Origin of the sequence: Mesoflavibacter sp. SCSIO 43206, assembly GCF_019904215.1 — a bacterium.
In the GTDB taxonomy this organism is placed as follows: Bacteria; Bacteroidota; Bacteroidia; order Flavobacteriales; family Flavobacteriaceae; genus Mesoflavibacter; species Mesoflavibacter zeaxanthinifaciens.
The window spans coordinates 288,358-344,318 of record NZ_CP063201.1 but is presented as its reverse complement, the minus strand read 5'-3'; the positions used below and the strand labels follow the sequence as shown (position 1 = coordinate 344,318).

The window sequence follows — 55,961 nt, the reverse complement described above, 5'->3', positions numbered from 1 at the left end:
ACGTTCTTTAAAAATAGGAACAAAAGATTTTAAAAATGCTTTACGTTTTTCAAAAATTTCTGTTCCATAAGTGTTTAACTGTTCGTTATACACATCAATAGTGTCTTGGTTGTACGTATGGTTAGCAGCAAAATATTTTAATAACGAATTACGTTGCGCCAATACTTTATTGTAGTTTATTAAATGACTTAAGTAGTTTTTATCGTTTTGACTAATTACACTGTCAATAAATTTTCTTCTGGTATCGCTGCCCTCAATTATTAAATCTCTATCTGCTGGCGAAATAATTACAAGAGGCAAAAAGCCAATATGATCACTAAATTTATCATAAGCTTTTGTGTTACGCTTTATAACTTTTTTTTGTCCTTTTTTTAAGCTAACAACAATGTTTTCGGTTTTATTATCTTTATCATATTCGCCATTAATAACAAAAAAATCTTCATCATGTCTAATATTTTGAGAAGACACAGGATTAAAATAACTTTTACCAAAAGAAAGATGGTAGATAGCATCTAAAACATTAGTTTTTCCTACACCATTATTACCGACAAGACAATTAATAGTAGCATCAAACTCAAAAGTTTTGGTGTCAAAATTCTTATAATTTAAAAGCGAAAGTGATTTTAAAATCATGGATATAATATAAAAAAAGTGTGCTAAATAGTGTTACCACAATAAGAAGTGCAAATTATTGAAAAATATCAAATAAATAGGCTTTTATTTATGAAGAAAAATTATATTTTTGTGCGCATTAATAAAACGAAGTATGGCAACGTATAAGAAAAGAGGATACAAACCTAAGACGAAAGTTGAAAAAGAAATAGAAGTAGAAGAAGAATCTACAACAGCAGAAGTTTTTAATACTTTAGACGAGTCTGCTAACAAAGCAGAAGAGTTTGTAGAAAAAAATCAAAAAAACATCTTTATAGTAATTGGTGTTATAGCTGCTTTAGTTTTAGGGTACTTAGGTTACCAACAATTTGTAGCAAAACCAAAACAAGCAACTGCTATGAATGAGATGTACCAAGCAAAAAAGTATTTTAATGATGCTGTAACAGCTACAGCAAATAAAGACTCTTTATACAATTTAGCTTTAAGTGGAGGAGAAGGTAAGTTAGGATTAACAGATATCGTAGATCAATACAGTGGTACAGATGCTGGTAACTTAGCAAACTACTATGCAGGTATGGCATACTTAAATCTAAAAGACTACGAAAAAGCAATTGCTTACTTAGACGATTTTAAAAGTGAAGACGAAGCTTTAGCGCCAATGGCTAAAGGAGCAATAGGTGATGCGTTTATGCAATTAAACCAAGAAGAGCAGGCTTTAGACTATTATTTAAAAGCAGCTAACTTACGTCAAAACGAATTTACAACACCAACGTTTTTATATAAAGCAGGTGTAACAGCTTTAAATATGGGTAATACTTCTAAAGCATTAGACTTATTTAACAAAATTAAAGATAACTATCCAGATGCTCCTGAAGCAAAAAACTCAGAAGTATTTATAGGAAAAGCACAAGCGATGTCAAAATAAAAAATTATGGCAACAACAGATTTATCAGCTTACGATAAAGCATCAATCCCAAACGGAAAGCAATTTCGGTTTGGGATTGTTGTTTCAGAATGGAACGATAATATAACCGAAGGTCTTTTAAAAGGAGCAAAAGACACACTTTTAGAACATGGTGTTATACCAGAAAACATTGTAGTTTGGCATGTGCCAGGTAGTTATGAGCTAATTTACGGAAGTAAAAAAATGCAAGAACAACTGGTAGATGTTGTAATAGCAATTGGTAGCGTAATACAAGGCGAGACAAAACATTTTGATTTTGTATGTGATGCTGTATCACAAGGAATTAAAGATCTAAATGTACAGCACGAAACACCTGTAATTTTCTGTGTACTTACAGATAATAATATGCAACAAGCAATTGACCGTTCTGGCGGTAAACATGGTAATAAAGGTGTAGAAGCTGCTGTAGCTGCCTTAAAAATGGCACAATTAAGGGAGAACGCTTAGGTTTTAGTATTGAGTATTGAGTATTGAGTACTCAGTGTGTAGTCAATGATAGTTTGTATAATTTTGCTAGCAGCTAACAATTCCTTTTTGTTAACAATTTTTAGCATTCTCTAACCAGCAATCTCTAGTATTTTCAGTAAATTTGATTTTACTAGTAATACCATTTAGCATTGTTTGGTCAAAGAAAAAATAAAAAATTTACTTACAAATCTCGTTTTAATAAAGACAACGATTCTGCTTCGCAATTAAAAGAAAGTATGAAATCTAGTTGGAGCGAGGCAAGACCTTCTGTTTCTGGAAGAAAAAAGAGCAATACCTTATTCCTTTTAATAGGACTTTTAGTATTTATTGCTATCTTAATGTATTACTTAGATTTAAAAATTAAATAAAGTGAAAGGGAATTTTTTAAAAATAAAGCCTAATAAACGTTTTAATTACACGCCTCGATATTTTAAAGGCAAAGATGAAGGGAATGTGTATGAAATAGGTTCTAAAATTGAAAAATCAAGGAATACAACTAATTTTAATGATTATGGTTCGCATTGGAAAGATGCAAGAAAGAAAAGTAGAAACAGGGGAAATAGAGAAATTTCTTATAGATTGATTCTAATTATCTTGATCCTAGTTTTAATTTTTCTTTACATCATTGATTTTGATTTGTCAATATTTAGAAAAAAATAATGCATGGCAGATATAATTCAATTATTACCAGATCATGTTGCTAATCAAATTGCTGCAGGAGAAGTAGTACAACGTCCTGCATCTGTCGTAAAAGAGCTTTTAGAAAACGCAATTGATGCTGGAGCAACAACAATAAAATTAATCGTAAAAGATGCTGGTAAAACATTAATACAAGTTATCGATAACGGTAAAGGCATGAGTGCAACCGACGCTAGATTAAGTTTTGAGCGTCATGCTACATCAAAAATCCGAAATGCAGAAGACTTATTTCAATTAAATACTAAAGGATTTCGTGGTGAAGCTTTAGCAAGTATCGCTGCAATTGCACATGTTGAGCTAAAAACAAAACAAGAGGATGACGAGCTTGGGACTTGTATAGAAATTGAAGGCAGCGAAGTTAAAAGTCAAGATGTAGTCGTTACTCCAAAAGGTACATCGTTAGCTGTAAAAAACTTGTTTTTTAATATTCCTGCACGACGGAATTTTTTAAAGTCTAATGCTGTCGAATTACGTCATGTTATAGACGAGTTTCATCGTGTGGCATTAGCGCATCCAAGCATAACATTTTCCATGTTTCATAACGGAAGCGAAACATTTAATCTTCCAGAAAGCAATTATAGGCAGCGTATAGTTAATATTTTTGGGACTAAAACCAACGAAAAATTAGTGCCTGTAGAAGAAGCTACAGAGGTACTAACCATTTCTGGATTTGTTGCTAAACCAGAATTTGCCAAGAAAAGTCGTAACGAGCAGTTTTTCTTTGTAAATAACCGTTTTATTAAAAGCGCTTATTTAAATCATGCTATAAATTCAGCGTTTGAAGGTTTACTTAAAGATGGTGCACAACCAAGTTATTTTTTAAACTTAACGGTAAATCCGCAAACCATAGATATTAATATTCATCCAACAAAAACTGAGATTAAATTTGACGATGAGCATACATTGTACGCCATCTTAAGATCTGCAGTAAAGCATAGTTTGGGACAGTTTAATATTGCACCAGTTTTAGATTTTGAACGCGATGCCAATTTAGATACGCCTTATAATTATCAACAAAAATCTGCACCTTCGGTTGAGGTCGATAGTAGTTTTAATCCGTTTAAAGATGAAGTTGTTACTAGCAAGTCGTCTTCATCTTCATCTTCATCTTCATTTTCAACTTCGCCTTCATTTAAAAAAGATAGAGGAACAAGTTGGGAAAGTTTATATGTTGGATTAGAATCTAAAGGCAATCAATCGGCTTCAAATTTTAGCGAAGTAACTTTTGAAAGCGAACCAGAAACCGCTTCAATTTTTGAAAACGAAAATGAAGTAGAGCAGAAGCAAACTACCTATCAGCTTAATAATAAGTTTATAATAAGTACCATAAAATCAGGTATGTTGGTTATAGACCAGCATAAGGCTCATCAACGTGTATTGTATGAAGAATATCTTCAAAATATAACTGTAAAAGAAGGTGTAAGTCAGCAGTTATTATTTCCGTTAGAATTACATTTTTCTAAGCAAGAAATTCAATTAATTCAACAACTACAAGAAGATTTAGAAGCTACAGGATTTGTGTTTACACATGTTAAAGATGAAATTGTAGTGATAACAGGCGTACCTGTTAATGTTCCAGAAAGCGAAGTGTCTATAATTTTAGAGCAGCTAATAAGTGATGTAGAAAACGAAGTGCCAGACAGTCATTTTTCTGCAGCAGATTTACTGGCAAAATCTATGGCTAAAAGTTTAGCAATAAAAACAGGACAAACCTTAACAAATACAGAGCAAGAACACTTAGTAAACAGGCTGTTTGCTTGTAAAGAACCAAGTGTGTCACCGACCAATAAAACAACGTTTATTACGATGACTGTTGATGAACTTGAAAAGAAATTTATGTAAGTTATGATGAGAATTTCAGATACCGTAAAACACCTTATAATTATCAATGTAATTTTTTTCATTGGAACGGTTACTGTTGGTGGCGGCGAAGCTTTTTATGAATGGTTTGCGCTTCATTTTCCTGCAAGTGATAGTTTTAAACCTTGGCAAATAGTAACGCATATGTTCATGCACGGTAGTATTGGACATCTCTTTTTTAATATGTTTGCATTGTGGATGTTTGGTTCTCCCGTAGAATATCGCTTAGGAAGAAATAAATTTTTGTTTATCTATTTCTCTGCAGGTTTAGGAGCTGCATTGTTTCAGTTAGGTGGTGCATATTTTAATTATTTACCTGCTTACGAGCAGTTGATGGCTTCTGGAGTGACATCAGATCAGTTTTTTGAAATGATGAACACAGGAAGAGTTTACAACAATGTACCTCAAGGGATGATTACAGAATTACAATCTGCGTATAACTCATACAACAGTACAATGGTTGGCGCATCAGGTTGTATAATGGGTATTTTAGCAGCATTTGGTATGATGAATCCAAACGCAGAACTAATGATGATTTTCTTACCAATACCTATAAAAGCTAAATATTTTATTCCCGGGATAATTATCTTAGATGTAATATCTGCCGTTACAGGACAATCATTTTTTAGTCCAAGTAATACCGCATATTTAGCTCATGTTGGTGGTGCTTTAGTCGGATTTTTTATTATGTGGTATTGGAAGAAAAATCAATTCAATCAAAATCGTTGGGATAGATAAATGAGTCAAATAGATCAATTAAAATATAAATACGCTAGGCTTAATGTGCTAGAAAAAGTTATAGTCATTAATGTGATTGTCTTTTTGTTAGCGTTAATATTAAATCCTATTGTTCCTAGTGTTTTTAAATGGTTAAGACTACAAAGCGACTTTTATGATGTGTTATATAAACCGTGGACAATCTTTACTTATGGATTTGTACATTTTGGTTTATTTCATATGATTTTTAATATGCTTTGGTTATACCTTTTAGGAAGAATATTTATGAACTTATTCAATCCTAAAATGGCGCTTAATATTTATTTTTTAGGAATAATTGTAGGTGGTTTAGCCTTTTTATTTGGTTATAATGTTTTTTCCAGTTTCTTTTCAGCAAATGCTTATCTAATTGGTGCTTCTGGTGGCGTTAGTGCATTATTAATTTTTATAAGCGCTTATTTACCCGATAAAAATATAAGATTTTTTACTTACAATTTAAAATTATGGTGGATAGCTGTAGCATTTGTAGCTTTTGATATTATAGGTTTGTTTGGTAGTAACGCAGGTGGAAGTTTAGCACATTTAGGAGGAGCTTTACTAGGTTTTGTTTATGCAAAACAACTAGAAAAAGGCAATGATATAGGTGCAGGTTTTGGTCGTTTTATGGATAATATAGCTAGTTGGTTTAAGCCAAATAATAAATCAAACTTAAAAACCGTTCATAAAAGAAAAAGTAAAGTAGCTGGTTATGATAAAAAGGAATTTAACGAGCTAAACACACAAAAAAAAATAGATACTATTCTAGATAAAATAAGTAAAAGTGGTTACGATAGTCTGACTAAAGAAGAGAAAGATTTTCTTTTTAGAGCAGGAAAATAACAACTAAAGTAACTGAGGAAAAGTATGAAAAAGTTGAAATTTTTTGAAAAAATCGTTTTTTTCCTCAATTCTATTGTGGCTTTTCTACTATTGTTATCTTATATTTTACCTCATGTACCTCCAAAAACTTTTGCTACACTTTCTGTGTTAAGTTTAGGTGTTCCTTTTTTAATTTTGTTAAACGTATTATTTTTTGTGTATTGGTTGTTTAAAGTCAAAAAGCAACTCGTACTTTCTTTACTTGTTATAGCTATTGGTTATCTATTGTTTGGTTCCTTTTATAAGTTTTCAAACTCCGAAAAAAATATAGAAAGTAGTCTATCTGTGATGAATTATAATGTACGCCTATTTAATCTTTACGATTGGATAGCAGAAAAAGACATCCAAACTAAGCTGACTAATTTTGTAAAAAAAGAGCAACCAGATGTATTGTGTATACAAGAGTTTCATCCACATCAATCTGTAGATTTATCTTTTTTTAAATATAAATTTGAAAAATTAGAGGGTAAAAAAACAAAATATGGTCAAGCTATTTTTTCTCAATATCCAATAATTAATTCTGGATCAATTAATTTTCCTAATACTGCTAATAATGCCATTTTTGCAGACATTGTAAAAGATAAAGATACGGTTAGAGTTTATAATGTACATTTTCAATCATTACGACTTAATACTAAAGCAGAAAATTTAACTCAAGAAGAGGGAGAAAAAATATTTAACGGTATAGGTGAAACTTTTAAAAAGCAACAAACTCAAGCCGAATTATTTTTAAAACATAAATCCAATTCTCCTTACAAAATGATTATTTCTGGAGATTTTAATAACTCTGCTTTTTCTTATATATACAATCAAGTAAAAGGCGATTTAAAAGATACTTTTAAAGAGCAAGGTAATGGTTTTGGGCGCACTTACGATTTTAAGTTTTTCCCATTAAGAATAGATTTTATTCTAGCAGACCAAAGTTTTGAAGTAGATAGTTTTAAGACTTTTGATGTAGAGTATTCTGATCATTATCCTATAATGACAAGATTAAGCTTAAAAGATAACTAAAGTAAACAGTCTACACTATCTGCCAAGATATGTATAACTAAGCCTAATCCAATTAAGCGTGTTTTTTTGGGGATTAGAAGTAGTATGTAAATAGCAATAGCATAATAGGAGTGAAGTGGATGAAAGTTAATGCTACATCTGTTAGGTGCAAAAATAGGCGTTGCTAATAAATGGTCTAAATCGATTAGCATACCTAAAATCATAATAACATAGGCTTTTTTCCATTGGTTTTTAAAAAGAAAAAGTGCAATGATTAATGGTAATAAAAAATGAATTCCGTAATGTATAATTGGTTTATACATGCGTTGGTAATTCTTGATTTTCTAAATAAGTTAAAGCGTTTGTTCCTTCATTAAACAGTAAGTCTATAATACTTAAATTATCTATATATCCACATTTGTCAAAAAAGACTTGTCTGTAGTTTTCAAAGTTGAAATTAGGCTCTTTTCTGGCGTTAACAAGCGATCTAAAATCTGTTAAATCGTCATGTTTTGTTTGATAACTTTCAGTATAAGTAATATCCATATCTAACTGAAGACAATCACATACAACTTCAAAACATTTTAAATTAAAATCATAAATAAACTCATGTCTTTTTTCGAAAAGCGGAATAAATTCATCTTCATAATATTCAAAAAAAGGCGACGTACGGTAAGCAGCTTCAAGACTTTTCCAATGTATTTGTTGCCATTTTTCGGAATTACTAATTTTCACATCTTTGTATAATTGTCTGTTTTTATGACTATGAATTATAGGAATGCTTAACTGTAATTTGCCATTTGCACCATAAATGTAAGTACGATTACGGTACGTTTGTTTTTGAAAATTATCATGTTTTTCAAACACTAAATCTTCAGCTTTAGCAATAGCTACACATTGTGCAATGCTAGGGAAATATGTAGGGTGAAGAAGTAATTTCATTTGTTAATGCGTTTATTTGTTGATTAGATGGTTGCGTAACGCATTTAATTTATTGGTGATACTTTCAATATTTTTTCTTAGTTTCAAATAGGTGTCTTTAGTGATAAAATTTAATTCGTAAATTAATATTAACTGATTTAAAACTTCTACAGCAGAACTGAAAGCTATTGTTGTAAAATGAGCTTTGTCTTTATTAGTTTTTCTTGCAGAACCTTCGGCTATATTTGAACAAATAGATACTGAAGCTCTGCGTAATTGAGATGTTAATCCAAATTTTTCCTCTTTAGGAAAGTTGTTAGTTAATTTATAAATTTCTTTCGCTAGAGATTTAGCTTCAATCCATACTTCCAACTTTTCAAAACTATAAGTGTACATGAAGAAATTTCAAATTAACGATTAGACAAATAAACAGATAAACAAAAAATCAAGCTGCTTTCTTCTTACGTTTTCTAAATTTATTAAAAGCAAAAATACCTGCTAGTACCACTAAAAATGGAATAAAATACGATGTTGGTTTACCTTCGCCACCAACGGTAGTAAATAATCTATTCCAACGTATTTTGTCTAATCCTTTACCGTTACTATCCCAACTCATCCAAACAAAGACAGGTTTTCCAACCACGTGGTCAAATGGTACATATCCCCACATTCTTGCATCCTGACTATTGTGTCTGTTATCACCCATCATCCAATAGTAATCTTGCTTAAAAGTATAGGTGTTTGCAACTTCACCATTAATTAAAATTTGATTGCCTTTTACATCTACAGTATTACCTTCATAAGCAGTAATTATGCGTTTGTAAAGCGGTAAAACCTCTAAATTTAAGTCGACTGTCTTTCCTGCTTCTGGAATGTAAATTGGGCCAAATTCATCTTTATTCCAACTATATTCTGGCGTACGAGGGAAAATATCATTTTCCGGTTGTGTTGATAAATCTTTTTTAAGCGAAACTACATTAGGATTACTCTTAATTTTTGTAGCTAATTCTTCTGTAAGATTAATGTTTAATGCTTTATCAGAAAAATTAATTTTTAATTTATCATACATGTCTTGAGACACATTGCCTTTAAAAGCAACCATATCGCCATCGTCTGAAACAACGGTTAAGTTAATCCCATTTGCTTTGATGTATTGTTGAACTTTTTCATTCTCAAAAATTGATTTTTTAAGTTGAAATACTCTTGTATATTCTGTAATTCCGTACTGGTCTAAAAATTCTTGAGAGACGTTATTCTTTAATATTACTGTATAGAAAAACTGAAGTTTAGCTCTGTCAGGTAATTCGTTTTTCTTTCCGTTAATGTAAACGTAACCTTCTTTGATAGATAAAGAGTCACCAGGTAATCCCACACAACGTTTTACATAATTGGTCTTTTTGTCTACAGGTTTGTATCTCACTTCTCCGTAAGGATTATTAATATCTACCAACGTATCTACAGGCCAATTAAAAACAACAATATCGTTACGTTCTATCTCTTCTAAAGCTGGTAACCTAAAATATGGTAATTGTGGTTTTTTGATGTATGAAGGAACTGTGGTTCCTGGAACAGCATCATGTATCATTGGTACAGCAACTGTAGTTTGTGGTGTACGCGCACCATAATTTACTTTACTAACAAATAAGAAATCACCAACCAATAAAGTTTTTTCTAAAGAAGAAGTTGGAATTACAAAAGGTTGAATAAAATAAGTGTGAACAATTGTAGCAGCAACAACTGCAAATAAAATAGAACTTACCCAATCACCAAGCTCGGTTAAAGGATGTAAGCTTCTATTTTCTCTGTATTTTAAATCTTTTGCCCCATAACTTAAATAGAAGTTATAAAATCCTAATAAAACAATAGCTAAAAAAGTATCTTGAGTGCTGTTTTTGTTAAAACTTCTTGCTGTTTCTACCCAAACTACCGGAAACAGGATAAGATTTACTATTGGTAAAAATAAAAGGATTGTCCACCACCAAGGTCTGTTTATAATCTTCATTAAGATAACAGCATTGTAAACAGGTACAAATGCTTCCCATGCTTTTCTTCCTGCTTTTATATATAACTTCCAAGTAGCTAAACCGTGTAAAAGTTGAATGATAAAGAAAAATATAATCCACTGAGTTCCACTCATAATAAAATATCTGATTTGTTAGTTTATCTTGTTTTACAAATGTTGTTAAATATATTAAAGTTACCCAATATTTAACACATCTTTCATAGTAAAAACACCTGTTTTGCCAATAATCCATTCAGCAGCGATAACAGCACCTAAAGCAAAACCTTGTCTGCTGTGTGCTTCATGTTCAATTTTTATGGTGTCAATATCACTTTTATAAGTAATAATGTGTGTGCCAGGAACATCAGGAATACGTTTTGCAGTTATTGGAAGTGTGTTTTCTGTACTTTCGTCTAATTTCCAATTAGAATATTGACTGTGATTTTTTATTACGCCTTCTGCTAAAGTTATAGCAGTACCACTTGGTGCGTCTAATTTTTTTGTATGATGAATTTCTTCGATATCTACCTTATAGTCATCTAGTTTAGTCATCATTTTTGCTAAAATTTCATTTAGTTCAAAAAAAATGTTTACACCTAAGCTAAAGTTTGAAGCATATATAAATGCACCTTTATTTTTTTTGCAAAGCGAAACAGCGTCATTATATTTATCTAACCAACCTGTTGTACCTGAGATTACAGGCACATCATTATTTAGACAGTTTGAAATATTATTAAATGCAGCATTAGGAATACTAAAATCTATAGCAACATCTGCTTCTTTAATATTGTAACCTGTATTACTACTTGTTTTTATTACAATATCATGTCCTCGGCTTATGGCAATTTGCTCAATAGCTTGACCCATTCTACCATAGCCTAATAATGCGATTTTCATTTTTTATGTATTTAAATGAAACTAAAATTAGCTTCAATTTATAAGAAGTTAAAATTTAAAGTTTAGTGTTAAGCCTAAATCTCCTTGATTATCAATATCATTTAGTTTGTAATGAGGCTTTAAACTTAATTTTTCGTCTATGTTGTATTGTAATAAATGAGCGTCTATATTTGCGTCTACAATATTTAGAGCATAAAGACCAAATGTAATTAATAAAGAGAGTTCTTTATTACGTCTAAATGTTTGTTGTGCATCTCTTAGTGCATCGTCAGTTAGTCTACCATAAAACTCGTCATCTGTAAAACCAGCAAGTCTTCTCTTGTAAGCATCTCTAACACGATTATATTGTTTGTTATTATGATCGTAAAATAAAATACCCGTAGTTATTGCCCCTACAACAATAGGTACTTTCCAATATTTACCATTATAAGCCTGACCTAAACCAGGTAAAATTGCAGAATAAAATGCAGCACGAGAAGGTGCTAAAGGATCATATTCTCTTGGAAGCTTAACTTTTTTTACTTTACTAGAGTCTGCTAAAGCTATATCGTCCTTTTCCTTTAATCCTTTAGGTAATTTGTTGGTTTTTGTTGTGTCTGCTTTTTTATTGCTGTTATCTTCTTGTGCTTGAAGAAAACAGCAAAAAATAACACAAAGAAGTGTAATAATATATTGCTTATTTATCACCTTGGACTAGCTTTTTTATACGGTTAAAATCTTCTTCAGAATGAAAAGGAATTGTAATTTTTCCTTTACCATTGCTAGAGACTTTAACGTCAATTTTATGTCCAAAGTATTCTGAAAAAGCAGTGATGCCTTTTTTAACATATTTTGGTAATTCTTCTTTTGTAGGTTTTGCAGGAACTTTTACTTCGCTAGTTTGATTATAATTACGAACTAAATTTTCAGTTTGTCTTACAGAAAGTTTGTCACTTAAAATCTTTTCGTAGATTTCAAGTTGGATATTTTGATCTTCAATATTTATAATAGCACGCCCATGTCCCATAGATAGGAATCCATCGCGCATACCTGTTTGGATAATAGGGTCTAATTTTAAAAGGCGTAAGTAATTAGCAATGGTACTACGTTTTTTTCCTACACGTTCACTCATTTGCTCTTGTGTAAGATTGATTTCGTCAATTAAACGTTGATAGGATAAAGCAATTTCTATTGGGTCTAAGTCCTGACGTTGGATGTTTTCTACCAATGCCATTTCTAGACTTTCTTGATCGTTAGCTATTCTTATGTAAGCAGGTACAGTTTCTAAACCAACTAATTTTGATGCTCTAAAACGTCTTTCACCAGAAACTAACTGATATTTTTCAAAGCCTAATTTTCTTACCGTGATTGGCTGTATTACACCTAATTCTCTAATAGACGAGGCTAATTCACGCAGCGATTCTTCATTAAAATTAGTTCGTGGTTGAAATGGATTCATTTCAATTTGGTCTAATTCTAACTCTACAATATTACCTATAACTTTGTCTGCGTTTTTGTCTTTTGCAGATTGAATATCGTTTTCTGGATCTTTCAGTAATGCTGAAAGTCCGCGTCCTAAAGCCTGTTTCTTAGTTGCTTTCGCCATAAATTAGGAGTTTTTTGTAATAATTTCTTTAGCTAAACTTAGGTAATTACTAGCACCTTTACTTGATGCGTCGTAATTAATAATGTTTTCACCATAACTTGGTGCTTCACTAAGTTTAACATTTCGCTGAATAATGGTACTAAATACCATGTCGTTAAAGTGTTTTTGGACTTCGTCTACTACTTGATTAGACAGTCTTAAACGCGAATCGTACATGGTTAACAATAACCCTTCTATATCTAGATTTTTGTTATGTATTTTCTGTACACTTTTAATAGTGTTTAATAATTTTCCTAAACCTTCTAATGCAAAATATTCGCACTGAATTGGAATAATTACTGCATCTGCAGCAGTTAGCGCATTAAGGGTTAATAGTCCTAAAGAAGGAGCGCAATCTATTAGTATATAATCATATTGGTTCTTTATCTCTTCAAGAGCTTTCTTAAGCATATATTCACGTTGATCTTTATCTACTAATTCAATTTCGATAGCAACAAGGTCAATATGAGCTGGTATTATATCTAGGTTTGGAGTTTCTGTAGGTATTGCAGCTTCTTTTGCTGTGTTAGTATGTTCTAAAATTTGATATGTACCAATTTCTACAGACTCTACATCTATTCCTAATCCAGATGTGGCATTAGCTTGTGGATCTGCATCTATAAGTAAAACTTTTTTTTCTAAAACACCTAAAGAGGCGGCTAAGTTTACAGAGGTAGTTGTCTTACCAACACCACCTTTTTGATTGGCAATTGCTATAATTTTACCCATTAATCAATTTGGTTTTTGTAACGGTAAAAATACAATTATTTATGAGGAATAAAAACCTTTGTTAATAACATAAATAAAAAAATGAGGTTGTAAATTTAACATTGCAACCTCATTTTTATTAATGTTTGACTGGATTATTTTTCTGGATTGTGGATACCTAAAATATAACCTTTTGTTAGATATTTTTTAGCAACATTTTGTATGTCAGATTTACTAAGATTACTTACAGTTTTTTCATACTCTAAGATTTTATTAGCATCTTTATCTTCATAATCTGCATTTTTTAGAAGTCTTAACCAGAATCTGTTTTCTTTTAGATCTTCTTTTCTTTCTAATAGCTGCGCTTCTTTTACTTTGGCTAAGTCTTCTTCTGTAGGTCCGTTAGCTACAATTTTTTCAACTTCGGCAATAGCTGCATTTTTAAGCTTTTCTACATTTTCTGGTCCACAAGGAAAACTAATACTAAAGCTATACCAGCCGTAAGGAATTTTGTTAATATTTCCTCTAGCTCCAACACCATAAACACCGCCTTCTTCTTCACGTAGTTTTTCGATTAGTTTTATGGTTAAAATTTCACCTAAACTACTTAATGCATAGTCTTCTTTTTCGTCATAAGTTGTTTCACCTTGATACACAATTCTAACAGAACTTTTTGGGTCTGTACCTTTTTCTACAATTTTTGTATGTGATCCTGATAAAGGTCTAAAATCTGTTTTTTTGTAAGTTTCTTGTTTACCTGTTGATGGTAAGTTAGCTAAATATTTTTCTGAATATTCCTTTATTTTGTTTTCATCAATGTTCCCTACAAAGTAAAAATTGAAATCTCCTGCGTTTGCAAAGCGTTCTTTATATTTTTGGTAAGCTAAATCATAATTAGCTTGATCTAATTTTTCTGGTGTTGGAAAACCGGAATATCTTGGGTTTGCACCGTATACAAATTTAGAATATTGATCTTGAAAATAGAATTGCGGACTAGATAACATATTGCCAATAAAGGCTTTTTGTTTATTTATATACGAAGCAAAAGCTTTTTCGTCTTTATTTAATGCTGTAAAATATAAATGTGTTAGCTGAAACAATTCTTCAAAATCTTTTGGTGTTGAAGATCCTGAAATTTCTTCCGTAATACCGCCAACTCTTGGTCTTACACTAACAATTTTTCCTGACATCATTTTTCCTAGATCTACTTTGCTAAATCCATTAACGCCAGCATCTGTTAATCCATTGTTAGCAAATACTGTTTCTAAGTAATCTTCATCAGAATATAATGAGCTACCACCAAAACTGAAGGCATCAAATAAAATTTCGTCGTTTTTAAAGTCTGTTTTTTTGTAAGTAACCGTTGCGCCGTTACTTAAGGTTAGGGTAGTGGTGCCTAATTTGTTATTTTGTGTTTCTTTTACAATAGAACCTTTTGGAGGTAAATTTGTAATTAAAGAAGAAGCTACTTCTTTGTCTTCGTAAGGTTTTATGTCTTCGTTTTTAACGGTTTCTAATAAATCTCTTACTTCTTTTTCTGTTACTTTTTTAATATCTTCTTTATCAGGACCTGTTAAAACTACAACTCTGTTTGTGTCTTTTATATAGTCTGAAATTAATTGATTTACTTCATTTAGTTTTATTGTAGGTAGTTGTTCTTTATGAAAGTTGTATTCCCATTCTATACCTGGCATTGGCTCGTTAACCAAAAAGTTTCTTATGTATTCTCCTAAAACTCTGTTAGACTCAGTTTTATCTTTGTCTTTAAAAGATTTTTCTAATCTAGCGATTAAATCTTTTTTAGCTCTTTCAAATTCACCTTGGCCAAACCCGTATTTTTTTACTCTTTCGTTTTCTTCAAGTAATACTTTTAATGCTTTTAATTGTCCATCTGGACTTGTCATAGCAAAAGATTGATAAGCGTCTTTAGTGTCTGCCCATGTACCTCCATGAAAAGAATACCCGTAAACAAATGGTGGATTTTCACTATTTCTAAGTTCGTCTAAACGATTATTTATCATTTGGGAAAAAAGTGATTCTACAATAGAGTGTCTAAACTCTTCTAATGTTTCGTCTTCTTTACTGTTGCTTTCATCTTTAAAAAGCACTCTGACCTGAGAAAATGAAGCTTCTTTATCGGTCTCTATCGCTATAAAAGTTTCGTTATGATTTGGAACGTAAAAAATTTCTCTAGGCTTAGGTGATTTTGGATTTTCTATACCTCCAAAGTGTGATTTAATTTTCTTTTCTAAAGTTTCTACATCAATATCTCCTACAGCTATAACCGCCATTAAATCTGGTCTGTACCAATCTTTATAGTAGCTTCTTAAGCTTTCGTAGTCAAAATTTTCAAGATTTTCTTTAGTTCCGATAGGTAACCTTTCTGCGTATTTAGAACCATACATTAATTTTGGTAGGTAGTTTTGCATCATTCTTTCATCTGCACCTTGACCTAATCTAAATTCTTCTAAAACAACACCTCTTTCTTCATCAATATCTTTTTCTGTTAATAGCGCGTTATGTGCCCAATCTTCTAATATTTGAAATCCTTTTTCTAATTTTTCAGGATCATCACTTGGTATTGGAAGCATGTAAACGGTTTCGTCAAAACTAGTATATGCGTTTAAGTGAGCACCAAATTTTACTCCTATACTTTGAAGATAGTCTACCAATTCATTTTTCTTGAAATTTTTTGTTCCGTTAAAGTTCATGTGCTCCATAAAATGAGCTAAACCTTTTTGGTCTTCATCTTCAAGAATAGAACCAGCTTTAACTACAAGTCTAAGTTCTACTTTGTTTTCTGGTTTACCATTGTTTTTAATATAATAAGTTAACCCATTACTTAAAACTCCTTTTTTTACTTCTGGATTGAAAGGGATTTTTTCTGTGGAATTAAATGTTGAAGTTTGATTTGTTTTAGGTGATGTTTTAGTAACAGTTTGCCCATTTAATTTAATAGTACCTGTTAATACAAACAACACCATTGTGAAAATTGATATTGATTTTTTCATTTTTGGTTGTTTTAATTAATAACTTGTAAGGAATGGTTTATAAAAATAAAATTTATGTTTAACTAAATGTTGAAATTTATGTTAAAATTGAAAATTTATTCAATAAGCTAACGGAAAGAATTTCAATTTATTATAAAAAAAAAGCCACTTTTTTAGTGGCTCTTTTTATAATTAATCTATCAAGATTTCTAAAATCTTAATAGCTGCGTCGCTAATTTTTGTTCCTGGTCCAAAAACGGCTACAGCACCAGCATCAAATAGATATTGATAATCTTGTTTAGGGATAACGCCTCCAACAATTACCATAATATCTTCTCGACCATATTTTTTAAGTTCTTCAATAACCTGCGGAACCAAGGTTTTATGTCCTGCTGCCAAGCTAGATACTCCTAAAATATGCACATCGTTTTCTACAGCTTGTTTTGCTGCTTCTTTAGGTGTTTGAAATAGAGGTCCAATATCTACGTCAAAACCTACATCTGCATAACCTGTGGCAACTACTTTAGCACCACGATCATGACCATCTTGTCCCATTTTAGCAATCATAATACGAGGTCTTCTGCCTTCTTGCTCAGCAAATGTATCTGCTAGTTCTCTTGCTTTTTTAAAGCTACTATCGTCTTTTATCTCTTTGCTATACACACCTGAAAATGATTTTATATTTGCTTTATAACGTCCGAATACAGTTTCTAAAGCATCACTAATTTCTCCTAAAGTAGCACGTTGTTTTGCTGCTATTACTGCTAAAGCTAATAAGTTTTCTTGACCTGTTTTAGCTGCATTTGTTAAATTATTTAAAGCTTCTTTTACGTTTTCGGTATTACGAGTTGCTTTAATTTTATTAATACTTTCTATTTGTTGTAGTCTTACCGTTTGGTTATCTACTTCTAATATATGTAAAGGATCTTCATGATCTAGTTGGTATTTGTTTACTCCAACTATTATGTCTTGACCAGAGTCTATTCTTGCTTGTTTACGTGCAGCAGCTTCTTCAATACGTAGTTTTGGTATACCAGCTTCTATAGCTTTTGTCATACCGCCAAGATCTTCTACTTCTTGTATTAAATCCCAAGCTTTTTCGGCAATATCATGAGTTAACTTTTCAACGTAATAACTTCCTGCCCAAGGATCTACAGTTTTTGTAATGTGTGTTTCTTCTTGTAAGAAAATCTGCGTGTTACGTGCAATTCTTGCAGAAAAATCTGTTGGTAATGCAATCGCCTCGTCTAATGCATTTGTATGTAAACTTTGTGTGCCTCCAAAAGCAGCAGCTGCAGCTTCGATAGTTGTTCTTGCTACATTGTTAAAAGGATCTTGCTCTGTAAGACTCCATCCACTTGTTTGGCAATGTGTACGTAATACTAAAGATTTAGCGTTTTTAGGGTTGAATTGTTTCACCAATTTAGCCCAAAGCATTCTTGCAGCTCTCATTTTAGCAATTTCCATAAAATGATTCATACCAATAGCCCAGAAGAAGGATAATCTTGGAGCAAAAGTATCTATATCCATTCCTGCATCTAAACCTTTACGGATATATTCTAATCCATCTGCCAGCGTGTAAGCTAATTCGATATCGCAAGTCGCGCCAGCTTCTTGCATATGATAACCAGAAATACTAATACTATTGAACTTTGGCATGTTCTGGCTAGTATATTCAAAAATATCTGAAATGATTTTCATAGAAGGTGTTGGTGGATAGATGTAAGTATTACGCACCATAAATTCCTTTAAAATATCATTTTGAATGGTTCCTGCTAATTGTTCTGGTTTTACGCCTTGTTCTTCGGCTGCAACTATATAAAATGCCATGATTGGTAATACAGCACCATTCATGGTCATAGATACAGACATTTTATCTAACGGAATTTGGTCAAATAAAACCTTCATATCTTCAACACTATCAATAGCTACACCAGCTTTACCTACGTCTCCAACTACACGTTCGTGATCAGAATCGTAACCACGATGCGTTGCTAAATCGAAAGCAACTGAAAGACCTTTTTGACCAGCTTCAAGATTTCTTCTGTAAAATGCATTACTCTCTTCAGCGGTGCTAAAACCTGCGTATTGGCGTATGGTCCAAGGTCTGCGTACATACATTGTGCTGTATGGTCCGCGAAGATTTGGTGCTATTCCTGCAACAAAATTTAAGTGTTCTAAATCCTTAGTATCTGACTTAGCGTAAGTAGATTTTACAGGAATGTCTTCTGCAGTATTAAATGTAGAAGTTTGTTGATCTACTGTTATGTTTTCTTGTGTTTTAAGTGTTATATGTTGAAGATTTTTTCTTGACATTATAATATCATTTTTTGTAAAAACGGATCAAAATTAGCTTCAAAAGGTGTGCTTAATTGAATAAAAACCGTTTTGTTGTTGTAAGAAACTATATAAGTAGAATTGTAAAAGGTCGGATTGTCTATTGACTTAGTATCTTCTACTTTAAAAATCGATTTAAATATTTGTGGTCCAACAGAATTATCATATTTAGCAGTGACCTTTGTATATTTTAAATCTAGATTGTTTTCATTTTCTCTATTTGACTGACTTATGATGCCTAACAAAAATTTTGCGTCTTGTCTTTGAAGAGGCATGTAAGGTAAAGTGTTAATTGTGTAAGTAGAGAATGTGCTTTTGTCAAAATAGATATAAAAATTACCTTCGATTTCTCTTAGTTGTTTTAGTCTGGCATATTCAAGTTTTAGACTATTCTTGTCTGTGGATATGCTGTCTAAAATTTTCTCGAATTCTACACCACTTTTCCTTTTAAAAACACTTGGTAAGTATATTCTAACAGGATCTTTATCTAGCTTATGGTAGCTGCCTTCTATAGTTTCTATATTAGAACTATCTACCATTAACCAGTTGCTTACCTCTGTAACATTGTTTATGCAAGAGGTAATTACAAGACTTATTAATATTAAATATGTTATTTTTTTTAAGTTCATATTAATGATTGTGCCCAGCGTGATCGTCTGCTTTTTTTACGTTGTTTTTTTTAGGTAGATTAAGAGGTGTTTTATTAAAATCTATTTTGTTATTAGCTTCTTGTTTAGTGTCGTTAAATTCTAAATTAATTTTTGTAAAATCTAAATCAAACATCTTAGAGTAGTAATAATCTAAAGCTATAAAGGTTTGTAAATAAACGTCTCTGGTGTAAGATGTGTTGCTTCTTAATGCAGGAGCAAATAATTTGTAATTCATGCTATTGGTGCTTACAAGTGCGTTAAAGGTTGTCTTTAAGCTTTTATCTTGCATGTTTTGAGATAGACATTTAACCAAATCGCTATTATAGTTTAAAGCTCCTTCTTGCCATAAATCTGATTTTGTTTTTAATACATCAAAAATAGCTTTTGTGTGAGAAGACATCATGTTTTCTGGTTTTACACGATTAGAAATAGCATTATTTACAAAAGCTCTGTATGCTCTTAATTTATTTTTACCGTTTGGGTCATATTGGTTTAAAATATCTTTTTCAAAGCTATATAAAGCTTCTTTAAATAGCTTATCATTTGCAGGGTCACAGCTAATAGTTTCTGGTTTTTCTGCATATTTATACTCTGCTAACGTTGCTTCGGTGTTATCTTGTTTGCAGCTAAAGTTTAATACGATAAAAAATACAAATACAGTTTTTAAAATACGTGTGTTCATGTTTTTTTAGTTTTGTTATTTATTCTTCGGTTTTTAATCGTTCTTGTTCTAGTTTTTCTGCTAAACGCTTTTCAATTATAGGTTCTATTAAAGTTTTAACAGGATTAGTTTTTACAAAAGGAAATAACTCTAAATCGTTTTTCATTTTATCTTCTTTATTAGGATGTTTATTGGTGCCTAAAAGAATGATTTTTTGTTCATCAAATTGCTGTTGTTCTTTTGCGGCGCTTTCTTTTATTTTTTTCTGAATAGTGCCTTCTTTTAATTGTTTTAACAATCCTCCGTTAGCTTCAATATCTTTAAAAAGATCTAGACTATTTTCTGCAAGTTGATTTGTTAAACTTTCTATGTAGTAACTACCATCTGATGGGTTATTAACCGCATTAAAATAGCTTTCGTTTTTTAATACTAATAGTTGGTTTCGTGCTATTCTTTCTCCAAAAGCATTGTCTTTATGGTAAATTGCATCATATGGTAAATTAAAAACAGTATTAGCACCGCCAAGGACAGCACTCATGCATTCTGTTGTTGTACGAAGCATGTTTGTGTTATAATCGTAAATAGTTTTGTTTCTTTTTGAAGGAATTGCGTTTATAACACATGTTGCAGAAATATTATATTCTGAAGCAATACTGTCAAATAGAGCTCTAAGCGCTCTTAGTTTTGCAATTTCGAAAAAATAATTTGTACCAACAGCAACATTAAAAATCACCTTTTTTATGGTTGAAACATCTACGATATTAAAATATTCATTAGCATGTAAAACAGTGTAGGCTATTTGTTGTACGTTATTTGCACCAGCGTTTTGATAGGTTGTAGCATCTATTGTTAAACAGCCTGTATGTGCTACTGTATCTTTAATGGCTGTAAGATCTTTATCAAGATTAGAAAACCAATTACCAGTTTTTACTATTTGATGAATTGGGTCTACTTGAATACTTATATTTTGATCAATATTTGAAATCCAGTTTTGGTCTAAAAACAATAATTCTAATTGAATGTTTGTAGCGTGTAAATCAATATTTTTAATTAATTCTGAAATAGAAACTTCATTATTAGGAATAATAAATTTTATAGTTTCTGCGCCTTTTTCAATTGCATTTATTGCTTTTTTATTAGCTGCATCTGCGTTTTGAGCAAATATAATTTGACCAATAGACCAAGTTTGTGGTTTTATGTGTAAAGTGTTTTCTAAAGTGTCTTGATGGTAAAATGGTTTTACATTTATACCATCGTTAGTTTGCCAAACTAAAGTATCATTATAGTCTGCTCCTTTTAAGTCTACCTGTATTTTTTGTTTCCAAGCTTTTGCAGAAACTGGTTCAAAATCTGAAAATAGTTTTTTACTCATCTTCTTTAGTTTTTAGGCTGTCTTGATATTCTATTATATAAATATCTTCATTGTCTCGCTTCATGTAGTATTGTTCTCGTGCAAAGGTTTCTATGCCTTCTTCACGACTCAATTCTTCTATAGCTTTTTTGTCTTTTTGTATTTCTTTTTTGTAGTATTCTTTTTCTGCTTCTAAATCGTCAATTTCAGAATTATATTGACTGTGTATAATTAACGAATTGGTGTCAAAAAACACCATCCATATTACAAAGACAACAAGTGTTAAAATGTATATGTTTTTTAAGTATTTCAAACTAAGCGTTCGTTAATTATTGTTTTTACTATGTCTACTGCAACTGTATTATATCTGTTATTAGGTATAATAATGTCTGCATACTCTTTCATTGGTTCTATAAACTGTTGATGCATTGGTTTTAATGTATTTTGATAGCGCGTTAAGACTTCGTCTATATCACGACCACGATCTTTTATGTCTCTTTTTAGTCGTCTTATTAAACGCTCGTCACTATCTGCATGAACAAATATTTTGATATCAAAATGCTCTCTAATTTCTGGATGAGAAAGGATTAAAATCCCTTCAACAATCATTACTTTACGAGGTTTTGTTACAATAACATCGCCTGTACGATTATGTTTTATAAAAGAATACACGGGTTGGTTTATGGCATTACCAGCTCTTAATTCTTTTAAGTGTTGCTCTAAAAGTTCAAAATCTATTGATCGTGGATGATCAAAATTAATTTTAACACGTTCGTCAAAAGATAGGTGAGTAGTGTCTTTGTAATATGAGTCTTGAGATATTACACCTACTTCGCCTTCTGGTAATTCATTTAATATTTGATTAACTACTGTTGTTTTACCGCAGCCTGTTCCGCCAGCAATTCCTATAATTAGCATTGTTTTTATTTAATTTTAAGGTTCAAATTTAAGAATTTACAACCTTATTTAAGTAGTATTTTAGAAACTTCTTTACTTGTAATTAAAGTGTCACTATTGTTGCCCCAATTATTTAAAATATAGTTAGTCACATCTGCTACTTCTTGGTTGTTTAAACCCATTGGAGTCATAACGTTATTGTAGGTTTTTCCGTTTACTGTAATTTTACCTTTCATACCGTTTTTTATTCCTTTGATACTAGCTTCTAAATTGTTTTCTAAATAATCAGAATTTGCTAATGGCGGATATACGCCTTCAATCCCTTCTCCATTAGCCATATGACAGTTTATACAGAAATTTTGATACACTTTTTCTCCTTGGGCAATAGAAGATTTTAATTCTGGGCTAGCTTTTTTGTCTGAAGTTTTGCAGCTTATTATTAATATTGAAACAATTAGAATTAGTCCTGTTTTTTTCATTCTTTATCTCTTTTTAATTTTACAATACCTAAGTTTTCTATGCCAACATAGATATAGCCATCTGGACCTTGTTCTACAGATCTTACACGACCTAAACCATCTAAAAGACGTTGCTCTTTAATGACTTTTCCATTTTGAAGTGTACATAAATCTAAATACTGAAATTTAAGAGAGCCGACTAACAAACTACCTTTCCAATCTCCATATTTATCGCTATTAATAAATGCCATACCAGAAGGAGCAATGGATGGATCCCAATAATGTAAAGGTTGCTGCATACCTTCTTTTTTTGTTTGGTCTGTAATTTTTGTTCCTGAATAGTTGATGCCGTAAGTAATAACTGGCCAACCGTAATTAGCACCTTTTTTAACGATGTTAATCTCGTCACCACCACGTGGTCCATGTTCATGAGACCAAATTTCGTTAGTAAAAGGGTTAATTTTCATACCTTGAGGATTACGGTGTCCGTAGGACCAAATAGCTGTTTTAGCATTTTTAGTATCAACAAAAGGATTATCTTTAGGTATACTTCCATCGTTATTTAGTCTATAAATTTTACCGCCATCTTTAGTTAAATCTTGAGGGTTAATATCTCGTTCTCCACGTTCTCCAATGCTAAAAAATAAGTAGCCATCTTTAAAGACAATTCTAGACCCAAAGTGTTGTCCTTTAGTAGTATTTGGTACAGCTTTATAAAGTATTTCTTTATTAATTAAACTGTCGTTTTTAATTTTTGCACGCATTATTGAGGTGTTTCCTCCATTTTCGTCACCATCAGAAGAAGCATAAGAAAAGTAGATCCATCCGTTATTTTTATAATTAGGATGTAGCTCAATATCTAACAATCCACCTTGACCTCTTAAATATACTTTTGGTGGATTTTTAATTTCAGTCTTTTTATTGTTTTTAAAATGAATGATTCGACCATCTTTTTCATTAATTAGTATTGACCCATCAGTAAGAAAAGTAAATCCCCAGGGATTGTTGAGGTTTTTTACAATTACCTCATATGAATGTTTTGTGTTTATAGGGTTTTTGTCTTGTGCACAAGCAAAAAATGAGGCTATAATTATTATAATAAATGGACCGAATTTGAATTTCATTTTTATTTTTTTTTATGAATTTACAATTTAATAATAAAAAATGTTTTTAAATTGATGAAAACTACTATATTTGCACCCTCAAAACAAAATTTTTGTTTTGGAAAGATAACCATTTTCGGGGTGTAGCGTAGCCCGGTTATCGCGCCGCGTTTGGGACGCGGAGGTCGCAGGTTCGAATCCTGCCACCCCGACAAAAACTAAAGCCTGAATATAAATATTCAGGCTTTTTTTATTTTAATTTCCCCTTGATGTGTTTTAAAAAATAAAAAACAACATTAAAGCATCCATTAATTTTATGGATGATCTCAAATTAATTAATTACATTATTAAATTGTTGTAGTAAATAGTCATTTCTTCTTATATGACTAATTGATATAGATTATATTTATTCATAATTGAATTTATTGAAATACGATTTAAAAGATTTAAATCACTGGATGGAAAAGCAAGTATATCTTAATATAGGTAGCTTTTTGTTAGGTGTTGCAACTTTAGGAATTGATGCCACACCAATGGAAGGTATTGATGTAAAAGAATTAGATGAAGAATTTGGTTTAAGGGAAAAAGGTTACACAGCTTTAGTAGCTGTTTCTATAGGCTACAGAGCAGAATCTGACTTTAATTCTACAGATAAAACACCAAAATCTAGATTGCCAGAAAGTGAAATTTTCATTGAAATATAAATCATATTAAAACCATAGTGATGAAAAAAATTATAATGGTTGTTTTGTTGTTCTTAGCTATTGGAGTAAATGCTCAAACACCAACAACTGATTCTAGAAAATCTCAAAACGAAGTCGTTACTGCAGACAACGTAGAATGGGGATGTTTAAATCCATTGCGTGGCGATGTAAAATTAAAAACTTAAGCCCAAATTTTAGAGCTGTGGTTATTTCTGGTAAAGTAACTCATCAATTTTCTAAAAAAGATGACGTAAACGTTTTGGAACCAGGCTCTTATTTTGGTGCAGAAGAAAAAGCTTCACCACGTTTAGAAACTGATGTTGAAACAGTCATTTACATTCGTTCCAATGGTAAATTCAAAATAAAATAGAATCTATAGTTTAGTTTGATTGATTAATAGCAGAAAAAGCCACAAAATGTAAAACACATTCTGTGTGGCTTTTTTTTTTATAACACTATCAAATTAATATGATGTCAGAACGTCATAAAAACCAATCAGGCACATATTTTGACAACGATAAAGCAAGTTACAATAATGCGCATCATGATGCATACGATGAAGACAAAATAAAATTATTACTAACTTTAACAGAAAGCATAATTAGCAACTAAAGTTTAAAAGTCAACCAAAATAGCCAATGAAAAAAGTACTCATTCTTTTCGCACATCCCAAATTTGAAAAATCAAGAGTCAATGCAACACTCATAGACCGATTAAAAGATAAGGCGCACGTAACATTTCACGATTTGTATGAGCATTATCCTAACTTTCATATTAATGTGCAGCAAAAACAAGAGTTATTACTTCAACACGATATTGTTATTTGGCATCATCCGTTGTATTGGTACAGTAGTCCAGCCATTTTAAAGCAATGGAAAGATTTAGTTCTAGAATTTAATTGGGCATACGGTCCACACGGAAAAGTATTGCAAAATAAAACCGTTTTTAATGTTATTACTACTGGTGGATCTCGCGAAGTGTATTGTACAGAAGGCTATAATACCTACACCATTAATGAATTTTTAAGACCTTTTGAACAAACTGCTACATTGTGTGGTATGAATTATTTACCACCTTTTGCTGTTATGGGTACGCACCATTTATCTGAAGAAGATTTATTGGATTACGCCAACCAATACGAACAATTAATAGATTTATTGCAAGGTGATTTTAACACGACGCAACTATCCAATTGTTTTTTCTTAAACGATTTAGAAATTTTAACCGCGTAGCACATGTCTGGAAGTTTATTATTTGAAGCGATTGTTTTTCTTGCTGGTGCCATCATTTGTATATCAATAGCAAAGCGATTAGGATTAAGCTCAGTCATTGGTTATTTATTAGCTGGTGTTCTTATTGGTCCTTATGTGTTCGGTTTTATTGGTGAAGAAGGTGAAGATATTTTACACTTTGCAGAGTTTGGCGTTGTAGTAATGCTGTTTTTAATTGGTCTAGAAATTGAACCAAAAAATTTCTGGAACATGCGAAAATCCATTCTTGGTATGGGCGGCATACAAGTTGTATTAACTATTGGTTTAACCTATGTATTGTTCGCTTTTTTAGGATATGAATGGCAAGTAGCTTTAGCTATAGGTATGGCTGTAGCACTGTCATCTACAGCAATAGCGTTACAAACCATAAAGGAAAAAGGGTTAATGAAGACAACTTTTGGTTCAAGTTCGTTTTCCATCTTATTATTTCAAGATATCATCGTCATATTTATGATTGGTGCTTTACCGTTATTAAGTAATTCTTCGGAACATACGAGTAATGAAGCATCACATTCGGCATCAAGTTTAATTCAAAGTTTACCTTTAGGATTACAAACTTTAGCTATTATTTTATCGGTAGTCCTTATTGTTTTGGCTGGTCGTTTTATAGTGGTTCCAATGCTACGTAAAGTAGCACAAACAGGTGTAGAGAGTTGTTAATTGCAGCTGCGTTTTTAATTGTTTTCGGAATTTCATACTTAATGGAATTTGTAGGCTTAAGTCCTGCATTAGGTGCCTTTTTAGGTGGTGTGGTATTATCAACAAGTGAATTTAAACACGAGTTAGAAAGCACGCTAGAACCTTTTAAAAATCTACTACTCGGACTCTTTTTTATGGCGGTTGGCGCCTCTATTAATTTTGTAGTTATTGCGAACAGTCCCTTAACAATTGGTGGTATTTTATTGGCTATTATTGCTATAAAAGCATTGGTACTATTCATTACTGGGCGTATTTTCAAATTAAAACTCGATCAAAATGTGCTGTTAACTTTTAGTTTAGCTCAAGTAGGTGAGTTTGCATTTGTATTGTTATCGTTCGCCTTTCAGCTTAATATTTTAGAGCAAGAACAAATGGATATGATGCTAGTAATAACTGCAGTATCTATGTCGTTAACACCAATTTTAGCAGTGATCAATGAGCGGTTAATTCTTCCAAAAGTAGGTACTAAAGAATCTATAAAACGACCAATGGATCATATCGCTAAATCGCAAAAAGTAATATTAGTTGGTTTTGGACATTTTGGTAGTACGGTTGGCAGATTTTTGCGTTCTCATGGCGTAGAAGCCACCATTTTAGATTTCGATTCTAACCGTGTCGATTTCCTTCGTAAAATGGGATTTGAAGTATATTATGGTGATGCCACACGAGAAGATTTGTTAGAATCTGCAGGAATTGCCGAGGCTAAATTATTGATTTGCGCAACAAATAAAGTCTCTGTTGCTAAAGCTATTAGTAAAATTGTGAAAGAAAAATATCCTCATGTTGAGATGTTGGTGCGTACTAAAAACCGTTACGATGCTTACGAGTTATTAAACCATGATGTAATGAATATTTACCGTGAAACTTTAGATACATCTTTAGCGTTGGCGAGTGATGCACTTAATAAATTAGGGTTTAGAAAATATACTTTAAACCGTCAAGTGCAGAATTTTATTAAGTATGATGAAGCGAGTTTAAGGCGGTTAGCTTCTGAACCTAAGCGAGAAGAAGACTATGTGTTTATGGCGAGAAAAGAAATAGAACAGCAAGAAAAATTGCTTGAAGATGACTTTAAACGAGGCATTGTAGCCTACGATAATCATTGGGATAGCGAACATATTAGAAAGCAATTAGAAAAATCTAGTGAAGCGTAAACTTTTAAAATTTTTAAAACGAATGGTGTTAAGCATCGTAATAGTTGTTGCTGCAATCGCATTGGTTGTGGTGTTATTTGTACAATTTAGTCCTCAATTTGGAGGAAAACCATCTAAAGAAGCAATTGAAAGTTATAAAACTTCTAAAAATTATAAGGATGGTGTATTTAAAAACACCAAAGATGTTAAACTCGATATGAGTTTAAAAGATATGGGTAAGGCTTTAATGGGTTTTTTTAAAAGTCAGCCAAATACAAAACCAGAACACGATTTACCTTCAGTAAAAATCGATTCTTTAAATATTGCTAACTACAACGGTGATACACGCTTAGTTTGGTTTGGGCATTCAACATTTTTACTACAAACACAAGGTAAAACTATTTTAATAGACCCGATGTTAAGCAGTGTTCCTGCGCCACATCCAGCTTTAGGAAGTAAGCGTTTTTCTAAAGAATTACCGATTACTATAGAACAATTACCAAAAATTGATGCTGTATTAATTTCTCACGATCATTATGATCATCTAGATTACGAATCGATAAAGGCTTTAAAAGATAAAGTTGGTCATTTTTATATGCCACTTGGTGTTGGTGCGCATTTACTTGAATGGAAAGTTGATAAAAACAAAATTACAGAACTCGATTGGTGGGAAGAAATTACGTTTAACGATTTAAAATTTGTGTGTACACCAGCGCAACATTTTTCTGGTCGCGGATTATCCGATAGGGCAAAAACACTATGGTCGTCGTGGGTAATTCAATCTAAAAATGACAATATTTTCTTTAGTGGCGATAGTGGTTATGCCGATCATTTTAAAGAAATAGGCAAGAAGTACGGTCCGTTTGACTTCGCTATGATAGAATGTGGACAGTACAACGAAATGTGGCCAGACATACATATGTTTCCTGAAGAAACCGTTCAAGCAGGCTTGGATGTAAATGCGAAAAAAGTAATGCCAATACATTGGGGCGCATTTAAACTTGCAATGCATACTTGGACAGATCCTGTAGAGCGATTTATTACATCTGCACAACAATCAAAATTAAATTTTATTGTACCCAAAATTGGAGGTGTTATTTATACAAAAAACACTGATACGTCAGGAAATAAACTATTTTGGTTTCAAGTTAATCAATAGAGATTTGAGTATCTGTAGGCTTTGTAACAGAAATGAATTCAGTAAGTAAAAACAAAGCAACTATATGGCTTATTACTATAAGAGTTGTAAATATCTTATCATAATGTAAAAATTCATTAATCAAACTAAAAAACATTTGAAAGAAATAAGAAATACCTGCAATTAGTAAAATTAGTCCATTTTGGTATAATTGACTTAAATAAATAAGAGCTATAACTATAAAAAAAGCTGCAAAAAAAGACATTGTACAAAACGCAAAAAATACTTGGTTGTTGGGTAATGTTTCAATTAATAATCGAAGCACATAAAAAAACACATAAGCCACAAGCGCAACACTAATTAAAACAGAAGGCGTTAAAATTTTTTTTATTTTCTGCTCATGTAAATAGCGTTTTAAAACAGCTAGATTACATAATAAAAACAACCCATTTAAAAGGGTTATGTAGATAAAATTGGTTTTAAAATTAGAAAAAATCAATACATCAGCAATTATAACACAAACTAAACTTAGTGCATAAAGCATGTGTGTTTTAGTGTTTTTAACAGAAATATATTTAATTAATAAACATATAACTGTTAAGGGTAAAGTGTAAATTAAAGAGTCTTTTTCTTTAAATAGACTTAAAAAAATAGAGGCCATAAAACAAACTATTATAAATACATTTATAATAGATATTTTGTTTAATATCTTTTGATTTAAAAAGCTCAAGGTTTTATATGTTAATGAAAATAATTTTTCCTAAACAATTTATTAAAGTCTACATTCATGTAAGTTACTAATGTTATTTAAAATGATTAAGGTTTTCTTAAATAATTTTGCATAGAAACATTCTAAATTGCTATAAATTAAAGTGTTAAAACTTTTTTGTAATCTAATTAAAGTTAAAATGTAAGATCTCTTAATCCTGTTATAGTGTTTAGAATATGCAACTAAAATGATTATTTTTAACTAACTTCTAGAATAATTAATAAAATAACCTTTAAGCATATAATATTAAAAATACACCAAGTAAAATCCCAAAAAGAGGCACTAGTTTTTTTCGTTTATTTTGTTCTTTAAAAATGATGCCTCCTACCAAAACAGCAATCAAAATTTGGCTTCGTTTTATTGCAGAAAGAAGCATAATTAAGGCTTTTGGATCTTGTAGAGCTTTAAAATAAAAATAATCTGCAGCTTGAAGTAAAACACCTACAGCAATTATGCTCCACCTAAATTTAAAAGCAGCTCGTTTATGCTTATAAGGAAACCAAGTTATGCTTAAGATTAATATTAAAATAATAATGGTGTAAAAGCAAAACCAAAATTGTAATGTTTGTGGATTTAAATTTAAACTCTGAATTAAAAATTTATCATATAAACCGCTACTAGCACCTAAAAATGTGGCACCAATAATAGCGAAAATGTATTTATTTTTCTTAAAAACAATACCTTCCTTTTTCCCTATTTTAGAATAAAGAAGCACTGAAAAAATAATTAGAAAAAAGCCAATCCATTGATAAAGATTAGGTGCTTCTTTATATATAAAAATAGCACCAATAAATGTGAAAAAAGGACCAGCAGACCTAATTGGTGTGACAATAGTAATGGGTAAATGTTTTAAAGCTTGATAGGCTAGAAGCCATGATCCAGCCATTATTAAAGACTTTATTACTATAAACCCGTGTTGAGACCAAGATATATTTTGAAAATTATAGCCATGTTGCTGTGCATACTCTGGATAAAAAACAGATAATACATAGAAAGTGGCAATAAATATAAATCCGCTAGTTACCGTACCTAGTAATACAGGAAAAGATTCGTTACCGCGTACCGCATGTTTTTTACACAAGTTGTGTAAACCTAAAAAAAGTGCTGCTAAAAGCCCTAAATACATCCACATAATGGGCGCGAATATAAGTTTTTACAATGTTTAAACCTTTCTTAAAAAAGTTTTTTATCTTATACACTACAAAACACAAGGATATTCTTCGTATTTAAGAAATCTTCTGATGATTAGGATGGTAGATGTAATTATTTAATAGGCAATTTTATCTAAAAAGGTAAAAAAAAAATGCTAATATTGACTTAGTTATGATTGCAAACCATATTTGTTTTAAATTACAATATGATCCTGATCTTTAAATCTTTCATAAAGACTAGGGTAATTCGATTTAAATGTGTCCCTTATAAAATCTAATGGCACATCTTCAAAATGACCATAATCTTCAATGTAGGTCATAAATTTATGATTGTCTTTATTGTATTCTTGCAACACTGCATCTTCGGTACCATTAAAATCTAAAACATCTACATTGTAAATAGCACATAGTTCTTTATTAAACGCAGGCGAACATTTAACCCAGTTGCCATTATAAAATACATCTACCAAACCATGAGGTGCCAGCTCGTTAGTGCCAATCACTTTTTCTAAACGTTCTGTTGCAATGTGGTTAGATACTTTAGCTAAATGTAACCTTGCAGGAATATTGAAGGCGCGTAAACAAGCAATGTATAAAATGGCTTTATCAATACAATGTCCATCTGGTTTTTTTGCAATATTACTGGCTTTAAAATGCGCTTTTGTTAAACCAATATTAAAAGGTAAATAACGCCAACCATCTCTAACTTTTAGATACAATTGTTCTATAATATCTTGTTGAGAGCTTAAATGTTCGACGTCTTTTATAATATCTTTTATGACAGGACTGTCGTAATCGTAGTAATATGTTTTTTCGGTGTAATTCATATTACAAATTTATAACAATTCGCCTCTTACAGCATAATCCAAAAGTATGTTCTTTAGTTCACACGATGAATGTTATATTAAATAAGTGGAAACTAATTTTAAAAGGTTTAAGCCAATGGACTCAAGACAGCTATCAGGACATTGAATTTGAAGCGTGTAGAATAGTAACTTTATAATTTCTATTTTTGCAGCATGCAAGACAAATACCAACTCTTAAGGCAACACTTTGAAGAAATTGTAACACTTACTGATGAAGAGTGGAATTTTATTGCACCTCATTTTGAACATAAAAAACTTAAAAAACATCAGTTTTTAATACAAACAGGACAACCCGTAGATTGCGAATTTTGGATTATCAACGGACTTATAAAATCTTATGCTGTAGATGAAAAAGGTAGCGAGCACATTCTTCAGTTTGCTATGGAAGACTATTGGGTTAGCGACTATTATGCATTTCAGCATCAAATACCTGCCACAATTTTTGTAGATTGTATTGAAGATTCTGAATTTTTCTGTCTGTCTTTAGAAAGTCGTGAAACCATTTGTCAAAAAATTCCAGCTATGGCAAATTTCTTCCGAATAAAATCTAATTACGGATTTATCGGTTTGCAGCAACGTATCCTGTCTTTATTAACACAAACTGCCGAAGAACGTTACGACGCTTTATTATTTAAACTTCCAAAATTAGTACAGCGTGTACCTAAAAAACTGATTGCAGCCTATTTAGGTGTATCCAGAGAAACCTTAAGTCGTTTTAAAGGTTAAAAAAGTGATATACATCACATTTTTTTGTTGAGATACATCACTTTAAAATCGTGATATACATCCTCGCACAAGTAGTGCTTTTCATTGAATTTTGTACTAGAATTTTAAACCAAAAAACAAAACAATGAAAACAAGATTTTATTTCTCAGCAATCGCTTTGCTTTTTAGCATTGCCTTAATAGCACAAAACAAACAAGATAAACCAAGCGTATTAATGGTGCTTTCAAGTCATCAAGAATTAGGTGATACAGGTAAAGACACTGGTTATTATTTAAGTGAAGTTACTCATGCTTACGAGGTTTTTGAAGCTAATAATTATGAAATTACCTTAGTAAGTCCAGAAGGCGGCAATCCACCAGTAGATGGTTTCGATCTTAAAGATGAAGTGAATAATAAATATTGGAATGATTCAACATTTCAGAATAAACTTCAAAACACATTAAAAGTTTCAAAAGTAAAAGCTAAAGATTACGATGCCATTTATTATGCAGGTGGACATGGTACAATGTGGGATTTTCCAAACAATAAAAAGCTAGCAAAAATTGCTGCAAAAATTTATGAAAACGACGGTATTGTTGCAGCTGTTTGTCATGGTCCTTCGGCTTTAGTAAATATTAAATTATCTAACGGTAACTATTTAGTTGAAGGTAAAACGGTAAGCGTATTTACAAATGAAGAAGAAGCTAATGTAAAATTAGAAAACGTTGTGCCATTTTTATTAGAAGACAAACTTATTGAACGTGGAGCATCTGTAGATAAAGCAGCTATGTGGCAAGAAAAAGTAAGCGTAGATGAGCGTTTAGTAACAGGTCAAAATCCTGCTTCTGCAAAATTAGCAGCAGAAAAAATTGTAGAACTTTTAGAGGATAAACACTAAAAATGGAAACGCAAACAGCAACTCTAAAAACTAAATCTAAACGTAAAAGTTTACCAGCTGCATTATGGGCATTAACCATTAGTGCATTTGGTATAGGAACTACAGAGTTTGTTATTGTTGGCTTACTGCCAACAGTAGCAAACGATTTAAACACCTCAATATCCTCTGCAGGTTTATTAGTAAGCCTGTACGCTGTTGGTGTTGCAATTGGTGCACCAGTATTAACAGCTTTAACAAGTCAAATAGCAAGAAAACGACTGCTAATTGCTATAATGCTATTGTTTATAATTGGTAACGGATTAGCAGCTATTGCACCAAGTTTTATCTTACTAATTTTAGCAAGAATCTTAACAGGTTTTGCGCATGGTGTGTTTTTTTCAATAGGCTCAACAATTGCAGCTAGTTTAGTACCTGAAGATAAACGTGCTTCTGCCATTTCTATAATGTTTGCAGGTTTAACTGTAGCAATCGTTACTGGTGTACCATTAGGAACCTATATAGGGCAAAATTTTGGATGGCGTGCCACCTTTGTAGGTGTCGCTATCTTAGGAATTATTGGTGCGGTAGCAAGCTTCGTTTTGGTACCAGCGTCGATTAAAAGATCAAAACCACTTCGTATTGTAGATCAGTTAAAAGTACTTAAAAACCGTTCTATTTTATTGGTCCTTGCTATCACAGCTTTAGGTTATGGTGGTACTTTTGTAACCTTTACTTATTTAGCACCATTATTAGAAGAAGTTACTGGTTTTTCAGCAAATATGACGAGTATTTTATTACTAGTTTACGGTATTGCAATTGCATTAGGAAATGTAATAGGTGGTAAAGTATCTAATAAAAAACCAGGAAAAGCCTTAATGGTGATGTTTGCCTTACAAGCTATAGTATTATTTATACTTTATTTTACAGCATCTAGCCAAATATGGTCGGTTGTTACACTATTTTTTATGGGCATATTAGCCTTTTCTAATGTGCCAGCATTACAATTGTATGTGGTAAAAATGTCTGAAAAATATTTACCAGGAACCGAAGATGTTTCATCGGCTTTAAATATAGCAGCCTTTAATGTAGGTATTGCAATTGGTGCTTATGTTGGCGGACTTATTATTGAATCTTCACTTGGTGTTGGCGCAACACCTTGGGTAGGTAGTATATTAGTAATAGTCGGATTTTTAATCACTTTAATTTTATACAAAAAAGAAAAACTTTAAAACAATGAAAACCTTACAATTTAGAAATAACGACGAAATGCCAATCTTAGGTCTTGGTACCTTTAGATCAGAACCTAACGAAGTGTTCACATCTGTATACGAAGCTATTAAAATTGGATATAGACATATTGATTGCGCATCAGTATATGGCAACGAAAAAGAAGTAGGAAACGCTATCGCAGATGCCATTAAAGAAGGTATTGTTACACGTGAAGACTTATGGATTACTTCAAAATTATGGAGCGATTCTCACGGAAGAGAAAACGTTATTCCTGCGTTACAAAACACCTTAAACGATTTACAGTTAGAGTATTTAGATTTATACCTCATCCATTGGCCAGTTGCCTTTAAAAAGGGTGTCGAGTTTCCTAAAACAGCAGAAGAATTTATTCCGCTTGAAGACAAACCACTTACAGATACTTGGAAAGGTATGGAAGATGCTTTAGAACAAGGCTTAACTAAGCATATTGGGATGAGTAATTTCAACCAAAATGATTTAACAGACATTATTGATCATGCTAAACATTTACCAGAAATGCTTCAGGTAGAAGTGCATCCGTTTTTACAACAAAACGAACTGTTAGAATTCGCTAAAGCACATCGCATTCACATGACGGCTTATGCGCCAATTGGTTCTGGTGCAAATGATGATGACGATTTAAATCTGCTGAAAAACAAGACTATTAACGACATCGCAACCGCTAATAACATGACAGCAGCACAAGTACTTCTAGCTTGGGATATACAACGTGGTGTTTCGGTAATACCAAAATCGGTTAATCCAAAACGTCTTCAAGAAAACTTTGATACCATTCATTTTGAATTGAAAGAAGACGATATGAAACGTATTGAAACTTTAGATAAACATCATCGCTTTATAGATGGTACATTTTGGGAAGTTGAAAGCGGTCCGTATACCGCAGACAGTATCTGGAATGCTTAACAAAACAACATCAGGTAGCTGTATAGTTACCTGATGTTATTGAATTGAAAAAATTGCTATGAAATATGCCAAAACAGGTCTTGAAATTGACTCGTTTGATTATTGGCTAATTCCATCTGACCGCTAAAACAAATAAAATTGAACAGATGAAAAATTTTGATAAACTATATACACCAGGTAAAATGACGCTTGGTATTGAGTTTCCTTTAGATAACGATTGGTCTTTAGAAGGCGATAAAAAAAGAAAAGAAGACGGTAGACCATTTGGTGTGCCAGATATAAGCAAGCATTTACAGTACGTTAAACAAATTGATAAGGCTGGTTTTGCTGCAGTTTGGATTAGAGAAGTACCCGTTTACGATCCTAATTTTGGTGATGGCGCACAGTTGTTTGACACCTTGAGTTATTTAGGATATTTATCTGCCACAACTAAAAACGTGTTGTTAGGTACAGCTGCAATAGTTTCACCATTACATCAACCTATAAAACTAGCAAAAGCAACCGCTACGATAGAACATTTAAGTGATAGCAGGCTTATTTTAGGTTTAGGTTTGGGTGATAGACCTGTTGAGTTTCCTATGTATGGCATAGATTATCAAGAGCGACCAAAATTGTTTAGAGATCATCTTAATATTATGCAAGAGGCTTGGAAAACCAACAGCGATTTATCTACCATATATCCTTTTTTAAATAAAGGTGTTGCTGTGTACCCAAAGCCAAAACATCAAATTCCACTAGTCGTTGCAGGACATTCTGGACAAAGTCTCGAGTGGATTGCTAAAAATGCTAATGGTTGGTTTAATTATCCAAGAACACCAGAAGAAACCTATTTAAACCGTAAACGATGGTGCGAAGCATTGTACGATACAGATCAGGCTTGCAAACCTTATATTTCGGCATTTCATTTAAATCTATTACAAGATGATAATGCAACGTTTAAACCACATCGATTTGGTGGTGCAATTGGTATTAATCATTTAACCGAATTATTAAAAGCCTACGAAGAGGCAGGTGTAAACCACATGGCATTACATTTACGAAAATCAGATACACCTTTAGATGAGGCGATTTCAAAAATTGAAAAAGTTGTGCTTCCAGAATTTATACATTAATTTCATAGCGGTTTAAGAAAGTTCTTAAACCGTTTTTTAATTTTACTTATGGAATATAAAAGTCAAGCATCATCAATAGCTAATCAAAAAGCTACTATTACTGTAAAATCTTCATCTATAGATTTCGGTATAACCTCAGAAACTGATCTTTCTTTACCAAATCCGGCAGAATTATTTTTATCATCATTATCTGCTTGCATTTTAAAAAATGTAGAACGTTTTTCTCAGTTTATGCATTTTGAATATGAACGTGCAGAAATTGAAATTACAGCGACGCGCTTAGAAAAACCACCTCGAATGGATAATATTTTTTATGAGCTAAAAATTTACAGTAAAGATGATGATCTAAACTTAAATTTACTTAAAAAAAATATTGAAAAATTTGGCACTATTTACAATACAATAAAAGCTGTTTGTACTATAACAGGTAATATTAAGCAAATAAAATAATGCAGTTACAGTTCGTTCATCATATTGCCATTATCTGTTCAAATTACGAAATTTCAAAAGCATTTTATACAGACATTCTTGGTTTTAGCATAAAAAATGAAGTTTATCGTAAAGACCGAGATTCTTACAAGTTAGATTTAGCATTAAACAATCAATATATAATAGAGTTGTTTTCGTTTCCTAATCCGCCAAAACGTTTATCGAAACCAGAAGCGGCAGGACTACGTCATATTGCTTTTGGTGTAAACAATTTAGAGGAAAGTTTACAATACTTAGATTCCAAAAATATTACGCATGAAGATGTTAGAATAGATCCTTTTACCAACAAGAAATTTACGTTCTTTAATGATCCTGACAACTTACCTATTGAGCTGTATGAAATTTAACTTTATTAGTTTGTATTATAACAAACGTTCTGCAATTTCTAGCCAACTTGATACTCTGGTATATCCAGTATCGTTAATATTATGTGGTGAGTTAAATAATAATGTGTCACCATCAAATTTTTCTAAATTGTAAGTACGATCGTCTATTAGCAAATCACCTTTTAATATAAATTTATGACCACACATAATACGATGTTCCCATGTAATAAATGGCATATACTGGTCTAACCAATCGCTTTTTTCTTTTAATGAATTTGGAAACTGAGTGGCAGCAGTAGCGATATACACTTCGTGCTTGTTATATAACGCTTCCATAACTTGGATAGCATCTTTTATAGGCTCTAAATCTCTAAAAAATCCTTCTTGGTAAGCGTGTTGTAAAATACTTTTTTGATGCATTTCTGGCACGTTGTGCCATACTTCGCCAGATTTAATATGAGCAAGAGAAAGCTCTTGTTTGTGTTCTTTATTGTATAGTTCTATGTGCTTACCGTAAGTATCGACAAGTACATCATCCATGTCTACAAAAATTGTCATAGTTTCAATATTTTTTACAAAGCAACAAAGGTTAAGAAAGACTAACAAATAACTACGCAATATTTAATTAAGTCTTAACAGTCTAGTACTGTTTTGTAAATATTTGCAATAATTAATAAAAAAAACAGAGATTTAAAGTCATTTTAAATCTCTGTTTCGCTATATAATCAAACTTTTTAATGTTTTAATTTAGTATGCCATAGTTACTATTTTTTTGGCATCTGCTGGTAATAATTCTTGTTTTTCACCAAGTTTCCAGCCACGATCTTCAAAACGTTTTTCTATTTCTTCAGCAGTACCTTCATACTTATCTGTGTAATCAGATAATTTAGTATCTATACCTAATTGATGGAAAAACGCTTCCGTTTTTTCAATAGCAGCATAAGCTTTATCATCAATACTTCCTTCAGTTACATTCCAAACGCGTTCTGCGTATTGAGCTAATTTTTCTTTCTTAGCTTCAAAATTATATTTGTAATGGCTAGGTGTAATTACTGCTAATGTTCTGGCGTGATCAATACCAAATAAAGCAGTTAATTCGTGACCCATCATATGGATAGCCCAATCTGTAGGAACGCCTTGTTGAATAAGTCCGTTTAACGCCATAGTACAACTCCACATAAAATTAGAAGCCGCTTTAAAATCTGTTGGGTCTTCTAATACTTTTGGTGCAACGTCTACTAAGGTTTGCATAATACTTTCGGCAAATCTATCTTGTAATAACGCACCAATAGGGTAGGTCATGTATTGTTCTAATACGTGTGTAAAGGCATCTGTTATTCCGTTTGCCAATTGACGTTGTGGAATAGAAGTAATTACCGAAGGATCTAAAATTGAAAACTGCGGAAATAAACCAGGTCCACCCATAGCTAATTTTTCTTTAGTTTCTTCTCTGGTAATAACTGCACCAGAATTCATTTCAGATCCTGTAGCAGGTAAGGTTAATACAGTACCAAATGGCATACCGTTTTCTGTACGTACTTTGTTTATTAAGATATCCCAAGGTGTGTCACCGTCGAAAACTGCTGCAGCAGATAAAAATTTTGTTCCATCAATTACAGAACCGCCACCAACTGCTAATAAATAGGTGATGTTTTCTTCTTTAATGATTTTTAAAGCATTCATTAAAATATCGTATTCTGGATTTGCAGGAATACCACCAAACTCGGTAACATCTACATTAGCTAAAGCGGTTTTTACTTTATCATAAATACCATTCTTTTTAATACTACCGCCACCATAAAGCATTAATACTTTGGCACCTTCTGGTATTTGATTTTTTAGTTTTTCTATTGAATCCTTTCCAAAAATGATTTTGGTAGGATTTTTAAATTCAAAATTGTTCATTTTCTTTCTCTTTTTTTAATTAGTCAATTACGGTTACTAAATCTTCCATAGGTTTTCTAACCTTTACAAGATTTACCAACCAGTCATTTTCTTCTTCTCTATAACCAAGCGGTAACAATACTGTACTACGTAAGCCTTTTTCGCGTAAGCCTAAAATTTTATCTACAGCTTTTGGGTCAAAACCTTCAATTGGTGTAGCATCTACACCTTCAAAAGCAGCAGCTGTAATAGCTTGAGAAAATGCAATGTAGGCTTGTTTTGCCGCGTGATTAAAGTTTTCTTCTTCGTCCTTTTGCGGATATGCGTTAAGTAACGTTTGACGGTAATTTTCCCAACCTTCATTTTTAAAACCACGAATATCGTTGGTTAAATCGAACATGTAATTTATGCGATCTGCAGTGTACGTGTCCCAAGCAGCAAAAACGAGTAGGTGAGAACACTCTGTAATAACTCTTTGGTTCCAAGCTATTGCTTTAATTTGTTCTTTAATGTCTTGGTTTTTTACCACAAAAATTTCGAAAGGTTGCAAACCACTAGACGTTGGTGCTAATCGTGCAGCTTCTAAAATACGTTCTACTTTTTCTTCTGGTACGGCTTTACCGTTCATAGCCTTAGCGGCATATCTCCAATTTAATTTATCTAATAATTCCATAGGTTATTTTTATTTTTTTATACTGTTCCAAGCTGCTTCAAAAGCATTTTTTATTAGTGTATCATCTAAAGTAATTGCGCCACGTTTTTGAGCTAACATTAAAAAAGCTAACGGGTTTATAGCGTAGGCATATAAAATATAGTCTGTATATGGTTTTATAATACCTTTGGCTTTACCTTTTGCCCATAAATCTAATAGTGGTTGTAAATGTTTAATGCCTTCTTGTCTGCTAGCTTCATCTATCATAGGTGTATTATCACATTGAGCTAAAAACAAAGCGTGTTCGCATTGCTTAAGCTTAAAATCTGCAATACGATTCCAGATGTATTGAAACGCTTCTTTTATAGGAGCATTGGCATTATAACCGTTAAACGCATATTTGGTGTATTCACTTTTTACTTCTATATAGGTTTGATTTACTAAATCTTGTTTGTTTTCAAAATACAAATAGATCGTTGCTGGCGATACATTAGCCATTTTAGCAATCTTACTCATAGGTGTAGCGTGGAAACCATTGTTGTTTACCAAATCAATAGTTGCCTTAATTAAAGCGTTACGTTTGTCTATACTTTTTTGAAGTTTTGCCATTACTTTTAATTCTACAATGCAAAGCTATTTAAAAAATAAATGAACGTTTATTTATTTAACAAAGGTTTAATTATTCATAACCTAAAATACTATAATATTTAAACCTCTTCCTGAAATGTAAACTTTTGATACATTGATATTAGTTTTTTATAAATTTATAGATATAACGTTGCTGAAAAAAAACTATTAATGTATCATATTACATACCAGAATTAGGGTATACTACAGATACTGTTAACGGAATAGATTATTTAAGAAAACATACCAACGGGTACATTTTTTATAATAGTATGCACGTGTTTTTTTGATTATGTAAAATGAATAAAAACTACAAATGTAGCATAACAGTTTTAAGCAGTCGCTTTACTTTTTAATATAAACAGTTTTTTTGTTGACAAATTCTAAAATTCCTTCTTTAGATAATTCTCTTCCATATCCAGAAGCTTTTGTGCCACCAAAAGGTAATCTAGGATCAGATTTTACCATATCATTAATAAACAAAGCACCATCAGGTATATCTCCTATGTAATTATAAATATTATCTGTGTTTTCAGTAAAAATCATAGTACCTAAACCAAATCTAGAGTTTGTAGCTAACTTAATTGCATGTTCGTTATCTTTTGCTTTGATTACAGCAGCAACAGGACCAAAGGTTTCTTCTTTAAAAACAGGCATATCTTCAGTCACATCGGTAATAATGGTAGGTTCATAATAAGCTTTATTTCTTTTATTGCCTAAAATTATTTTTGCACCCAAGTCTATAGATTTATTAACTTGTTGTTCTAACTCTTCAGCTAAATCTTCTCTAGCCATAACACCAATAAAAGTGTCTGAATCTTCAGGATTACCAGCTTTTAGCTTAGAAACTTTTTCTTTAAAGCGAGTTAAAAACTGATCATAAATTTTTTCAGATATAATGAATCGTTTGGCAGCAATACAGCTTTGACCAGTATTTTGCATTCTAGCCTTAACCATAGTATCTATGTGTTTATCTAAATTAGCATCGTCAAAAACCACACAAGCATTATTTCCTCCTAGTTCTAAAACTGTTTTTTTAAGATTTTTTCCTGCTGTAGCAGCTATGCTTTTTCCAGCAGGTTCGCTTCCTGTAAGTGTAACAGCCTTAACAATATCGTTTTCAATAATATCTTCAATTTGATCGTGGTTAACTAACAACGTTTGAAAACAACCTTTTGGGTAACCAGCTTCTTCAAATAAATCTTGAATTGCTAATGCTGTACTAGTTACATTAGAAGCATGTTTAAGCAAGCCAACGTTACCAGCTGTAAGTGAAGGTACAGCAAAACGCATTACTTGCCAAAATGGGTAATTCCAAGGCATTACAGCAAGAACTACACCTAAAGGATCATAACTAATAAAACTTTCTTGAGCGTCTGTTTCAATAATACTATCTGCAAGAAAATCTTCTGCATTAGTAATATAAAAATCGCAAAGCCAAACACATTTTTCTATTTCTGCAATGCTTTGAGAAATTGGTTTACCCATTTCTTCAGTCATAAGTTTTGCATAAGTTTCTTTTTTATCTTCTAATATGTTTGCTAAGTTTTGTAAAAGGTTTGTACGCTCTTTTATTTCTTTAGTTTTCCAGTTCTCAAAAGTGTTTTGTGCATTATTAAGAATTATTTTTAACTCATTATCTGTATGATAATTGTAAGTTTTAAGTTCTTTTTGATTGTAAGGATTTGATGTTATAATTGAGTTTTTCATAGTAAATTTTATTTATGTTAAAATTATGAATTATTCGTAAAAAATTTTTTGGTAAAATGTGTTTTAACAAACTTTTATCAATTTATTTAAATTTTAATTAAGAATATTTCAATAAATACTTATTAATTTTGAGATGAGGCGTTAATGATACGTTTCACTTCAAATTAATATTAACAATCAAAAAAAATTATTATGAGTAACAACACAAATTCAGCATTAGGATTATTATTAGGAGGAGCAATTGGAGCAACTTTAGGAATCTTATTTGCACCAGATAAAGGAAGTAATACAAGAAGAAAATTAAGAGACGAAGCTATAGCCACTAAAGAGAATCTTGCTACTAGTGCAATGGATCTAAAAGATCAAGTGGCTAATACTTTAACAACAAAAAAAGCAACTTTAGATGCACAATTAGAAAGTGTGGTTTCTGATGCAAGTTACAAAGCAGATGATGTTATTGCTACCTTAGAAAAGAAGCTTAAAGATTTAAAAGAAAGAAATAAAAAATTACAGAAATAAAATGTCTGTATTCGAACAAATCAACCAAACCTCAAGTCAAGCGGTAGATAAAGGTGAAGAGTTTTTAAAAAAATCTCACGAGTACTACAGACTTAAAATTTTCCAACAACTTACATCTTCTGTAAGCTTGTTGGTAAAAGCTGTAGTAGTTGGTGCTTTTGTCTTAGTTGGACTTTTGTTTTTAGCAATATCTGCAGCAATCGGTATAGGTAAAGCTTTAGATAGCGTATCATTAGGTTATCTAATAGTAGGTGCAATATTTATACTTATTTCTGTATTGTTTTATATGTTTAGAAGTAAGATAAATAACAAAGTCATTGCATCACTTTCAAAAACCTTTTTTGATTAATGAAAACACGATATAAAACACAAGAAGATATAAAAAGGGACTTGCATAGATTACAATTAGAAAAGCAAATTGCTTGGGAAGAACTTAAGGTTGTCAAAAACGACTTTAAAGATACTTTACAGCCTTACACTTGGGTGCAAACAGGTTTTAAAATGGCATCCAAAGTAGGAATAATGATGTTAATTAAAAAAATTATAAAATAAACCGCTATTAATATGAATATTTTTGAATCTATTAGAAAAGACCACGATACGCAAAGAGAATTACTTGATCAACTTGTACAAACCACAGGAGATACAGATAAGCGTGATACAATTTTTAAGAAATTGAAAAAAGAACTAGAAGTCCATGCAGATGCAGAAGAAAGACATTTTTATAAACCATTGATAAGTGATGATATGATGCAAGATAAAGCCAGACATGGTATTGCAGAACATCATGAAATTGATGAACTTATAGAAAAGCTAGAAGATACAGACTATGACTCTTCAGCTTGGTTAAAATATGCTAAAGATTTAAAAGAAAAAGTAGAACATCATCTAGAAGATGAAGAACATTCATTCTTTCAATTAGCAGGAAAAGTGTTTAATCAAAAGCAAAAAGAAGACTTAGCTAAAAAATATAGAAGTTACATGATAGAAAATTTATAGGTGAAAAGCACATCAATAAATAAAAAACTTTACAATCAAATTCTTTTACAACCAGAAAAGGTTATAGAAGAATTTGATTTGGTTTATACCAATCCTTCACATCTAAATATTCAAAGATTAAAAGAAAATAAAACCTTCATATTTATATATAAAGGGAAAAATTTGACAGATCAAGCACAACTTAAAAGAATAGAAGGTTTAGTAATTCCACCAGCTTGGCGCCAAGTTAAAATTTCTTCACTTTCAAACACACATCTTCAGGCTGTAGGTAGAGATGCAAAACAAAGAAAACAGTATAAATACCATCAAAAATGGAAAGAAATACGAAACCAAACCAAATACTACAAAATGGTTTTGTTTGCAAACCATCTACCCAATATTAGAAAAAAAGTAGACCAAGATTTAGATCAAAAACAATGGACAAAATCTAAGGTTTTAGCATTGGTTGTAAAATTAATGGAAGAAACACATATAAGAATAGGTAACAGTCAATATGCAAAGAAGAATAAAACATACGGACTAACCACATTAAGAACAAGACACGTAAATACATATAAAGATAAAATTCAGTTTGAGTTTGTAGGTAAAAAAGGAAAAGAACACAAAGTTTCAATTAAAAATAAAAAGTTAATTAGACTTGTTAATAAGTGTGAAGAAATTCCTGGTTGGGAGTTATTTCAGTACTATGATCAAGAAGGAAACAAGCAAAAAATAGATAGCACATTATTAAACCAATACCTAAAAGACATAAGCGGTACCATCTTTACTGCAAAAGATTTTAGGACATGGGCAGCATCTATAATATTTTTTGAATCGTTGTTAGAATTAGGAACAGAAAATGATAAAAACCAAAACAAAAAAAATATTCTTAAAGCAATAGACGTCGCTGCTAAAGAATTAGGAAACACAAGAAATGTTTGCAAAAAATATTATATACATCCAGCAATAATTAGTAGTTATGAAGTTGGAAGTATAGAACAGTTTTTTAATAAAGCAAAAAAACAATCACTTGAAACAGAATATTTCACTTCTTCAGAAAAAGCTTTAAAACACCTTTTAAAATCATATACAGTAAAACTATAATCTTAGTAAAAACAACTTTAATCTTAAAGCCATCTTAAAATAGATTTTTTACTGTTAATAGCCGTTAAACTTAGATTAAACCATTGTTAAACAGGCTGTTTGTGGCTAATGTAACTCTTATCTTTATAATGAGATTTGAAAGTCAAGTCTTTTAATTAATCACAAGTATAACATGTTACGTTGGACTGTTCTCTTTATATTTTTAGCATTTATTGCAGCCATCTTAGGGTTTGGTAACATAGCAGGAAATTTAGCTTTTCTAGCAAAACTATGTTTCTTTCTATTTGTTGCTTTATTCGTTGGTTCTTTATACAAAGAGATCACAGAAAACTAACAACTAAAAAATCAAAAATTATGGCAACTTACACAGAACAAGTAGGAAGTAAACTAAACAACTTATTAGAAAAAACATATGATGCAGAAAAAGGATTTAAAAAAGCTGCAGAAAATGTAGAAAATAGCGCTTTAAAAAATTATTTTAATCAAAAAGCACAAGAGCGTTATCAGTTTGGACATGAATTAAAAGGAGAAATTAAATCTTTTAATCAAGAGGTAGATAAAGGAGGAAGTTTAATTGGAGATGCTCATAGAGCTTGGATGGATGTAAAAAAAGTGTTTTCTTCAGATAATGAAGAATCTATGTTAGAAGAAGCAATTAGAGGCGAAAAATCTGCTGTAGAAGAGTATGAGGAAGTATTAAACGAAACTTCACTACCAATGTCAACAAAAAACATCTTAGAAAAGCAGAAAGCAACAATAACTAACGGATTATCAAATATCAAATCGTTAGAAGATTTAAGATAATAATCAAATAGAAAAAGAAAAAGGTCTGAATATTTTCAGACCTTTTTTTATGATAACAAAATACATATCATATGTGTTTTTTTTCGTCAATTTCTTCAGAGCTGTTATCTAAATATTTTCTAATATCAGAAGGTGTTTCTATTTTATAAAAATTATCTTTTACAATTAAAACCGGATTAGTAATAACAACAGGACTATTTTGCACGATTTTAATCCAATCTTGTTTAGATAATTTGACGTCCTTACTATAATTTTTTGTAAAATCAGGATGCTCTTTATTAACAAAATCTTTTGGATGTAATTTTAAATTCTGAAATATTTCTAACCATTGTGTGCCAGAAACCTTTGTTTTTGTTACATCAATAGTAAACACTTTATTTTTGCTATCTTCAAGATAAGCTAAGGCTTGTTTGCCAATACTGTTTTCAGAACTGTAAATTAAAATGTTTTGGTTTTTGTTAGTAGCGATCACTCCCATTTGGTTTTTATTTTTCATATTACCGTAAGTTAGTAATAATTAGCGTAAAAGGGTCTTAAATTAATGTAAAAAACAACAAAATATAAACAATCTTTATTTGTAGATAATAACTTTTAATAACTTCTACGTAAGGTTTTTATTAAAAAAACTACTTTTGTTATACAATAAAAATGAAATTAAATATGTCAGATAATATAGAAAAAGTTAAGTGCTTAATAATAGGTTCTGGTCCTGCTGGTTACACAGCAGCAATTTATGCAGCTAGAGCAAATATGAATCCTGTTTTATACCAAGGTAACCAACCTGGTGGACAATTAACAACTACAAATGATGTAGAAAACTTCCCAGGTTACCCAGAAGGTATCACAGGTCCAGAAATGATGTTACAGCTACAAGCACAAGCAGAACGTTTTGGAACAGATATTAGAAATGGATGGATTACTAAAGTAGATTTTTCTGGAGATGTACATAAAGTTTGGGTTAATGATGAAACCGAAATACATAGCGATACTATAATAATATCTACTGGTGCAAGTGCAAAATATTTAGGTTTAGAGTCTGAACAGAAATATCTAAAACTTGGTGGCGGTGTTTCTGCATGTGCAGTATGTGATGGATTTTTCTATCGTAATCAAGAAGTTGTAATTGTAGGAGCAGGAGACAGCGCTTGTGAAGAAGCACATTACCTTTCTAAACTTTGTAAAAAAGTAACCATGTTAGTAAGACGTGACGAGTTTAGAGCTTCTAAAATCATGGCAGAACGTGTTAAAAATACTGAAAATATAGAGATTTTATATAATACAGAAACCGATGAGGTTTTAGGAGATGGACAAGTTGTAACTGGAGTAAGAGTATTTAATAATCAAACTAAAGAAAAGCAAGAAATACCTGCAACAGGATTTTTTGTAGCAATTGGGCATAAACCTAACACAGATATCTTTAAAGATTATTTAGACTTAGATGAAACAGGTTATATTATAAATGCAAAACCAGGTACATCAAAAACAAATGTAGAAGGTGTTTTTGTAAGTGGAGATGCAGCAGATCATGTATACAGACAAGCTATAACAGCTGCAGGAACAGGTTGTATGGCAGCATTAGATGCAGAGCGTTACCTAGCAGCTAAAGATGCTTCTTTTGAAGTTAATACAGCAACAAACTACTAAATAAAGTAAGTTAAATCTTACAAAGATAAACCGAAGCAAATCAGCTTCGGTTTTTTTATGCGTTTTATTTAGAAATAAAACGTTATAGTAATTAATTTTTTTCAGAGTTTTAACAGTATTTCTGGTTAAATATCAAATTTGATTTATGCTGATATTTGTCATAAAATAAGGCAGAGTTTCTTCAGAAATTTGTCATATAATTTTAAAGCAAATTACTATGAACTCTCAAATCAAATTAAAAGTAACATTATTAACGCTAGTTACTTTTCTCTCTTTCTCAATACAAATTTTTTCTCAATCTTATAAAGTAAGTAATGCAAGTTCTGATTTAAAAGTTTATGGAACTTCAAGTTTACACGATTGGCACGTAGATGCAGAAGATGTAAAAGGAAGCTTACAGATTGAAGTTTCAGAAGAAGCGTTAAGCATTAAGAAATTAAATGTCGAAATCATTTCCGAAAGTTTAAAAAGTGGTAAAAAGTCTATGGACAAAAACACTTATAAAGCTTTAGAAACAGATAAGTATTCTTCAATAAAATTCAACTATTTAAGCACAAAAAGCATTACAAAAGTAAGTGATAATACTTATAGTGTAGAAGCTTACGGAAACCTTTCTATTACAGGAAACACTCAAAAAATTCTTTTAAAATTTAAATTAAAAACAGAAGATAATAAAGTGTCTATAGTAGGAGAAAAGTCTATCAAAATGACCTCTTACGGTGTAGAGCCACCAACAGCATTATTAGGAACCATAAAAACAGGTGACGACTTAACAATAAAATTCAATATCAAATTACAATAAACAATAACTAATTAAATACTTAAACAAAATGAAATCAATATTTAAACATGCATTAATAGTAGTTTTAATGCTATCAGGATTAAGCGTATTTGCGCAAAACAGAAACTTAGATAATTACAGGCAACCAGATAAAAACGGTATCAATGTATTTGAAGCACCAAAAGATACTTTATCTACATTTGAAAACGTAAAAGTTAGAATTGGTGGTGCATCAACATTACAATATCAAGCTTTAGATCATTACAATTCTGGTGCTGTACCATTAGCAGGAATTGGTTACAACTTTAACCTTGCAACAGCAAACTTAGATTTAGATGTAGCTTTAGCTAAAGGTGTGAGAATGCACTTAAGAACTTATTTATCTTCTAGACACCATCCAGAACCATATGTAAAAGGAGGATATTTTCAAATTGATAACTTAGACTTTATTAATGAAGGTTTATTAAGTGATTTAATGAAGTATACTACTATCAAAATTGGTCACATGGAAAACAACTATGGTGATGCTCACTTTAGAAGAAGTGATAACGCACAAACAATGTATAACCCATTTGTAGGAAACTTAATTATGGATGCGTTTACAACAGAAGTTGGTGCAGAAGTATACTACCAAAGAAACGGATTCATTGGTATGTTAGGTTTCGCTAACGGAAAATTAAACCAATCTGTTGAAGAAAATGCTTCAGGAATGACTGGTGGAGCTTCTTTCTTAGCTAAGTTAGGTTACGATAAGCAATTTAACGATGACTTTAGATTTAGATTAACAGGATCTTTATACAACACAGGTTATGTGCCAAACCTATATCTTTATAAAGCAGACCGTACAGGATCTAGATACTACCACGTAATGCAAGCAGAATCTGCTACATCAGATAACTTTAGATCAGGACGTTTTTCTCCTAGTTTTAAAAACAGTATAACAGCAATTATGTTTAACCCATTTGTTAAGTATAAAGGATTAGAATTCTTCGGAACAGTAGAAAGTGCTACAGGTAAATCTTCAGGAGATACAGATACAAGAAACACAATGCAATATGCAGGAGAAGTAGTTTACCGTTTTGGAGAAAAAGAAAATGTTTACCTAGGAGCTAGATACAATACAGTAGACTCTGAAGAAGTTGGAGGAGATGTAAATATAGATAGATTCCAAGTAGGAGCTGGATGGTTTATGACTAAAAACATCTTACTAAAAGCTGAATACGTAAACCAAACTTATGACGGAGATGGTTTTACAGGAGGATTATACGATGAAGGAGAATTTAAAGGGTTAATGGTAGAAGCTGCAATTAGTTTCTAGCACATAAACTATTGTAATATTTTGAATTAGTTTAATTTACATAAATTGCAAAGCAGACCTCATGTGTTTTGAGGTTTGTTTTGTAAATTTAAAAAATCAGGATTGTAATCATGAAAAAGTTAATTTTTATACTTGTTGTTTTTTCAACATTGGCTTTTACTAAAGTTATGGTTAACAATACCTCGGTTGTAATCTTACCAAAAAGCGAACTGTTGATTAAAGGAAAAACCAATGTTAACAGTTTTAAATGCGATTTTGATTTAAAACAAATAGAAAACCCAATACCACTTTATTATCAAATTAAAGAGAATAAATTAGTTTTTGATCAAGCAAAATTGGTGTTAGATAATCAATGTTTTGACTGCGGAAGTAAGGCTATAAATAAAGATTTTAATAAGCTTTTAAAAACCAAAACGTATCCAGAAATTAAACTTCATTTAAAAGAAATAAATAAAACTAATAAAAAAGAAAACACAGTAACAGCAAAGGTTGAAATCTTTATAGCAGGTAAAACAAAATCTTACACTTTACCAGTAACAATTAAAGATAAAGAAGCACTTTGTGTTTACGGAAAATTAAAATTAAATATTACAGATTTTGGTCTAGAAGCGCCTAAAAAAGCTTTAGGTTTGATAGTCGTTTCTAATGAAATTGAAATAAACTTTAATTTAAGTTTTGCTCAAAAATAAATTACAAATGATAAAACAAAAAAGGTGTTTAGATCAATTTAAACACCTTTTTTTTATACGTTAATCTTAACAATTATTTCTTCTTTAAAATAGCATTATCTTCAAAAGATTCTATATTGATTTTTGGACTACCATAAATTTCAATTTCTGAAGTGCCAGAAGCATTTATGTTGAGGTCTCTAGACGCATTTACCTTAGCTTCTGCACGATTAAGAGTTGTAATGTTTATGTTTTTAATGCTAAGTTTTTCTCCGTTAAATTCAGAAGAATTATCAACGTTTAAGTCTAAGTCTTTAGCGTCTCCTTCTATTTGTGCATCTGCACTTTCTAGTAAATCTGCTTCAATTTTAGAGGCATTAATTAATGCTTCAATTTTACTGTCACCATTTAATTCTAAAGTAACATTATCTGCAGTAATGTTTAATTTATTTCTTGCTTTACCTTCATTTATGTGTTTAATCATTGTACATTCAACAGTTAAAAAAGCTCTAGAGTTATCTTTAGTTACTAAAGTTAAGTCTGTAAATTTCAGACTGTTTTCAGAGAACATTTCTGCTTCTTCCTTCAATTCAATTGTATTTAAAACATCTGTATAAAATACGGTAATTTCTTGTTTTTTAAATCTTAATTTTGCTGTTGTTTTTAAGGTAAGTGTGCTGTCTTTATCAATGATTTTTATGTAATCATGAAGATTTTCATCCGTTACAATTTTTACTGCAGCAGTTTCGGCTTTTACAAGTTTTACCTCAAAATCTTCGGTTAGTAATAGTCTGTTAAAAGGGTTAATGTCTGTTGTGTTGGTAGATAACACTCTGCTACCTTTTACTTTATCTTGCGCAAGAGATAGTGTAGATATTAGTGCGCATAAAATTAGAAGTAAGGTTTTATTCATTTTATAAATTATATTGATATGAACAAATATAAACAAAAACCATCCCAAACTTTATTTTGTTTGAGATGGTAGCTACTTTTAGTGGTTAATAATGGTTGTTTTAGACTAAAATATCTATAATGGTGTTAATTAAATATTCGATTAATGCGACCATAATTGATGTTTTTTGATTGATTGATGGTTATTTTTCTTTTTTAGTGTTTGTGATGTTTATACCTTCTTTGTCATCTATAATGACTTTTACATTTTTGGTACTTGCATCAAAAACAGTATCGTTTATTTTGATTTTTAAGTTTTCACCTTTGGCTTCAAAACCATCTTCATTAAATTTAATTTTAGAGGTTTCTCCATCTAAGTCTACGTTAATTTTTAATTCATCTTCATCTTCATCTTCTTCTTCTTCTTCAGGACAATCTAAACAAGTTGCATTGTTTTGTTTTATCTTAAAATAATGACCAGTATTTTCTCTTAAATAGCCATCAAAACTACTGTAGCTTATAAAACTTTCTGTATTAGGGTTGTTGTAAATTACGCTTCCTTCGGGTAAGTAAACTGTAACTTCTACTTTTTGATCACGTTTAGCTTCTGCGTTTGGTATTAAAAAATAATTATCTAATTCTAACTTATTACCATTAATGCTATAGTTATAATCAATAGTTTTTGCACGTTCTTTGGCGCTTTCAAAAGTTCTTCCTCTAGAAGATTTAAAAACTTTAATTTTTGCAACACTATCACTAGTAGATTTAATATTTACTCTTATGTCTTGAGAAAAAGTTACCTTTTCTCCGTTTTCATCAAAACCAGTTCTAAAATTATGATAACGTCTATAATAATCTCCAGCAAAATTATCGTTACCCTTCATTGTTAAAACTAAGGTGTCTGTGCTTTTAATGGTTTCAATCTTTTCGTTTATAATTACCGGCGCTTTTTCGCTGTAACTTAGACCTTGATTAATTGATATAGCAATCAAACCTATTAAAGATAAAAGCCATAAACCTAGTAACGTAAACTTAGCAATATTGCTTAATGGTTTTAGGTTTGAAACCAATATTTTTAAACCTAAGTAGAATAAAAATATAAGCGGAATAACTGATACAATAAAGATTAAGATTGATAATAGCTCAAAAGACATTCCGCTAGTTGTTGAAAGCTCCATTAAATCATTGTCGAAAAAATGAATATTACTATTAAAAAAAGAGCCTATAATTAACCCAACGGTTAGCGCAACAGTACCAGCAATGGTTGCTAAGACAATAAATAGTCCTATGATTTTTGCAAAGATTTTAAAAACACCTTTAATAAGATTACCTAAACCGTCAAAAAATGATTTACTACTGTCTTTAATTTTGTTAGTTGGTATGCGTTTTACAGAATCACTAATGTTATCCGACGCATGCTCAAAACCCTCTTTTAGCTTATCGGCATGTTTTTGAAAATCTATATTTTTAACATTTTCGCTTACGCTATCAAATCCGTCACGAATTTTTTTTTCAATGTTACTAATATTTACAGCTTCACCAGTCATGGTAAGCTTTTCTGCAGTTGTTTTAGCTTCAGGAACTAAAATCCAAAGTAAAATGTACAAGAACACACCAGTACCAGCACCAAACACAAGTAAAATCCATATTAAACGTATCCAAATAGCGTCAATACCAAAGTAATGGGCTAAACCAGCAGACACACCACCAATATAAGAGTTGTCTGTATCTCTGTAAAGTTTTTTACTACTGCTAGATCTGTAAGTATTTTTAGTTTTGCTAGAAGGTTCATCTTCAAAAATCTCGTCATCAACAAGATAATCTTCAGGTTGTCCCATAATGGCAATAACTTCTTCAACTTCTTTGTTACCAATAACCTGTCTTTCGGTCTTCATGCGTTCTGTAAATAATTCCGAAATCCTAGCTTCAATATCCGATATAATTTCTTCGCGACCTTGAGAGTCAGTAAATGAACGTTTTATAGCCTCAAGATAGCGCTGTAATTTTAAGTATGCATCTTCATCTATATGAAAGAATATACCTGCTAAATTTATGTTGACTGTTTTATTCATTTTTTAGTTGATTTAATTTGTGTTACTATGTTAACTGCATTTTGTAATTCGTCCCAAGTTTGGGTTAATTCTTTTAAAAAGATATGTCCAGTTTCTGTTAGTCCGTAGTATTTACGTGGAGGACCAGAAGTAGACTCTTCCCAACGGTAGCTTAGTAAGCCAGCGTTTTTTAGTCGTGTTAATAATGGGTAAATTGTACCTTCAACTACTAACAACTTAGCGTCTTTTAAAGTGTCTAAAATTTCTGCAACGTAAGCGTCTTCATCTTTTAAGACAGACAGTATGCAGTATTCTAACACACCTTTTCGCATTTGTGCTTTTGTATTTTCTATCTTCATATTTTTATGAGATTTATTGTTAAACTGTTCATTTTTTGATGATTATTTTTGATTAAATTGATGATTCTTTTTTTTATAGCGTTACCCTATCGGGTCGGGCTTTCGCAAGTCGCAATCAAAGATGTGCTCCAACAATTGCTCAATCCCTAACGCTGGCTAACTTGCTATCTTGATTTTTAATAACTGATTCATGTTTTATTTAATAAAATTAATGCTAAACGGATATTGATAAAATTCGCCATCCTTAGCTTTTATACTAGCGTTTATTATAAAAATGATTTCTAGAACAAACCCTATTACTGCTACAAACCCTAAACTACCACCTAATATAAATAGAGGCGAAGGTTCATTTAAACTAATATGTAAACCGTCAAAGGTGTTAATTTCAAAAAAATCTAAATGACTAAACACGTTAAATAAAAAAAACGGTACAAATAACAATCCTAAAATCATGGTATATAATAAAATGCTAATCTGAAAATTAATAGCTTGTTTACCATGGGTATCAATAAAATCAGATTTTTCTTTATTAGTTATCCATAAAACAATTGGTCCAATAAAATTTCCAAACGGAATAATAAAGCGACTAAATGTCGATAAATGTATTATAGTTGCTAGATTTTTTTGGTGATTAGTAAGCATGATTTTAAAAGTATATAATAGTTTCTTATGCAAATATATATCTAAAAGAAGGTATTATGCAATACAAAGTACCTTAAATTAACATTTTATTAACATATTGAGTTGTGGATTATTTTCAATAATTTAGCCAAAAACCCGAAAGTAATATTATGAAGTTAACACCAAGCAAACTAAATACCTATACAATGTTTAAACTGCCATCTGCCTATATTTGTGGTGTAAGAACAAAGTCAATTTCTGATCAAAATTGTGTAGTAACAGTAAAACATAAATGGATTAATCAAAATCCTTTCAAATCAATGTTTTGGGCAGTACAAGGTATGGCTGCAGAATTTTCTACAGGCGCATTGGTTATTGCAAAAATCCAAGAAAGTGGTCAAAAAATATCAATGTTAGTGACTACAAACAAAGCTGTTTTTACTAAAAAAGCAACAGGAAAAATAACCTTTACCTGTAATGATGGCAATAAAATAGATCAAGCTATAGCGCAAACTATAAAAACTGGCAAAGGTCAAACCGTTTGGATGCAATCTCAAGGTGTAAATCAAGATGGAGTAGTGGTTTCTACATTTGATTTTGAATGGTCTATTAAATTAAAGTCAAAGTAACATTGTAACATTTTTACAAATCTTACAACCAATAGTTGTTAATCATTAAATCAAAAAACTATGAATTCACATGAAATAGATTACCGCATTTACGGAGAAGAAATGCAGTATGTAGAAATAGAACTAGACCCAAACGAAGGTGTTATTGCAGAAGCAGGCAGCTTTATGATGATGGACGATGGTATAAAAATGGAAACCATTTTTGGAGATGGATCACAAAAAGATCAAGGCTTTTTAGGTAAAGTTTTTGGTGCCGGAAAACGTCTACTTACTGGAGAAAGTTTGTTTATGACAGCATTTTACAATGTACTACATGGTAAACGTAACGTTAGTTTTGCATCACCTTATCCAGGAAAAATTGTACCTATCGATTTAATGGAGTATCGTGGTAAATTTATTTGTCAAAAAGATGCTTTTTTATGTGCAGCAAAAGGCGTTAGTGTAGGTGTAGAGTTTTCTAAGCGTTTAGGACGTGGGCTTTTTGGTGGCGAAGGTTTTATTATGCAAAAGTTAGAAGGTGACGGTATGGCGTTTGTACATGCTGGCGGAACTTTAGCTAGAAAAGTATTACAACCAGGTGAAACGTTAAGAGTAGATACCGGTTGTATTGTAGGTTTTACACAAGATGTAGATTATGATATAGAGTTTGTTGGTGGTATAAAAAACACCATTTTTGGCGGTGAAGGTTTGTTTTTTGCAACCTTAAAAGGTCCAGGTGTTGTTTATATACAATCTTTACCTTTTAGTAGGTTAGCAGGTCGTGTTTTAGCAAGTTTACCACGCGGAGGAAAAGATAAAGGCGAAGGTAGTATTTTAGGTGGTTTAGGAGATATTATTGGTGGCGATAATAGGTTTTAAAAGACTTTTTTTAACGTCTTTTTAACTGTTAAAATTCGTTGGTTTTAAATTTTGAAACAATTTTTTTGTTACATTTAATCTGAAATTTTAAACCGTTTGCCTATTTACAAAACTACCTTTATTTAACTAAAACTTAAAATTAATTATGGCAAGAGCAATGTTTGAGTACACCAAAACTGTACTTCAAAAAGTTAGTTTTGACACCACGTTGTTTTGCAGAGAGGTACAAAAAGCTTTAGAGCGTTTATTACCTTATGAAATTGAAGAGCTTAAAGTATTTATAGACTCTTTAGTAAAGCAAAACCCAAAACTAAATCAATGTTTAATTTATCTTGAACAATAAATATAAAGCGATCTTTTAAGATCGCTTTTTTTATTTACTTAAAGGACTTATAATTTGAACATTTTGAAATGCAATTGCACCTCTTACAATACCAGATATTACATCTTGTAAAGCTTCAATAATTTGCATTTTAAGTTCGCTTTTATGATAGATTAAGCTAACTTCTCTAGCTGGACTAGGCTCATTAAAAAACCTTAAATTTTGCTTGGATTTTTCTGGTAAATCTAAAGTGTGAAGATAAGGTAGTAATGTCATGCCTAAACCTTCATTAGATAATTTGA

The 55,961-nt window shown here is 31.2% G+C and carries 69 protein-coding genes and 1 tRNA gene (2 of these 70 only partly in view); 38 read left to right on the top strand and 32 right to left on the bottom strand.

The genetic code is table 11. The features are described 5' to 3' along the window. Positions 1-633, bottom strand: partial view of a DNA replication/repair protein RecF gene (locus tag INR78_RS01805; RefSeq protein ID WP_223077235.1) — the 5' portion only. The gene continues 447 nt to the left of window position 1, outside the view; only the first 633 of its 1,080 coding nucleotides appear in the window; it begins with the start codon at positions 631-633; the stop codon falls past the left edge of the window. A gap of 133 nt (positions 634-766) precedes the next feature. On the opposite strand from INR78_RS01805, the gene INR78_RS01800 reads away from it, so the two are divergent. The 8 genes from INR78_RS01800 to INR78_RS01765 all read left to right on the top strand — a co-directional run bounded on the left by INR78_RS01800 (position 767) and on the right by INR78_RS01765 (position 7,249). Beyond that, entirely contained in the window at positions 767-1,537 is a 771-nt protein-coding gene (locus INR78_RS01800) for a tetratricopeptide repeat protein (protein ID WP_027880674.1), read from the top strand. A gap of 6 nt (positions 1,538-1,543) precedes the next feature. Then, positions 1,544-2,023, top strand: a complete 480-nt coding sequence (ribH, locus tag INR78_RS01795) for a 6,7-dimethyl-8-ribityllumazine synthase (protein ID WP_223077234.1) — start codon at positions 1,544-1,546, stop codon at positions 2,021-2,023. Between the two features lie 170 nt (positions 2,024-2,193). Continuing rightward, on the top strand, positions 2,194-2,412 hold the full coding sequence (locus tag INR78_RS01790; protein ID WP_223077233.1) for a hypothetical protein: 219 nt from the start codon (positions 2,194-2,196) through the stop codon (positions 2,410-2,412). A gap of 1 nt (position 2,413) precedes the next feature. Beyond that, positions 2,414-2,704: a hypothetical protein gene (locus INR78_RS01785; protein WP_223077232.1), complete on the top strand. Its 291-nt coding sequence runs from the start codon at positions 2,414-2,416 to the stop codon at positions 2,702-2,704. 3 nt (positions 2,705-2,707) lie between these two features. Further along, positions 2,708-4,585, top strand: coding sequence for a DNA mismatch repair endonuclease MutL (mutL, locus tag INR78_RS01780; RefSeq protein ID WP_223077231.1), 1,878 nt, complete (start codon positions 2,708-2,710; stop codon positions 4,583-4,585). A gap of 3 nt (positions 4,586-4,588) precedes the next feature. Beyond that, entirely contained in the window at positions 4,589-5,341 is a 753-nt protein-coding gene (locus INR78_RS01775; RefSeq protein WP_223077230.1) for a rhomboid family intramembrane serine protease, read from the top strand. Further along, positions 5,342-6,199, top strand: coding sequence for a rhomboid family intramembrane serine protease (locus tag INR78_RS01770; RefSeq protein WP_223077229.1), 858 nt, complete (start codon positions 5,342-5,344; stop codon positions 6,197-6,199). It abuts the gene before it with no gap. A 75-nt stretch (positions 6,200-6,274) separates the two neighbouring features. Continuing rightward, on the top strand, positions 6,275-7,249 hold the full coding sequence (locus INR78_RS01765; RefSeq protein ID WP_370632487.1) for an endonuclease/exonuclease/phosphatase family protein: 975 nt from the start codon (positions 6,275-6,277) through the stop codon (positions 7,247-7,249). Here INR78_RS01765 and INR78_RS01760 read toward each other — a convergent pair. The 17 genes from INR78_RS01760 to INR78_RS01680 all read right to left on the bottom strand — a co-directional run bounded on the left by INR78_RS01760 (position 7,246) and on the right by INR78_RS01680 (position 23,848). Continuing rightward, positions 7,246-7,551 (bottom strand): DUF6122 family protein, encoded by a 306-nt coding sequence (locus INR78_RS01760; protein WP_223077227.1) that lies wholly within the window; start codon positions 7,549-7,551, stop codon positions 7,246-7,248. The two genes, INR78_RS01765 and INR78_RS01760, sit on opposite strands and share 4 nt — an antisense overlap. Further along, on the bottom strand, positions 7,544-8,170 hold the full coding sequence (locus INR78_RS01755; protein ID WP_223077226.1) for a WbqC family protein: 627 nt from the start codon (positions 8,168-8,170) through the stop codon (positions 7,544-7,546). Before INR78_RS01755 ends, INR78_RS01760 begins: the two co-directional genes overlap by 8 nt. A gap of 12 nt (positions 8,171-8,182) precedes the next feature. Further along, positions 8,183-8,545, bottom strand: coding sequence for a four helix bundle protein (locus INR78_RS01750; RefSeq protein WP_223077225.1), 363 nt, complete (start codon positions 8,543-8,545; stop codon positions 8,183-8,185). Positions 8,546-8,594: 49 nt separating this feature from the next. Beyond that, entirely contained in the window at positions 8,595-10,286 is a 1,692-nt protein-coding gene (gene lepB / locus INR78_RS01745; RefSeq protein ID WP_223077224.1) for a signal peptidase I, read from the bottom strand. 60 nt (positions 10,287-10,346) lie between these two features. Next, a complete protein-coding gene (gene dapB / locus INR78_RS01740) occupies positions 10,347-11,048 on the bottom strand; it encodes a 4-hydroxy-tetrahydrodipicolinate reductase (protein ID WP_223077223.1) in 702 nt (233 codons plus the stop codon). A 48-nt stretch (positions 11,049-11,096) separates the two neighbouring features. Continuing rightward, a complete protein-coding gene (locus tag INR78_RS01735; protein ID WP_370632486.1) occupies positions 11,097-11,735 on the bottom strand; it encodes a DUF5683 domain-containing protein in 639 nt (212 codons plus the stop codon). Further along, positions 11,725-12,633, bottom strand: a complete 909-nt coding sequence (locus INR78_RS01730; RefSeq protein ID WP_027880661.1) for a ParB/RepB/Spo0J family partition protein — start codon at positions 12,631-12,633, stop codon at positions 11,725-11,727. The genes INR78_RS01735 and INR78_RS01730 overlap by 11 nt, the downstream gene beginning before the upstream one ends. A gap of 3 nt (positions 12,634-12,636) precedes the next feature. Then, positions 12,637-13,401 carry a ParA family protein gene (locus INR78_RS01725; RefSeq protein ID WP_223077222.1) on the bottom strand — a complete coding sequence of 255 codons (765 nt, stop codon included), beginning with the start codon at positions 13,399-13,401 and terminating at the stop codon, positions 12,637-12,639. A gap of 134 nt (positions 13,402-13,535) precedes the next feature. After that, positions 13,536-16,391 (bottom strand): pitrilysin family protein, encoded by a 2,856-nt coding sequence (locus tag INR78_RS01720; protein ID WP_223077221.1) that lies wholly within the window; start codon positions 16,389-16,391, stop codon positions 13,536-13,538. 171 nt (positions 16,392-16,562) lie between these two features. Then, the gene (gene scpA, locus INR78_RS01715; RefSeq protein ID WP_223077220.1) at positions 16,563-18,686 is read right to left on the bottom strand and encodes a methylmalonyl-CoA mutase; all 2,124 of its coding nucleotides are present in this window, start codon (positions 18,684-18,686) and stop codon (positions 16,563-16,565) included. After that, positions 18,686-19,336 (bottom strand): hypothetical protein, encoded by a 651-nt coding sequence (locus INR78_RS01710; RefSeq protein ID WP_223077219.1) that lies wholly within the window; start codon positions 19,334-19,336, stop codon positions 18,686-18,688. Before INR78_RS01710 ends, scpA begins: the two co-directional genes overlap by 1 nt. A 1-nt stretch (position 19,337) precedes the next feature. Next, the gene (locus tag INR78_RS01705) at positions 19,338-20,039 is read right to left on the bottom strand and encodes a hypothetical protein (RefSeq protein ID WP_223077218.1); all 702 of its coding nucleotides are present in this window, start codon (positions 20,037-20,039) and stop codon (positions 19,338-19,340) included. Positions 20,040-20,058: 19 nt separating this feature from the next. Then, on the bottom strand, positions 20,059-21,390 hold the full coding sequence (locus INR78_RS01700; RefSeq protein ID WP_223077217.1) for a methylmalonyl-CoA mutase subunit beta: 1,332 nt from the start codon (positions 21,388-21,390) through the stop codon (positions 20,059-20,061). Next, complete coding sequence (locus INR78_RS01695; protein WP_027880654.1) at positions 21,383-21,682, bottom strand: septum formation initiator family protein; 300 nt, start codon at positions 21,680-21,682, stop codon at positions 21,383-21,385. Before INR78_RS01695 ends, INR78_RS01700 begins: the two co-directional genes overlap by 8 nt. Continuing rightward, positions 21,679-22,287: a uridine kinase gene (gene udk / locus INR78_RS01690; protein ID WP_223077216.1), complete on the bottom strand. Its 609-nt coding sequence runs from the start codon at positions 22,285-22,287 to the stop codon at positions 21,679-21,681. Before udk ends, INR78_RS01695 begins: the two co-directional genes overlap by 4 nt. Before the next feature lie 44 nt (positions 22,288-22,331). Continuing rightward, the gene (locus INR78_RS01685; RefSeq protein ID WP_223077215.1) at positions 22,332-22,745 is read right to left on the bottom strand and encodes a cytochrome c; all 414 of its coding nucleotides are present in this window, start codon (positions 22,743-22,745) and stop codon (positions 22,332-22,334) included. Continuing rightward, positions 22,742-23,848, bottom strand: coding sequence for a PQQ-dependent sugar dehydrogenase (locus INR78_RS01680; RefSeq protein WP_223077214.1), 1,107 nt, complete (start codon positions 23,846-23,848; stop codon positions 22,742-22,744). Before INR78_RS01680 ends, INR78_RS01685 begins: the two co-directional genes overlap by 4 nt. Before the next feature lie 116 nt (positions 23,849-23,964). On the opposite strand from INR78_RS01680, the gene INR78_RS01675 reads away from it, so the two are divergent. The 9 genes from INR78_RS01675 to INR78_RS01640 all read left to right on the top strand — a co-directional run bounded on the left by INR78_RS01675 (position 23,965) and on the right by INR78_RS01640 (position 28,793). Then, positions 23,965-24,039 (top strand) — tRNA-Pro (locus INR78_RS01675). 213 nt (positions 24,040-24,252) lie between these two features. Then, positions 24,253-24,531 carry a nitroreductase family protein gene (locus tag INR78_RS01670; protein ID WP_255593101.1) on the top strand — a complete coding sequence of 93 codons (279 nt, stop codon included), beginning with the start codon at positions 24,253-24,255 and terminating at the stop codon, positions 24,529-24,531. Positions 24,532-24,551: 20 nt separating this feature from the next. Continuing rightward, positions 24,552-24,716 carry a hypothetical protein gene (locus tag INR78_RS01665; RefSeq protein WP_181256090.1) on the top strand — a complete coding sequence of 55 codons (165 nt, stop codon included), beginning with the start codon at positions 24,552-24,554 and terminating at the stop codon, positions 24,714-24,716. Next, on the top strand, positions 24,674-24,901 hold the full coding sequence (locus tag INR78_RS01660) for a DUF4437 domain-containing protein (protein WP_255593100.1): 228 nt from the start codon (positions 24,674-24,676) through the stop codon (positions 24,899-24,901). The genes INR78_RS01665 and INR78_RS01660 overlap by 43 nt, the downstream gene beginning before the upstream one ends. A gap of 101 nt (positions 24,902-25,002) precedes the next feature. Next, positions 25,003-25,143, top strand: coding sequence for a hypothetical protein (locus INR78_RS01655; protein ID WP_223077212.1), 141 nt, complete (start codon positions 25,003-25,005; stop codon positions 25,141-25,143). Between the two features lie 26 nt (positions 25,144-25,169). Then, complete coding sequence (locus INR78_RS01650) at positions 25,170-25,763, top strand: NAD(P)H-dependent oxidoreductase (protein WP_223077211.1); 594 nt, start codon at positions 25,170-25,172, stop codon at positions 25,761-25,763. A 3-nt stretch (positions 25,764-25,766) separates the two neighbouring features. Next, positions 25,767-26,462 (top strand): cation:proton antiporter, encoded by a 696-nt coding sequence (locus tag INR78_RS13700; protein ID WP_370632485.1) that lies wholly within the window; start codon positions 25,767-25,769, stop codon positions 26,460-26,462. 41 nt (positions 26,463-26,503) lie between these two features. After that, positions 26,504-27,655, top strand: coding sequence for a cation:proton antiporter (locus INR78_RS13695; RefSeq protein ID WP_370632484.1), 1,152 nt, complete (start codon positions 26,504-26,506; stop codon positions 27,653-27,655). 22 nt (positions 27,656-27,677) lie between these two features. Next, entirely contained in the window at positions 27,678-28,793 is a 1,116-nt protein-coding gene (locus INR78_RS01640; protein ID WP_223077210.1) for an MBL fold metallo-hydrolase, read from the top strand. On the opposite strand, the gene INR78_RS01635 is transcribed toward INR78_RS01640, so the two are convergent. The 3 genes from INR78_RS01635 to INR78_RS01625 all read right to left on the bottom strand — a co-directional run bounded on the left by INR78_RS01635 (position 28,783) and on the right by INR78_RS01625 (position 31,519). Beyond that, positions 28,783-29,433: a hypothetical protein gene (locus INR78_RS01635; RefSeq protein WP_106676110.1), complete on the bottom strand. Its 651-nt coding sequence runs from the start codon at positions 29,431-29,433 to the stop codon at positions 28,783-28,785. The genes INR78_RS01640 and INR78_RS01635 overlap by 11 nt on opposite strands. Before the next feature lie 340 nt (positions 29,434-29,773). Next, entirely contained in the window at positions 29,774-30,673 is a 900-nt protein-coding gene (locus tag INR78_RS01630) for a DMT family transporter (RefSeq protein ID WP_223077209.1), read from the bottom strand. Between the two features lie 213 nt (positions 30,674-30,886). Then, positions 30,887-31,519, bottom strand: a complete 633-nt coding sequence (locus tag INR78_RS01625; RefSeq protein WP_223077208.1) for a transglutaminase family protein — start codon at positions 31,517-31,519, stop codon at positions 30,887-30,889. A gap of 192 nt (positions 31,520-31,711) precedes the next feature. Here INR78_RS01625 and INR78_RS01620 point away from each other — a divergent pair, with 192 nt between their 5' ends. The 7 genes from INR78_RS01620 to INR78_RS01590 all read left to right on the top strand — a co-directional run bounded on the left by INR78_RS01620 (position 31,712) and on the right by INR78_RS01590 (position 37,260). Then, positions 31,712-32,284 carry a Crp/Fnr family transcriptional regulator gene (locus INR78_RS01620; protein WP_106676121.1) on the top strand — a complete coding sequence of 191 codons (573 nt, stop codon included), beginning with the start codon at positions 31,712-31,714 and terminating at the stop codon, positions 32,282-32,284. Between the two features lie 124 nt (positions 32,285-32,408). Then, positions 32,409-33,161: a type 1 glutamine amidotransferase domain-containing protein gene (locus INR78_RS01615; protein ID WP_223077207.1), complete on the top strand. Its 753-nt coding sequence runs from the start codon at positions 32,409-32,411 to the stop codon at positions 33,159-33,161. A 2-nt stretch (positions 33,162-33,163) separates the two neighbouring features. Beyond that, the gene (locus INR78_RS01610) at positions 33,164-34,369 is read left to right on the top strand and encodes an MFS transporter (RefSeq protein ID WP_223077206.1); all 1,206 of its coding nucleotides are present in this window, start codon (positions 33,164-33,166) and stop codon (positions 34,367-34,369) included. Positions 34,370-34,373: 4 nt separating this feature from the next. Next, a complete protein-coding gene (locus INR78_RS01605; RefSeq protein WP_223077205.1) occupies positions 34,374-35,312 on the top strand; it encodes an aldo/keto reductase in 939 nt (312 codons plus the stop codon). Between the two features lie 146 nt (positions 35,313-35,458). Next, positions 35,459-36,424 (top strand): TIGR03571 family LLM class oxidoreductase, encoded by a 966-nt coding sequence (locus INR78_RS01600; protein WP_223077204.1) that lies wholly within the window; start codon positions 35,459-35,461, stop codon positions 36,422-36,424. Between the two features lie 48 nt (positions 36,425-36,472). Continuing rightward, entirely contained in the window at positions 36,473-36,874 is a 402-nt protein-coding gene (locus tag INR78_RS01595) for an OsmC family protein (RefSeq protein WP_223077203.1), read from the top strand. Further along, the gene (locus tag INR78_RS01590) at positions 36,874-37,260 is read left to right on the top strand and encodes a VOC family protein (protein WP_370632483.1); all 387 of its coding nucleotides are present in this window, start codon (positions 36,874-36,876) and stop codon (positions 37,258-37,260) included. Before INR78_RS01595 ends, INR78_RS01590 begins: the two co-directional genes overlap by 1 nt. A 15-nt stretch (positions 37,261-37,275) precedes the next feature. Here the strand turns inward: INR78_RS01590 and INR78_RS01585 are convergent, their stop codons facing one another. The 5 genes from INR78_RS01585 to INR78_RS01565 all read right to left on the bottom strand — a co-directional run bounded on the left by INR78_RS01585 (position 37,276) and on the right by INR78_RS01565 (position 42,112). Next, complete coding sequence (locus INR78_RS01585) at positions 37,276-37,797, bottom strand: 5'(3')-deoxyribonucleotidase (protein ID WP_223077202.1); 522 nt, start codon at positions 37,795-37,797, stop codon at positions 37,276-37,278. Between the two features lie 189 nt (positions 37,798-37,986). After that, a complete protein-coding gene (locus tag INR78_RS01580) occupies positions 37,987-39,144 on the bottom strand; it encodes an iron-containing alcohol dehydrogenase (protein ID WP_223077201.1) in 1,158 nt (385 codons plus the stop codon). Between the two features lie 19 nt (positions 39,145-39,163). Next, positions 39,164-39,796, bottom strand: a complete 633-nt coding sequence (locus tag INR78_RS01575) for an NAD(P)H-dependent oxidoreductase (RefSeq protein WP_223077200.1) — start codon at positions 39,794-39,796, stop codon at positions 39,164-39,166. A 9-nt stretch (positions 39,797-39,805) separates the two neighbouring features. Then, positions 39,806-40,384 (bottom strand): TetR/AcrR family transcriptional regulator, encoded by a 579-nt coding sequence (locus INR78_RS01570; RefSeq protein ID WP_223077199.1) that lies wholly within the window; start codon positions 40,382-40,384, stop codon positions 39,806-39,808. A 363-nt stretch (positions 40,385-40,747) separates the two neighbouring features. Further along, positions 40,748-42,112 carry an NAD-dependent succinate-semialdehyde dehydrogenase gene (locus tag INR78_RS01565; RefSeq protein ID WP_223077198.1) on the bottom strand — a complete coding sequence of 455 codons (1,365 nt, stop codon included), beginning with the start codon at positions 42,110-42,112 and terminating at the stop codon, positions 40,748-40,750. Positions 42,113-42,304: 192 nt separating this feature from the next. On the opposite strand from INR78_RS01565, the gene INR78_RS01560 reads away from it, so the two are divergent. The 7 genes from INR78_RS01560 (at position 42,305) to INR78_RS01530 (ending at position 45,517) form a co-directional block, all read left to right on the top strand. Beyond that, a complete protein-coding gene (locus tag INR78_RS01560) occupies positions 42,305-42,631 on the top strand; it encodes a YtxH domain-containing protein (protein WP_223077197.1) in 327 nt (108 codons plus the stop codon). 1 nt (position 42,632) lies between these two features. Further along, a complete protein-coding gene (locus INR78_RS01555; protein ID WP_223077196.1) occupies positions 42,633-42,980 on the top strand; it encodes a hypothetical protein in 348 nt (115 codons plus the stop codon). After that, positions 42,980-43,183 carry a hypothetical protein gene (locus INR78_RS01550; protein ID WP_223077195.1) on the top strand — a complete coding sequence of 68 codons (204 nt, stop codon included), beginning with the start codon at positions 42,980-42,982 and terminating at the stop codon, positions 43,181-43,183. Before INR78_RS01555 ends, INR78_RS01550 begins: the two co-directional genes overlap by 1 nt. Positions 43,184-43,195: 12 nt before the next feature. After that, positions 43,196-43,630 (top strand): hemerythrin domain-containing protein, encoded by a 435-nt coding sequence (locus INR78_RS01545; protein WP_223077194.1) that lies wholly within the window; start codon positions 43,196-43,198, stop codon positions 43,628-43,630. Then, on the top strand, positions 43,631-44,713 hold the full coding sequence (locus INR78_RS01540; RefSeq protein ID WP_223077193.1) for a DNA topoisomerase IB: 1,083 nt from the start codon (positions 43,631-43,633) through the stop codon (positions 44,711-44,713). A gap of 172 nt (positions 44,714-44,885) precedes the next feature. After that, positions 44,886-45,047, top strand: a complete 162-nt coding sequence (locus INR78_RS01535) for a DUF1328 domain-containing protein (RefSeq protein ID WP_223077192.1) — start codon at positions 44,886-44,888, stop codon at positions 45,045-45,047. A 20-nt stretch (positions 45,048-45,067) separates the two neighbouring features. Next, positions 45,068-45,517 (top strand): PA2169 family four-helix-bundle protein, encoded by a 450-nt coding sequence (locus INR78_RS01530; protein WP_223077191.1) that lies wholly within the window; start codon positions 45,068-45,070, stop codon positions 45,515-45,517. Positions 45,518-45,584: 67 nt separating this feature from the next. On the opposite strand, the gene INR78_RS01525 is transcribed toward INR78_RS01530, so the two are convergent. Further along, positions 45,585-46,013 carry an arsenate reductase family protein gene (locus tag INR78_RS01525; RefSeq protein WP_255593098.1) on the bottom strand — a complete coding sequence of 143 codons (429 nt, stop codon included), beginning with the start codon at positions 46,011-46,013 and terminating at the stop codon, positions 45,585-45,587. Positions 46,014-46,177: 164 nt separating this feature from the next. Between INR78_RS01525 and trxB the strand changes: the two genes are divergently transcribed. From trxB to INR78_RS01505, 4 genes are all read left to right on the top strand, one after another. Then, on the top strand, positions 46,178-47,161 hold the full coding sequence (trxB, locus tag INR78_RS01520) for a thioredoxin-disulfide reductase (protein ID WP_223078014.1): 984 nt from the start codon (positions 46,178-46,180) through the stop codon (positions 47,159-47,161). Positions 47,162-47,378: 217 nt separating this feature from the next. Beyond that, entirely contained in the window at positions 47,379-47,963 is a 585-nt protein-coding gene (locus tag INR78_RS01515) for a YceI family protein (RefSeq protein WP_223077190.1), read from the top strand. Between the two features lie 28 nt (positions 47,964-47,991). After that, positions 47,992-49,260, top strand: coding sequence for a hypothetical protein (locus tag INR78_RS01510; RefSeq protein ID WP_223077189.1), 1,269 nt, complete (start codon positions 47,992-47,994; stop codon positions 49,258-49,260). A 110-nt stretch (positions 49,261-49,370) separates the two neighbouring features. Next, positions 49,371-49,949: a YceI family protein gene (locus INR78_RS01505; protein ID WP_223077188.1), complete on the top strand. Its 579-nt coding sequence runs from the start codon at positions 49,371-49,373 to the stop codon at positions 49,947-49,949. 73 nt (positions 49,950-50,022) lie between these two features. Here INR78_RS01505 and INR78_RS01500 read toward each other — a convergent pair whose 3' ends face one another. From INR78_RS01500 to INR78_RS01485, 4 genes are all read right to left on the bottom strand, one after another. Further along, positions 50,023-50,841 (bottom strand): GIN domain-containing protein, encoded by an 819-nt coding sequence (locus tag INR78_RS01500; RefSeq protein WP_223077187.1) that lies wholly within the window; start codon positions 50,839-50,841, stop codon positions 50,023-50,025. Between the two features lie 181 nt (positions 50,842-51,022). Beyond that, complete coding sequence (locus INR78_RS01495) at positions 51,023-52,891, bottom strand: PspC domain-containing protein (protein WP_223077186.1); 1,869 nt, start codon at positions 52,889-52,891, stop codon at positions 51,023-51,025. Next, complete coding sequence (locus tag INR78_RS01490) at positions 52,888-53,229, bottom strand: PadR family transcriptional regulator (protein ID WP_027880605.1); 342 nt, start codon at positions 53,227-53,229, stop codon at positions 52,888-52,890. The genes INR78_RS01495 and INR78_RS01490 overlap by 4 nt, the downstream gene beginning before the upstream one ends. Before the next feature lie 195 nt (positions 53,230-53,424). Then, positions 53,425-53,871, bottom strand: coding sequence for a DUF4870 domain-containing protein (locus INR78_RS01485; protein ID WP_223077185.1), 447 nt, complete (start codon positions 53,869-53,871; stop codon positions 53,425-53,427). Between the two features lie 149 nt (positions 53,872-54,020). Between INR78_RS01485 and INR78_RS01480 the strand changes: the two genes are divergently transcribed. The 3 genes from INR78_RS01480 to INR78_RS01470 all read left to right on the top strand — a co-directional run bounded on the left by INR78_RS01480 (position 54,021) and on the right by INR78_RS01470 (position 55,680). Beyond that, complete coding sequence (locus INR78_RS01480; protein ID WP_223077184.1) at positions 54,021-54,479, top strand: DUF4442 domain-containing protein; 459 nt, start codon at positions 54,021-54,023, stop codon at positions 54,477-54,479. 60 nt (positions 54,480-54,539) lie between these two features. Then, positions 54,540-55,337: a TIGR00266 family protein gene (locus INR78_RS01475; RefSeq protein WP_223077183.1), complete on the top strand. Its 798-nt coding sequence runs from the start codon at positions 54,540-54,542 to the stop codon at positions 55,335-55,337. 145 nt (positions 55,338-55,482) lie between these two features. Next, positions 55,483-55,680 (top strand): hypothetical protein, encoded by a 198-nt coding sequence (locus INR78_RS01470; protein ID WP_223077182.1) that lies wholly within the window; start codon positions 55,483-55,485, stop codon positions 55,678-55,680. A gap of 30 nt (positions 55,681-55,710) precedes the next feature. On the opposite strand, the gene INR78_RS01465 is transcribed toward INR78_RS01470, so the two are convergent. Beyond that, a protein-coding gene (locus tag INR78_RS01465; RefSeq protein WP_027880600.1) for a LysR substrate-binding domain-containing protein crosses the window boundary here: on the bottom strand, positions 55,711-55,961 show its 3' end. Its footprint extends 688 nt past the window's final position; only the last 251 of its 939 coding nucleotides appear in the window; its start codon lies off the right edge, out of view — the gene reads right to left on this strand; it ends in the stop codon at positions 55,711-55,713.

Excerpts from the sequence above, each read along its gene's own strand:
- INR78_RS01800 (WP_027880674.1), top strand. The coding sequence starts at position 767 with ATGGCAACGTATAAGAAAAGAGGATACAAACCTAAGACGAAAGTTGAA.
- ribH (WP_223077234.1), top strand. The coding sequence starts at position 1,544 with ATGGCAACAACAGATTTATCAGCTTACGATAAAGCATCAATCCCAAAC.
- mutL (WP_223077231.1), top strand. The coding sequence starts at position 2,708 with ATGGCAGATATAATTCAATTATTACCAGATCATGTTGCTAATCAAATT.
- INR78_RS01775 (WP_223077230.1), top strand. The coding sequence starts at position 4,589 with ATGATGAGAATTTCAGATACCGTAAAACACCTTATAATTATCAATGTA.
- INR78_RS01770 (WP_223077229.1), top strand. The coding sequence starts at position 5,342 with ATGAGTCAAATAGATCAATTAAAATATAAATACGCTAGGCTTAATGTG.
- INR78_RS01760 (WP_223077227.1), bottom strand. The coding sequence starts at position 7,551 with ATGTATAAACCAATTATACATTACGGAATTCATTTTTTATTACCATTA.
- INR78_RS01755 (WP_223077226.1), bottom strand. The coding sequence starts at position 8,170 with ATGAAATTACTTCTTCACCCTACATATTTCCCTAGCATTGCACAATGT.
- INR78_RS01750 (WP_223077225.1), bottom strand. The coding sequence starts at position 8,545 with ATGTACACTTATAGTTTTGAAAAGTTGGAAGTATGGATTGAAGCTAAA.
- lepB (WP_223077224.1), bottom strand. The coding sequence starts at position 10,286 with ATGAGTGGAACTCAGTGGATTATATTTTTCTTTATCATTCAACTTTTA.
- dapB (WP_223077223.1), bottom strand. The coding sequence starts at position 11,048 with ATGAAAATCGCATTATTAGGCTATGGTAGAATGGGTCAAGCTATTGAG.
- INR78_RS01730 (WP_027880661.1), bottom strand. The coding sequence starts at position 12,633 with ATGGCGAAAGCAACTAAGAAACAGGCTTTAGGACGCGGACTTTCAGCA.
- INR78_RS01725 (WP_223077222.1), bottom strand. The coding sequence starts at position 13,401 with ATGGGTAAAATTATAGCAATTGCCAATCAAAAAGGTGGTGTTGGTAAG.
- INR78_RS01720 (WP_223077221.1), bottom strand. The coding sequence starts at position 16,391 with ATGAAAAAATCAATATCAATTTTCACAATGGTGTTGTTTGTATTAACA.
- scpA (WP_223077220.1), bottom strand. The coding sequence starts at position 18,686 with ATGTCAAGAAAAAATCTTCAACATATAACACTTAAAACACAAGAAAAC.
- INR78_RS01710 (WP_223077219.1), bottom strand. The coding sequence starts at position 19,336 with ATGAACTTAAAAAAAATAACATATTTAATATTAATAAGTCTTGTAATT.
- INR78_RS01705 (WP_223077218.1), bottom strand. The coding sequence starts at position 20,039 with ATGAACACACGTATTTTAAAAACTGTATTTGTATTTTTTATCGTATTA.
- INR78_RS01700 (WP_223077217.1), bottom strand. The coding sequence starts at position 21,390 with ATGAGTAAAAAACTATTTTCAGATTTTGAACCAGTTTCTGCAAAAGCT.
- udk (WP_223077216.1), bottom strand. The coding sequence starts at position 22,287 with ATGCTAATTATAGGAATTGCTGGCGGAACAGGCTGCGGTAAAACAACA.
- INR78_RS01685 (WP_223077215.1), bottom strand. The coding sequence starts at position 22,745 with ATGAAAAAAACAGGACTAATTCTAATTGTTTCAATATTAATAATAAGC.
- INR78_RS01680 (WP_223077214.1), bottom strand. The coding sequence starts at position 23,848 with ATGAAATTCAAATTCGGTCCATTTATTATAATAATTATAGCCTCATTT.
- INR78_RS01665 (WP_181256090.1), top strand. The coding sequence starts at position 24,552 with ATGAAAAAAATTATAATGGTTGTTTTGTTGTTCTTAGCTATTGGAGTA.
- INR78_RS01660 (WP_255593100.1), top strand. The coding sequence starts at position 24,674 with ATGTTTAAATCCATTGCGTGGCGATGTAAAATTAAAAACTTAAGCCCA.
- INR78_RS01655 (WP_223077212.1), top strand. The coding sequence starts at position 25,003 with ATGTCAGAACGTCATAAAAACCAATCAGGCACATATTTTGACAACGAT.
- INR78_RS01650 (WP_223077211.1), top strand. The coding sequence starts at position 25,170 with ATGAAAAAAGTACTCATTCTTTTCGCACATCCCAAATTTGAAAAATCA.
- INR78_RS13700 (WP_370632485.1), top strand. The coding sequence starts at position 25,767 with ATGTCTGGAAGTTTATTATTTGAAGCGATTGTTTTTCTTGCTGGTGCC.
- INR78_RS13695 (WP_370632484.1), top strand. The coding sequence starts at position 26,504 with ATGGAATTTGTAGGCTTAAGTCCTGCATTAGGTGCCTTTTTAGGTGGT.
- INR78_RS01640 (WP_223077210.1), top strand. The coding sequence starts at position 27,678 with ATGGTGTTAAGCATCGTAATAGTTGTTGCTGCAATCGCATTGGTTGTG.
- INR78_RS01635 (WP_106676110.1), bottom strand. The coding sequence starts at position 29,433 with ATGGCCTCTATTTTTTTAAGTCTATTTAAAGAAAAAGACTCTTTAATT.
- INR78_RS01630 (WP_223077209.1), bottom strand. The coding sequence starts at position 30,673 with ATGTGGATGTATTTAGGGCTTTTAGCAGCACTTTTTTTAGGTTTACAC.
- INR78_RS01625 (WP_223077208.1), bottom strand. The coding sequence starts at position 31,519 with ATGAATTACACCGAAAAAACATATTACTACGATTACGACAGTCCTGTC.
- INR78_RS01620 (WP_106676121.1), top strand. The coding sequence starts at position 31,712 with ATGCAAGACAAATACCAACTCTTAAGGCAACACTTTGAAGAAATTGTA.
- INR78_RS01615 (WP_223077207.1), top strand. The coding sequence starts at position 32,409 with ATGAAAACAAGATTTTATTTCTCAGCAATCGCTTTGCTTTTTAGCATT.
- INR78_RS01610 (WP_223077206.1), top strand. The coding sequence starts at position 33,164 with ATGGAAACGCAAACAGCAACTCTAAAAACTAAATCTAAACGTAAAAGT.
- INR78_RS01605 (WP_223077205.1), top strand. The coding sequence starts at position 34,374 with ATGAAAACCTTACAATTTAGAAATAACGACGAAATGCCAATCTTAGGT.
- INR78_RS01600 (WP_223077204.1), top strand. The coding sequence starts at position 35,459 with ATGAAAAATTTTGATAAACTATATACACCAGGTAAAATGACGCTTGGT.
- INR78_RS01595 (WP_223077203.1), top strand. The coding sequence starts at position 36,473 with ATGGAATATAAAAGTCAAGCATCATCAATAGCTAATCAAAAAGCTACT.
- INR78_RS01590 (WP_370632483.1), top strand. The coding sequence starts at position 36,874 with ATGCAGTTACAGTTCGTTCATCATATTGCCATTATCTGTTCAAATTAC.
- INR78_RS01585 (WP_223077202.1), bottom strand. The coding sequence starts at position 37,797 with ATGACAATTTTTGTAGACATGGATGATGTACTTGTCGATACTTACGGT.
- INR78_RS01580 (WP_223077201.1), bottom strand. The coding sequence starts at position 39,144 with ATGAACAATTTTGAATTTAAAAATCCTACCAAAATCATTTTTGGAAAG.
- INR78_RS01575 (WP_223077200.1), bottom strand. The coding sequence starts at position 39,796 with ATGGAATTATTAGATAAATTAAATTGGAGATATGCCGCTAAGGCTATG.
- INR78_RS01570 (WP_223077199.1), bottom strand. The coding sequence starts at position 40,384 with ATGGCAAAACTTCAAAAAAGTATAGACAAACGTAACGCTTTAATTAAG.
- INR78_RS01565 (WP_223077198.1), bottom strand. The coding sequence starts at position 42,112 with ATGAAAAACTCAATTATAACATCAAATCCTTACAATCAAAAAGAACTT.
- INR78_RS01560 (WP_223077197.1), top strand. The coding sequence starts at position 42,305 with ATGAGTAACAACACAAATTCAGCATTAGGATTATTATTAGGAGGAGCA.
- INR78_RS01555 (WP_223077196.1), top strand. The coding sequence starts at position 42,633 with ATGTCTGTATTCGAACAAATCAACCAAACCTCAAGTCAAGCGGTAGAT.
- INR78_RS01550 (WP_223077195.1), top strand. The coding sequence starts at position 42,980 with ATGAAAACACGATATAAAACACAAGAAGATATAAAAAGGGACTTGCAT.
- INR78_RS01545 (WP_223077194.1), top strand. The coding sequence starts at position 43,196 with ATGAATATTTTTGAATCTATTAGAAAAGACCACGATACGCAAAGAGAA.
- INR78_RS01535 (WP_223077192.1), top strand. The coding sequence starts at position 44,886 with ATGTTACGTTGGACTGTTCTCTTTATATTTTTAGCATTTATTGCAGCC.
- INR78_RS01530 (WP_223077191.1), top strand. The coding sequence starts at position 45,068 with ATGGCAACTTACACAGAACAAGTAGGAAGTAAACTAAACAACTTATTA.
- INR78_RS01525 (WP_255593098.1), bottom strand. The coding sequence starts at position 46,013 with ATGAAAAATAAAAACCAAATGGGAGTGATCGCTACTAACAAAAACCAA.
- trxB (WP_223078014.1), top strand. The coding sequence starts at position 46,178 with ATGTCAGATAATATAGAAAAAGTTAAGTGCTTAATAATAGGTTCTGGT.
- INR78_RS01515 (WP_223077190.1), top strand. The coding sequence starts at position 47,379 with ATGAACTCTCAAATCAAATTAAAAGTAACATTATTAACGCTAGTTACT.
- INR78_RS01510 (WP_223077189.1), top strand. The coding sequence starts at position 47,992 with ATGAAATCAATATTTAAACATGCATTAATAGTAGTTTTAATGCTATCA.
- INR78_RS01505 (WP_223077188.1), top strand. The coding sequence starts at position 49,371 with ATGAAAAAGTTAATTTTTATACTTGTTGTTTTTTCAACATTGGCTTTT.
- INR78_RS01500 (WP_223077187.1), bottom strand. The coding sequence starts at position 50,841 with ATGAATAAAACCTTACTTCTAATTTTATGCGCACTAATATCTACACTA.
- INR78_RS01495 (WP_223077186.1), bottom strand. The coding sequence starts at position 52,891 with ATGAATAAAACAGTCAACATAAATTTAGCAGGTATATTCTTTCATATA.
- INR78_RS01490 (WP_027880605.1), bottom strand. The coding sequence starts at position 53,229 with ATGAAGATAGAAAATACAAAAGCACAAATGCGAAAAGGTGTGTTAGAA.
- INR78_RS01485 (WP_223077185.1), bottom strand. The coding sequence starts at position 53,871 with ATGCTTACTAATCACCAAAAAAATCTAGCAACTATAATACATTTATCG.
- INR78_RS01480 (WP_223077184.1), top strand. The coding sequence starts at position 54,021 with ATGAAGTTAACACCAAGCAAACTAAATACCTATACAATGTTTAAACTG.
- INR78_RS01475 (WP_223077183.1), top strand. The coding sequence starts at position 54,540 with ATGAATTCACATGAAATAGATTACCGCATTTACGGAGAAGAAATGCAG.
- INR78_RS01470 (WP_223077182.1), top strand. The coding sequence starts at position 55,483 with ATGGCAAGAGCAATGTTTGAGTACACCAAAACTGTACTTCAAAAAGTT.